This window comes from Pseudomonas sp. RGB, assembly GCF_007713445.1.
Taxonomy (GTDB): domain Bacteria; phylum Pseudomonadota; class Gammaproteobacteria; order Pseudomonadales; family Pseudomonadaceae; genus Aquipseudomonas.
The window spans coordinates 56,583-111,339 of sequence record NZ_VMSH01000016.1; the positions used below are offsets into that span (position 1 = coordinate 56,583).

A 54,757-nucleotide genomic window follows, 5' to 3' on the forward strand; every position below is an offset into this window, starting at 1 on the left:
TCAGCCGTTCACGCGGGCGCTGGAGACGGTGCTGTTTGAAGGCGCGATGATGTTTTTCGCGTTCGCCCTGTTGATGGCCGGATTGGCCGTTGCCGCGAAGCTGATCAGCAGTTGGATGCAGTTCGGGTTTCTGTTTGCTCCCGAGACCTTGAAGCTCGATTTCAATCGGCTCAACCCCCTCAAGCAGCTCAAGCAGATGTTTTCTGCGCAATCGGTCATGAATTTGTTGATGAGCATCACCAAGGCAGTGCTACTGGGCGTGATTTTGTACGTGGTGATCAAGCCGTCTTTGGGCGCGCTGATTAACCTGGCCAGCAGTGACCTGCAAACGTACATCCTGGCGTTGATCGTTCTGTTCCGCCACTTGTTGCATGCCTGCCTGGGGCTTTTGCTGGTGCTGGCGCTGATCGACCTGGCGTTGCAAAAACACTTCTTCGCCAAGCGCATGCGCATGACCCAGGTCGAGGTCGTCAAAGAGTACAAAGACATGGAGGGTGACCCGCATGTGAAGGGGCAGCGCCGTTCGCTTGCCCAGCAGCTGGCCCAGGAGGAACCGAAGGTCAAGCTGCCCAAGCTGGAAGAGGCCGATATGCTGGTGGTCAACCCGACGCATTTTGCCGTGGCGCTGTATTACCGCCCGGGTGAGACGCCGCTGCCCATGCTGGTGTGCAAAGGCACGGATGACGCGGCGCGCGACTTGATCCAACAAGCCAAGGCCGCTGAGGTGCCGGTGATTCAGTGCGTGTGGCTGGCGCGCACGCTCTACACGAACAAACTGGGCGCGAGCATCCCCCGCGACACCCTGCAGGCCGTGGCGCTGATCTATCGCACGTTGCGTGAGCTGGATGATGAGGCCAAGCGCGAAACCCTGGAGTTGCCGGCGCTGGAGGTGCGCTGATCAGCGCACCGAACCTCCGCGAAGCCAGGGCCAGGTGAGCCGCCGCGCTGCTCACCTGACGGCCCGACAACAGCCGGCGTTGATCGCGGAACACTCAGCGTTCCAGCGAAATTGTCTGGTAATCCGCGCGCTCTCCGGAAGGGCCGGGCTCGACGCGCATCTGCGGTGGCCACCAGATTACCAAGGTGTCTTTGGTCGATTGCGGGCGTGAGCAAGAGTCGCCTTTGCACGTGGGAACGCAGCCGGCGATGAGCAGCACGGTGCCGATCAGGGTGATGCACAACAGGTGGCGTTTCATGGGGCGACCTTCTTCTGAGTGGGCGTGATCAAGGAAGGGCGGGGCACGCCGATGTGTTCATCCTTCACCACCGGGCGCATGGCGATAAAGACCTCGGCTTCTTCACCCGGTTTGAGCCAGGCGCGTGGCCATACCGTGACGGCCAGGGTCTGCGAATTGCTGCACTCCTTTTCGTCGATGCGCACATTGCGCTTGATCTGATTGCGCACCACCACCACCGCCACATTGAACTGCGGGCCGGCGTACCACTGGCTGCGCTCGGTGTTCATGGCCAGTAGACCGCGGGTGTTGCACAGGGTGTCCAGGCCCAATGGCATCGGTGCTGCCTTGAAGGCCAGGGGCACTTGCCCGGTCACCAGATTGGCCAGAGTGCTGGTGATGTCACTGCGCTTGATGACCGGCGGGTGTTCGGCGTAACGCCTGGCCAGGGGCTTGAGCGCGGCCTGCAACTCCACTTGATCTTCCTGCGGCAAATACCGTGAAGGGTCCGCCTGATCGCCGATGACGCGTGGCGTCAGGATGAACAAGCGTTCGCGGCGATTGTTCTGGCGTTCGCTGGAGGAAAACAGCGCCTTGCCCAGCAGCGGTATGTCGCCCAGCAGGGGAACCTTGTTGCGCTTGTCGGTGCTTTCGGTGACATGAAAACCACCGACCACCAGCGAGCGTTTTTCCGCCATCACCGCCTGGGTGCTGACATTGCCCCGGCGCACGTCGGGGCCGATGCGATCCGGGTTGGATTCATCGAAGTTGCCGTCCTCGATATCCACCATGAGGTGCACCTGATGAGTGCCACGGGTGGTAATCACCCTGGGGATCACTTGCAGGCTGGTACCTACCGTAATCGGCAGGATCGTCGCCACCTCCGTGCCTGCGGTCAGGTATTGGGTGCGGTTGAAGTCAATCACCGAGGGCTGGTTTTCCAGGGTAAGCACCGAAGGGTTGGACACCATGGTTGCCAGGCCGCGCTGCTCCAGGGCGCGTATCTTGGCAAAGAAGCGGTCACGGTTTTCGATCGACAGCTGCGATGAACTCCCAGGCGCCATTCTCATGTCGCTGCTGAAATGGCTGTTACCCCAGTTGACCCCGAATTCGCGCAGTTGGGAGCGCTCTATGTCGAGGATGATTGCGTCGATTTCCACCATTTTGCGCGCCACATCGAGCTGGGTAATCAGCTCTCGGTACATGGCCTGCCGTTCCGGGAGGTCGTAGATCAGCACGGCGTTGTTGCGCACGTCGGCCTCTACGCGGATTTTGCCTGCCGACACCGGCGCGCGCGGGGTGAGCGTGGCGCCAGAGGCCAACTGGCCTGGGTCCGCTGTCTGGCCGAACATTTGCCCGAGCATGGGATTGCTCAACCGGGGAACGTTCGGCGTGATGGGCGAGGGCTGCGAGGAGGGGCGCGGGGAAAGCGTCGACAGGGATGACGTCGCCCGAGGCTCCAATAAGCCCCGCAGCATGCTGGCAACGCCAGGGATGACTATTTTTTCGCCGCGGTAGTCGATCTGGCGATCTCCCGCGTTGGCGAATTTCAGGGGGTAGCTGAGTACGCTTTGTTTTTCGTCGGGTGACTTACGCTGGCTGCTGAATTGCTTGATCTGTTCGATGTAGCGCTTGGGGCCAGAGACCAGCACCACGCCGTCATCGGGCAGTTCACCCCAGCCGAAACGACTGTCGAGCAAGCCGATATCGGTCAAGGCCCGTTTGAGGTCAGCGACGGTCTCGGAAGAAACCTCCAGGCGCGCGGACTCTTGCAGGTCCAGGGTGCTGATATAGAGGGTGTTGTTGTACAAGTACCATTGAAAGCGGTGTTCAACGCCCAGCCTGTCGAGTAACGACTGCGGGGTATTGGCGCGTATCTTGCCATTTACGATGCCCTCCAGCAGACCGTCGACTTGCAGTTGCGTGCCAAACGTTTGAGCAAAGTCCTCCAGCACATCCCGCAGGGGCTTATGCTCGGCTTCATAGGCGTAGGCGGTGTTTTTCCATTCGGAGGGGATGGCGGCGAGGGGGCTGTGCAACGGCGCCAACAACAAGGGCAGCGCAAGCAAACAACGCCAGTGGGCGCGTTTTGCCAGAGCCGCGGGCGAGTTTAAACGCAAGCCGGTGTGCTTGTTGATCTTGCTATACATGACAGGTTCTCTGTTTCAGTGCGAAAGCGTCGTAATGAAGTGGGCCGGATTTGCGCCCAGCCGTTGTCAGGCGCGCCGTTGCGCCGCGCCAGGTGTCACGTTGGTTGAGAGGTACTTCAAGGGTTTGCAATCAAGTGGCAGGCATTGCACCCACCGGAGATGGCGCGTGGCGCGAACCTGGGCAAGTGCTGACTTGCGGTTCAAGCCGCCGCCTATTCTGTTCACGACCGCCCAAGCCAACAGTCAGCGTTTGCCGCCAGCCACTAAACGACATTGATGGCCGATTTAACCGTCTCGTGTTTGTAGCTGAGGTAGGTCGAACTCACGGCAAAGTTGTTAACCAGGGCGGACTTTTCCTCAATGAGTTGTTCGAAGAGCCGCGCGCTGTCTTCGCTTGCTTCGCTGTACGGAATGTCGGCGCTGATCTGGTCGAGGTTTTTTTCGGCTTGGGATTGCTGCCTGTAGAGACTGCTGAGTACGCGTGAGTCAGTATTCATGGCGTTATCTCCAGTGGGTGTGTATCCCTGTGTGGCGGCAGATTGCTCACCAGTTCCAACAACAGGCCTGTGTGGTTAAAAAGAACAGGGTTTACCCAGCAAAGGTGTCACTTGATTTGGCCAAGGGTGGAATCGCCACCAGGTTGTCGAGGGCATGCGCCCAGTTGATATGAAACCCGCCATCTTCTGTCTCAAGCAGCAGCGACTGGGCGGCGATCCCGTCTTCGACCCGAAGCGTCCAGGGCACACTGCTGTGAAGGTTGAGCCATAGCTCGACGTGTTCACGGTCCTGCGGGTTGCACACCAGGTGCGCCTCAACGGTGGGCAGTTGCGCCTCCAGCAGTTTGTTGAGCAGTGTCGTGAGGCGTTGAACGGGCACAGTCTCCTCCAGCAGGGTTTGAATGGCCGCGTTGATGACTGAGCTTGCGACCTGCTCCAAACTCGCCAGCATTGCCTGGCGCTCTGACTCCCAGCGGTGCAGCTGGGCATTGGCGCGTTGCCAGAACTCATCGCTGGCACGTTCGAGTATTTTTTCGCATTGGGCCTGGGCCTGGCTGATGCGCGTCTGCGCTTGAGTTTCTGCGTGTTCCAACAGCTGACGGGCCTGGGTGTAGTCAGACAGCATTTCCCTGGGGATCAGGGCCGTGGGCAGTGCGTGGGCGGGGGTGTTCAGCTCAATCGTGTGGGCGCAAAACATGGTCGGGTTTCTCGCGAGGGGCGGGCGGCGCGTCATCGACAGCGGTGGAGGTTGCGCGCCAGATCGTGGCTTTCCACAGGGTATCCAGCCGGCCGTGCGTGTCCGCCAGGCGAGGATGCTGCTCCAACGCCAGCACCCTTGGGCGGGCAAAATTCAGGCGTAGCCGCTGCCAGACATTGGGAGCGACCCACGCGCGCAGGTAGTGCAATGGGTCGTCGACGTTCACCGGTGCTGAGCCCGTGGGCAGTGCCTTGGCCAGGCGCTGGCACCACAGCAGCTGCTCTTGATTCAACCGGCTGTCGTGGGGCGCGTTGTACACCTCATTCACCAGTGTCAGTGCGAGGTCGCGTTGTTGCGCGCTGCTCAACACCCATTGGAGGAGGGCTGGAGACGTGGGAGGGGCAAGCTCGGGCGCGATGCCGAACAGGCTGCTCACGCGGCGATGATAGGCGCGTGAAAGCGCTGCGGTTTCCACAAACCCCGTTTGCGTGAGCCAGTCGATGTGGGCGTTTTTCCATGGGAACGCCCACCATTTTACCCAGCTGAGGTCGTCACTCATGGGCGTGTGCCGGCGTGCTTTCGGGTGTGAGTGTGGAGACTTTCCTGCGGCGCCAGAACAGCCAGGCGATGCCTCCTGACAGAGCGATGATCAGCGGCGCAATCAGGCTGGCGCGCCAGAAACCAAGGTCTTGCTCGGGCACCAGAAAAGGGCCGAGGTAGGTCAGTTGTTGCTGCTCGGTGTAGGCGGTGGCCGGTACAAAAATGACGGTCAGTTTTGTCGTGTTGTCTATGGCCGAGGCCATGCCTGGGATGCTGCTGGCCACCAGTCTGCGCACGCGCGGATTGATATTGTCCGGGTCCAGTCGCGGGTCGTGCTTGATGAAGACCGAGGCGGAGGCCGGCTGTACCGGCTCGCCCGGCGCGACGCGCTCAGGCAGTACCACATGCACACGCGCGACGATCACCCCGTCTATGTTGGATAAGGTCGATTCCAGCTCCTGGGACAGCGCGTAGATGTAGCGTGCGCGCTCTTCCAGCGGGGTGGAGATGACGCCTTCCTTGCGAAAGATATCCCCCAGCGTCGACCGGGCCGTTTTGGGCAGCCCCGCCGCGTCCAGGGTACGCACAGCTCGGCTGATGTCACTGGCCTTGACCCGAACAGCGACACCGTCTTTGCCTGGCACCTTCTGAGCCCGGATTTGCTTGTCTGCCAGCTCCGCGATGACTTCGTTGGCTTCCTGCTCAGAAATATTGCGATGCAGCTCTACGCTGTCACCACAACCGGACAGCATCAACGCTAATGAAAACAAGAATGGGGCGGTTAGGCGGCGGTACATGCAGCTATCCCATGCTTGAAATTTTGTCGACGCCTTTCGCGACGGCGCCGATGACCTTGACGCGTGACATCACGTCGATATGCGCTTCGGCGAGCGACTGGGGGAACTCGTTCGCGTCCTTGGTCTTTTTGTTCAGGCTCGCGTCACGAAAGCCTTTGGATACGCGTCTGGATAAAGTGTCCGACGCTGTCGCGCTCCAGGCCTGAGCGGTGGACGCCACCGCAGGCACGATGCCTTTCACGGGCGGCTCGGTCTGGCTGAGTTGGGCGTTGAAAAAGTTGATGTCAGACGCCCGGTTGATCGCGCCAGGCGCCTCGGCTTGAGAGAGGATACTGCTGTTTTCCGGTTGCCCTGGGGTGGTGATGTACATGTGAACCTCCATCGAACGTATCGAGTGTTACGTGCCTCGTGACGATGAAAAACCTCCTCGACCGGGGCAGAGGAGGTCAGTCTGACTTACGCGAATCGCAAAGACTTAATGCGACCCGCTTTCGCGGTAGTCAGTTCTTGTTCAGCAGTCTTCTTGGCCTCTTCGACGACTTTCCTTTCTTTATCTGCGTTGATTGCGTCCAGTTGCGCCTGGTTACCCGCGCTGGAACCACCAATACCTGAGATTGAGGACATAGATCACCTTCTTGATTTCAAATGAAGTCTGATAGCGAGTGTTAGCTACCGTCACGTGTTGAGTGGCTGTGAAGTCACCCACTTATAAGTGGTGGAGGGAAATAAAGCGTTCCAGTATTTATATGTTTAAAATTATTTCTAGTGCGGTTTTTTGTGAAGTCATTGTTGTAATGCTTAATTGTGCGCATGCGCTAAAGTGCCCAGGCGGGTGCGAATGGCTAAGTTCTGCCACAATGCGCCGAACTACACCATTCGGTTATAGGTCGAGTTGTTTAATTCGGTGGTAGAGCGTGCGTTTGGCGACGCCTAATTCAATTGCGGTGATATCCACGCAATGATCATTGCGGCGCAACGACTCTTCAATCAGTGCTTTTTCGATTTGTTGCAGGCGTTCCTTCAGGCTCAGTTCGCCATCGTGCGGGTTGCTCATGGGCGTGGAGAACGCTGGCAGGCCCAGCACGAACCGCTTGGCGGACGAACGTAATTCGCGAATATTGCCTAGCCAGGCGTGGCACAGCAGTTGTTGCAACAGCTGGCCGGGAACCGTCGGAGCGGGGCATTTGAAGTGCTCGGCTTCTTCCCGGACCATCTTCATGAACAGCGGAATGATGCGTTCCCGCTGGTGCCGCAAGGCCGGAAGTTCGAGGCTGACGACATTCAGGCGAAAGTACAGGTCACGCCTGAAGGTGCCTGATTCAACCATGTGGTGCAGTGACTGCTGTGCCGAGGCAATGACGCGCATGTCCACCGGGATGAAGCGGGTTGAACCCAGCCGCTCCACGCCCCGCGACTCCAGCACCCGCAGCAGTTTGGCCTGCAGGCTCAATGGCATGCTGTCGACCTCATCGAGGTACAAGGTGCCCAGGTGAGCCGCCTCGACAAAGCCGGCCCGCGATTGCATGGCCCCGGTAAAGGCGCCACTGTTGACCCCGAACAATTGGCTCTCCGCGAGGCTTTCCGGAATAGCGGCACAGTTCACGGCAATGAAGTTACCGCGCCGCCCCGACAAGCGATGGACCCGTTGGGCCAAGGTGTCTTTCCCTGTGCCGGTTTCCCCTAATAGCAGAATGTCGATATTGAGTGACGCTGTACTGTTAAGGGTGTTTTCAATACCTGAGGTGTCACTGATTGAGATGTCTGTTTCAACTTCCCTATGGTAGGCATCCGACATCAAGTAAGTGCTCCATTATCACTGTGCATCATTCAGGCAACGGTCGACAGGCAAAGGCCAGCAGGTCGCAAATTATAGTTTTTTTATTGTTGTTCTGAAGTAGGAACTTACGCGCAAGGCGTAGGAGAAATGAGATAGGTTTGGGGGGTATTTTGCTTGGAGGTGTAGTCAGTAAAATATTGAGAGTTAATAGGAGGAATCTTAAGTTTCGGAGTGTTCGGATGAACGTCCATAAGTAGTCGCGCACAAAAAAACCGATGCAGTGCATCGGCTTTTTGTTTGCGGCAATGACCGCAAGGTTTACTTATACGTTGAAACGGAAGTGCATGACGTCGCCATCTTTGACGATGTATTCCTTGCCTTCAAGGCGCCACTTACCGGCTTCCTTGGTGCCGGCTTCACCCTTGTACTGGATGAAGTCGTTGTAGGCGATGACTTCGGCGCGGATGAAGCCTTTTTCGAAGTCGGTGTGGATCACGCCGGCAGCCTGTGGCGCGGTGGCGCCGACTTTGACGGTCCAGGCGCGGACTTCTTCGACACCGGCGGTGAAGTAAGTCTGCAGGTGCAGCATTTCGTAGCCGGCGCGGATCACACGGTTCAAGCCAGGCTCTTCCAGGCCCAGCGCCTCGAGGAACATGTCTTTTTCTTCGCCGTCATCCAGCTCGGCGATTTCGGCTTCGATCTTGTTGCACACCGGCACCACGATCGCGCCTTCTTCCTCGGCGATGGCCTTGACCACGTCGAGCAATGGGTTGTTCTCAAAGCCGTCTTCAGCGACGTTGGCGATGTACATCACCGGCTTGGTGGTCAGCAGGTGGAAGCCTTTGATCACTGCTTTTTCATCGGCATTCATGCTCTTCATCAGGCTGCGCGCTGGCTTGCCCAGGGTGAAGTGAGCGATCAATTGCTCCAGCAGGCCTTTCTGGACCACGGCATCCTTGTCGCCGCCCTTGGCGTTACGCGCGACTTTCTGCAGTTGTTTCTCGCAGCTGTCGAGGTCGGCGAAGATCAGTTCCAGGTCGATGATCTCGATGTCGCGCTTCGGGTCGACGCTGTTGGAGACGTGAATCACGTTCTCGTCTTCAAAGCAGCGGACCACGTGGGCGATGGCATCGGTTTCACGGATGTTGGCCAGGAACTTGTTGCCCAGGCCTTCACCTTTCGACGCGCCGGCCACCAGGCCTGCGATGTCGACGAATTCCATGGTGGTCGGCAGGATGCGCTTTGGATTGACGATAGCCGCCAACTCCTGCAAGCGCGGGTCCGGCATGGCCACGATACCGCTGTTGGGTTCGATGGTGCAGAAGGGGAAGTTCTCCGCCGCAATACCGGACTTGGTCAAGGCGTTGAACAGGGTGGATTTGCCGACGTTGGGCAGGCCGACGATGCCGCAATTGAATCCCATGGTGTTTCCCCTCGGTAAGAGTCAGGCCTTCTGGCTGTGCAGGTTTTTCATCGCACGGTTCCATTCACCGGCGAAGATATCCGGCAGCACGCCGAGGGCAAAGTCGATGCTGGCATCGAGTTTTTCCTGTTCGGCGCGTGGCGCACGACCCAGGACGAAATTTGAAACCATACTGGCAACGCCTGGGTGGCCAATGCCGAGCCGCAGACGGTAAAAATTATTCTGATTGCCCAGCTGCGCGATGATGTCGCGCAGGCCATTGTGCCCGCCATGCCCGCCGCCTAACTTGAGTTTGGCAACGCCGGGTGGCAGGTCCAGTTCGTCATGGGCCACTAGGATTTCTTCGGGTTTGATCCGGAAGAAGCCCGCAAGCGCCGCGACGGCTTGGCCGCTGCGGTTCATGTAGGTGGTGGGAATCAGCAGACGAACATCCTGACCTTGATGCGAAAAGCGTCCGGTCAGGCCAAAATATTTGCGATCGGCCACAAGGTTTACGCCTTGGGCGTGGGCGATACGCTCAACAAAAAGGGCCCCCGCGTTATGCCGGGTCTGTTCGTATTCGGCGCCTGGATTTCCCAGGCCAACGATCAGTTTAATGGCAGTCACGACAGGGGCCCTTCCTTTGGAGTTGTGGATAACATCGCCGCAACCTGCGTGCGGCGAAAGTGGACGACAAGAGATCATTTACTCAAGAGTAAACGCCGCGTTATCGCCCGCTTTCTCGCTACGTTTCGGTCCGCGATGTTTCCTCAAGCTCCGGCAATACAGAGTGAATTACTCTGCAGCGCCTTCTTCTTCAGCTTCTGGAGCAACGCGTGGAGCGTGAACGTTGGCAACAGCTTTGTCATCACCGTGAGCCAGTGCGACAAATTCAACGCCTTTAGGGGCCTTGAGGTCGGACAGGTGAACGATGGCGCCGATTTCCAGAGCCGACAGGTCGACTTCGATGAACTCAGGCAGGTCTTTCGGCAGGCAGGTCACTTCGATTTCGTTCAGGACGTGCGAGATCTCGCCGCCTTTCTTGACCGGAGCTTCTTCGCCAACGAAGTGCACTGGAACGATAGCGGTCAGTTTCTGACCGGCTACAACGCGTACAAAGTCAGCGTGCAGCACGTGGCCTTTGGCCGGGTGACGTTGCAGAGCTTTGATGATCACGTTTTGCTTGGTGCCGCCAACGTTCAGTTCGATAACGTGGCTGTAAGCAGCATCGTTTTCGAGCAGTTTGGCGATTTCTTTAGCCAGCATGCTGATGGATTCAGGGGCTTTTTCGCCACCGTAAACTACAGCTGGAACCAGGCTTGCGAGACGACGCAGGCGGCGGCTCGCACCTTTCCCCAGGTCGGAACGCAGTTCAGCATTCAAAGTAAAATCGTTCATGTTGTATCTCCAAAATAACCACATTCGCCCCAGCGTTTGCGACCAGCGCTAAAGGCGATATGGGCAAAAAAGCCCCGCCCCAACAGTATGCTGGGGCGGGGCGCTTTTCGTCAGGTTGAGGTCGCTAAGGTGTGAACCTTAACGGAACATCGCGCTGATCGATTCTTCGTTGCTGATGCGGCGAACCGCCTCGGCAACTACCGGTGCGATATCCAGTTGACGGATACGCGAACAGGCTTGAGCTGCTGCGGACAACGGGATGGTGTTAGTCACCACCAGTTCGTCCAGCATGGAGTTCTCGATGTTCTCGATCGCTCGGCCCGACAGCACAGGGTGTGTGCAGTAGGCGAAGACTTTTGCGGCACCGTGCTCTTTCAGGGCTTTCGCCGCGTGGCACAGTGTGCCGGCGGTGTCGACCATGTCATCAACCAGAATACAGGTACGCCCTTCGACATCACCGATGATATGCATCACTTCAGAGTGATTGGCTTTCTCACGGCGTTTGTCGATGATCCCGAGGTCAACGCCCAGGGATTTGGCAACGGCCCGTGCACGCACGACGCCACCAATGTCCGGGGACACGATCATCAGGTTTTCAAAGCGCTGGTCTTCGATGTCATCCACCAATACTGGGGAGCCGTAGATGTTATCTACCGGGATATCGAAGAACCCCTGAATTTGGTCAGCGTGCAGGTCAACCGTGAGAACACGGTCGATGCCTACCACGGTCAGCATGTCAGCAACGACTTTCGCGCTGATAGCCACACGTGCGGAACGCGGACGGCGATCCTGACGGGCATAACCAAAGTAAGGGATTACAGCTGTGATTCGAGTCGCTGAGGAGCGGCGGAAGGCATCAGCCATCACGACGAGTTCCATCAGGTTATCGTTGGTCGGAGCGCAGGTCGGCTGAATAATGAAGACATCTTTACCGCGGACGTTTTCATTGATCTCGGCTGTAATTTCGCCGTCGGAGAACTTACCGACAGAGATGTCACCGAGAGGGATATGCAGCTGACGTACGACACGTCGAGCCAGATCGGGGTTGGCATTCCCCGTAAAGACCATCATCTTGGACACGCGCAGTACCTAGAGGCTGAGGGTAACCTGGATGAGTATTAGAAAATGGCAGGGGCGGCTGGATTCGAACCAACGCATGGCAGGATCAAAACCTGCTGCCTTACCGCTTGGCGACGCCCCTGTATCTGTTGCAACGAGTACCCAGTACTCGGTTCCTTTAGAGCAGACTTTGCAGCTTGCGATGCAACATCGAAACGTTGCTTCCCTTTGCTACAAACCCTGTAAGGGTCTCTGTAAGAAGGGCCGAGACTTTATCAGCTTCAGCTTTGCTTGGGAAGCCCCCAAACACACAACTTCCAGTTCCGGTTAATTTTGCTTCGGTAAATTTACCTAACAAATTCAAAGCGTTACGTACCTCTGGATAACGCCTTGCTACAACCGGTAAGCAGTCATTTCGACTGTTTCCCTTGGGAACGGGGCGCACTTTAATGGGAGGAGAGTTACGTGTCAACAGTGGATCTGAAAAAATTTCTGCTGTACTTACAGATACTTGCGGAACAAGCACGACATACCACGGCTCTTCGGGGTATTCCGGGGTGAGTTTCTCCCCCACGCCCTCGGCAAAAGCGGCGTGCCCACGCACGAAAACCGGGACGTCAGCGCCCAGCGTCAGGCCCAGCGTAGCCAGGCGATCGTGGTCCCAACCCAGTTGCCACAAGTGATTGAGGCCGAGCAACGTCGTCGCGGCATTTGAGCTGCCACCACCAATGCCGCCACCCATAGGCAAAATTTTATCGATCCAGATGTCGATGCCCAGGGTGCAACCGGATTGTTCCTGAAGTTTTTTCGCGGCCTTCACAATCAGGTTGCTGTCGTGGGGCACGCCTTCGAATTCGGTGTGCAACTGAATCACGCCATCATCGCGCACGGCGAAGGTCAGTTCGTCGCCGTAGTCCAGAAATTGAAACAGCGTCTGCAACTCGTGGTAGCCGTCTTCACGGCGCCCCAGAATGTGCAGCATCAAATTGAGTTTGGCGGGGGAGGGCAGCGTCAGCGTTGTAACAGTCACGTTTATTGCCCCAGCTTGCGCGGTTGCCAGTCCTTGATCACCAGCGTGACATCAACGTCGGTGCCATGCAGCTTGATGCGCTCGGGCAGCCAGTAACCGCTTTGTTGCACGTAGCTGAGGTACTCCACCTGCCAGCCATCCTGTTCCAGCGTGGCCAGCCGACTGTCGCCATTGAGGCTCAGGCGACTTTTGCTGTCCGGCGCGGGCAAACCGCGAACCCACCACACCAGGTGCGAAACGGGCAGCTTCCAGCCCATTTGCTGCTCCAGCAATTCTTCCGGCGACGCCGCTTCATAGCGTCCCTGGTTGGCCACTTCCAGGCTGACTTGCCCCGGGCGTCCCGTCAGGCGAGCTGCGCCGCGGCCCAGTGGGCCGGACAGGCGAATGTCGTAATAGTCCTGGCGCTGCAGCCAGAACAACGTGCCGCTGCCGGAATCTTTTGGCGCGCGAACCCCGACCTTGCCTTCGATCTGCCAGCCATCAATGCTGCTGAGCTGATCCTTGTGTTGTTTCCATTGCGCCGGGTTGCCCTGGCCTTCAACGGATTCGCGGGCGCCGAAACCCGCGCAACCGGCGAGCAGGGCGATGAAGCTGAAAACAATGACGTGGCGCAAGAACATAAGCTTAAAGGGTCTCGGATCCGGTCAGGCGCTTGATGGTGCCGCGCAGGATGGGGCTTTCGGGTTGTTCCTTGAGGAATTTTTCCCAGATTTGTCGCGCTTCGCGCTGCTTGCCATTGGCCCACAGCACTTCGCCTAGGTGGGCGGCCACTTCCTGGTCGGGGAAGCGTTCCAGCGCCTGACGCAGCAAGCGTTCAGCTTCGTCCAGGTTGCCCAGGCGGTAATTGACCCAGCCCAGGCTGTCGAGCACGGCCGGGTCTTCCGGGTTGAGCTTGTGGGCTTGCTCGATCAGCACCTTGGCTTCGGCGTAGCGCGTCGTACGGTCGGACAGGGTGTAACCCAGGGCGTTCAGCGCCATGGCATTGTCCGGGTCACGCTTGATGATCAGGCGCAGGTCTTTTTCCATCTGCGCCAAGTCGTTGCGTTTTTCCGCCTGCATGGCGCGGGTGTACAGCAGATTCAAATCGTCGGGGTATTGCAGCAAGGCTTGTTGCAGCAATTTCCAGGCGCGTTCGCCCTGCTTGTTGGCCGACAAGGTTTCGGCCTGGATCAGGTACAGCTGGATCGCGTAGTCCGGTTCGGCATCGCGCGCTGCGGCCAGGCGTTTTTCCGCCTCGTCGGTGCGGCCGTTGCTCATCAGGATGTCAGCTTGGCGCAATTGGGCCGGCAGGTAGTCGTTGCCAGGGCCGACCTGAGCGTACTCAAGCAGGGCCGCCTGCGGGTCGTTGCGCTCTTCAGCAATACGGCCGAGGTTCAGGTGCGCCGAGTCCACATGGCTTTCGCGTTGGATCAGCTCCTCCAGATAACCCTTGGCCTCGTCCCAGGCCTTGGCTTCCAGGCACACCAGTGCCAGGGAGTAGCGCAATTCATCGTCGTCCGGGTATTGCTGGACCAGATTGGCGAACTGCACCTTGGCGTCTTCCATACGGTCCTGCTCAACCAGCGTGCGCGCATAGGTCAGGCGCAGGCGCTTGTCGTCCGGATACTTCTTGATGCTCTTTTCCAGCAGAGGAATCGCTTCCTTGCCGCGATTGAGGTTCTGCAGCAGGCGCGCACGCAGCAAAATCGGTGCGATCTCGCCGTCTTCCGGCGGGTTCTGCTCCAGCAGCTTGAGTGCGGCGTCGGCTTCATCGTCCTGTTGCAGCAGTAACGCCTTGCCGAAAATCAGCTGGCTGTTCTTTGGGTGTTTTTGCAGCAGGCGGTCGAAACTCTTCATCAGGCCATTGCGCGTGTCCTGGTCGGTGTCGGCAGCCGACAGCGCGAGGAAGTCGAAATGCGTGTCGCCCTTGCCCAGCAGGACTTTCTCCATATAGACCATGGAGTCGTCATAGCGCCCCGCGCGCGCCAGTTGAATGGCCGCGGCCCGCTGCGCTTCCAGGTCGTCCGGTGCGTTTCTCGCCCAGATCAGCGAGGTGTCCAGCGCAGCCTGGTCAGCGCCCAGGTATTCGGCGATGCGAAACGCGCGCTCCGAAATGCCCGGATCCTGGGTGTTGATGGCCTGGGTCACGTAGTTATCCAGGGCAATATCGAAACGATTGCGCTGGCCGGCGAGTTCCGCGGTCAGCAGGCTGTAGATCGTTTCTTCATTGAACGAGGAATAAACCTTGGGCTTTTCAGGGGCGGGGGTGCTGTCTTCAACCGGCGGCGTACCGTCCGGCGACACGGGTGCCAAGGCCTGGCAGCCGCTGAGGAAGACAAAAGCAAGGAGCAACGCGGAAGATCTATTCATATAGGAAGAGGACGACTAACCTGCGGTCGGATCATCATGACACAAGCCTTCGGCCAAACATAACCGAGTCTCAGTTGGCGCCTTTATAGGCATAAGCTACTAGGACAATAGACGACGGTGGTTGTTCTGGATCTTTCGAAGTAGGACAATTGTCGGCTTCCCGACATCATCAGCGATATTGAATGGCCTTCCTCGCACTCGGTATTAACCACAAGACTGCTTCCGTAGACGTGCGCGAGCGCGTGGCGTTTACGCCAGAGCAGTTGGTTGAGGCCTTGCAGCAGCTCTGCCGGCTCACCGACAGCCGCGAAGCTGCGATCCTTTCGACCTGCAATCGCAGTGAGCTTTATATAGAGCAGGAACATCTTTCAGCGGATGGGGTGCTGCGCTGGCTGGCCGATTATCACCATTTGAGCCTCGATGACCTGCGCGCCAGTGCGTATGTGCACGAAGAGGATGCGGCAGTTCGTCACATGATGCGCGTCGCCTCAGGGCTCGACTCGCTGGTGTTGGGCGAACCGCAGATCCTTGGCCAGATGAAATCCGCCTATGCCGTGGCCCGCGAGGCCGGCACCGTGGGGCCACTGCTGGGGCGGCTGTTCCAGGCCACTTTCAACTCGGCCAAGCAAGTGCGCACCGACACTGCCATCGGTGAAAACCCGGTGTCCGTAGCGTTTGCCGCCGTCAGCCTGGCCAAACAGATTTTCAGCGACTTGCAGCGCAGCCAGGCCTTGCTGATCGGCGCCGGTGAAACCATCACCCTGGTGGCGCGTCACCTGCACGACCTGGGTGTGAAGCGCATTGTGGTCGCCAACCGAACCCTGGAACGCGCGAGCATTCTTGCCGAGCAGTTTGGTGCCCATGCCGTGCTGCTTTCGGATATCCCGGCTGAACTGGTGCACAGCGATATCGTCATCAGCTCCACCGCCAGCCAGTTGCCGATTCTTGGCAAAGGCGCGGTCGAGAGCGCGCTGAAGCTGCGCAAGCACAAACCGATCTTCATGGTGGATATCGCCGTTCCCCGCGACATCGAGCCAGAAGTCGGCGAGTTGGACGACGTTTACCTCTACAGCGTCGACGATCTGCACGAAGTGGTTGCCGAAAACCTCAAGAGTCGCCAGGGCGCTGCCCAGGCCGCCGAGGAAATGGTCAGCACCGGCGCCGAAGACTTCATGGTGCGCCTGCGCGAACTGGCGGCGGTCGACGTGCTCAAGGCGTATCGTCAGCAGGGCGAACGCCTGCGTGACGAGGAATTGATCAAGGCCCAGCGTCTGCTGGCCAACGGCAGCAGCGCCGAAGAGGTGCTGATGCAACTGGCGCGTGGCTTGACCAACAAGTTGCTTCACGCCCCCAGCGTTCAGTTGAAAAAGCTTACCGCCGAAGGCCGCCTTGATGCGCTGGCCATGGCCCAGGAACTCTTTGCCCTCGGTGAGGGCGCGTCAGATAGCTCTTCGGATAAAAAACCGCAATGAAAGCGTCACTGCTCAATAAACTGGACGTGCTCCAGGACCGTTTCGAAGAACTGACCGCCTTGCTCGGCGATGGCGAGGTCATCTCCGATCAGACCAAGTTCCGCGCCTATTCCAAGGAATACGCCGAAGTTGAGCCAATTGTGGCCACCTACAAACACCTGATGAAAGTGCAGGCCGACCTCGAAGGCGCCCAGGCGCTGCTCAAGGACAGCGACCCGGACATGCGCGAAATGGCCGTGGAAGAAGTTCGCGAGGCCAAGGAAAAACTGGCCGAGCTGGAAGGCGACCTGCAGCGCATGCTGCTGCCCAAAGACCCCAACGACGGGCGCAACGTGTTCCTCGAAATCCGCGCCGGCACCGGTGGCGACGAGGCGGCGATCTTCTCTGGCGACCTGTTCCGCATGTACTCGCGCTACGCCGAGCGTCGTGGTTGGCGCGTCGAGATTCTGTCCGAGAACGAAGGCGAACACGGCGGCTATAAAGAAGTCATCGCCCGGGTTGAAGGCGATAACGTCTACGGCAAACTGAAATTCGAATCCGGCGCACACCGCGTGCAGCGGGTGCCGGCGACGGAATCCCAGGGCCGTATCCACACCTCGGCGTGCACCGTGGCCGTGTTGCCCGAGCCCGACGAGCAGGAAGCCATCGAGATCAATCCGGCGGACTTGCGTGTCGACACCTACCGCTCATCGGGCGCCGGTGGTCAGCACGTCAACAAGACCGACTCGGCGATCCGCATCACGCACTTGCCGTCGGGCATCGTGGTGGAGTGCCAGGAAGAACGCTCCCAGCACAAGAACCGTGCGCGGGCCATGTCCTGGCTGTCGGCCAAGCTCAACGACCAGCAGACCAGCGCCGCCGCTAACGCGATTGCCAGCGAGCGCAAGTTGCTGGTGGGTTCGGGCGACCGCTCCGAGCGCATCCGTACCTACAACTTTGCCCAGGGCCGGGTCACCGACCACCGGGTCAACCTCACGCTTTACTCCCTCGACGAGATTCTCGCCGGCGGTGTAGATGCAGTGATCGAACCGTTGCTCGCCGAATACCAGGCCGACCAATTGGCGGCGATAGGTGAATAAATGACCATCATTGCCAGCCTGCTGCGCGCCGCAGACCTGCCCGACTCGCCCACTGCGCGTCTGGATGTGGAGTTGTTGCTGGCCGCGGCCTTGGGTAAATCGCGCAGCTATTTGCACACCTGGCCGGAAAAAATCGTCAGCAGCGAACATGCGCTGACCTTTGCCGACTATTTGCAACGTCGTCGTGGCGGTGAGCCGGTGGCGTATATCCTCGGCCAGCAAGGCTTCTGGAAGCTGGACCTGGAGGTCGCGCCTCACACGCTGATCCCACGTCCGGAAACCGAGCTATTGGTGGAAGCCGCGCTGGAACTGTCGCCCGCCACGCCTGCCAAGGTTCTGGACCTGGGCACCGGCAGCGGCGCCATCGCCCTGGCCCTGGCCAGCGAACGTCCGGCCTGGCAGGTCACGGCGGTTGACCGCGTGCTCGAAGCCGTGGCCCTGGCTGAACGCAATCGCCAGCGCCTGCACCTGAAAAACGCCACAGTGTTGAACAGTCATTGGTTCAGCGCGCTGCAAGATCAAACCTTCGACCTGATCATCAGCAACCCGCCGTACATTGCCGATAACGATCCCCATCTGGTGGCCGGCGACGTGCGTTTTGAACCGGCCAGCGCGCTGGTGGCGGGGCATGATGGCCTGGATGACTTGCGGTTGATCATTGCCGAATCTCCCGCCCACTTGAATGCGGCTGGCTGGCTGTTACTTGAACATGGCTACGATCAGGCGGCGGCCGTGCGTGACCTGCTGCTTGGCGCAGGCTTTGAAGAGGTGCACAGCCGCCTTGACCTCGGTGGCCACGAACGCATCACCCTGGGACGCCGGCCGTGCTGACCGACCAGGAGCTGTTGCGCTATAGCCGACAGATTCTGTTGCAACATGTCGACATCGACGGCCAATTGCGCCTGAAAAACGCCCGCGCGTTGATCGTCGGCCTGGGCGGGCTGGGCGCGCCGGTGGCGCTGTACCTGGCGGCGGCCGGTGTAGGCGAGCTGCACCTGGCGGACTTTGACACCGTCGACCTGACCAACCTGCAACGCCAGATCATCCACGACACCGAGAGTGTCGGGCAGACCAAGGTCGATTCGGCCCTGCGTCGTCTCGCGGCGATCAACCCTGAAGTCAAACTGCTTGCTCACCGCGCAGCGCTGGATGCCGATTCACTGGCCGCGGCAGTAGCGGCGGTGGACGTGGTGCTCGATTGCAGCGACAACTTTTCCACCCGTGAAGCGGTGAACGCCGCCTGTGTTGCCGCCGCCAAGCCATTGATCAGCGGCGCGGCGATTCGCCTGGAAGGGCAATTGTCGGTGTTCGACCCGCGTCGCGCCGACAGCCCGTGTTACCACTGTTTATATGGGCATGGCAGCGACACCGAACTGACCTGCAGCGAAGCCGGCGTCGTCGGTCCGTTGGTTGGCGTGGTCGGCAGCCTGCAAGCACTGGAAGCCCTGAAATTGCTGGCCGGTTTCGGTGAGCCGCTGGTAGGCCGCTTGTTGCTGATTGATGCGTTGACCACACGCTTTCGCGAATTACGCGTCAAGCGCGACCCCGGTTGCAGTGTCTGTGGGACGCAGCATGGTTAAGAGCGCGCCCATCGGTGTGTTCGATTCCGGTATCGGCGGCCTGACCGTGCTGGACGAAATTCAGCAGTTATTGCCCCATGAGTCGCTGCTGTACGTGGCTGATTGCGGGCATATCCCCTACGGCGAGAAAACCCCGGCATTCATTCTTGAGCGCTCCCGGCGTGTCGCCGAATTTTTCCGCGAGCAAGGCGCCAAGGCGTTTGTGATTGCCTGCAACACGGCGACCGTCGCCGCCGTTGCCGATTTGCGCCAGAACTACCCCGACTGGCCCCTGGTAGGCATGGAGCCCGCGGTCAAACCCGCCGCCGCCGCCACTCGCAGCGGCGTGGTGGGTGTTCTCGCCACCACTGGCACCCTGCAAAGCGCCAAGTTCGCTGCTTTGCTTGATCGCTTCGCCACCGACGTGCGTGTGATCACCCAGCCATGCCCGGGCCTGGTGGAGTTGATTGAAAGCGGCGACCTCGACAGCCCCGAGCTGCGCCAGATGTTGCGCGGCTATGTCGAACCGCTGCTCAGCGCCGGCTGCGACACGATCATTCTGGGCTGCACCCACTATCCCTTCCTCAAGCCGCTTCTGGCGCAGATGCTTGCCCCGAGCATCATCCTGATCGATACCGGCGCTGCCGTGGCGCGCCAGCTCAAGCGTTTGCTGGGCGAGCGTGACCTGCTGGCCGGCGGCAACCCTGAGCCGGCCCGGTTCTGGACGAGCGGTAACGTCGATCATTTAAGAAATATCCTACCTACACTATGGAAACATTCCGGAGTTGTGCGAAGCTTCGACGCGTGAAAAATTCGTGAAATACCGGGGTTAGACGCTGAACTTCTGGCTATGCGCGCGCTTCTATAGCGAGTTAGCTTGTACCAAACCATACAACTTCGTTCTCAAGGACTGTTTCTTATGAAGCGCTTGTTCTGTTTGGCTGCGATTGCGGCCGCCGTGGTAGGACACTCTGTTTCGGCCCAGGCCGCTGGCCTGGAATTTGGTGTGGGGAGCACCAGCGATTCGACCATGACCTATCGGTTGGGGCTGACATCGGATTGGGATAAAAGCTGGTGGCAGAGCGATACCGGCCGGTTGACCGGCTACTGGAGCGGCGCGTACACCTACTGGGAAGGCGACAAACGTGCGGGCGCCAGCAGCCTGTCGTTCTCGCCGGTATTTGTGTATGAGTTTGCCGGGGCATCGGTAAAACCTTACATCGAGGCCGGCATCGGCGTGGCCGCGTTCTCGCGCACACGCCTGGAAGACAACAACATCGGCCAGTCCTTCCAGTTTGAGGACCGCCTGGGCTTTGGTTTGCGTTTCACCGGTGGGCATGAGGTGGGCATTCGTGCCACGCACTATTCCAACGCGGGCATCAGCAGCAATAACGACGGCGTAGAGAGCTACTCGTTGCACTACACCTTGCCGTTGTAAATCATCAGGCACCTGCTGACTAATGTGGGAGCTGGCTTGCCTGCGATGCAGACACCTCGGTCTATCAGTTACACCGAAGTGATGCTATCGCAGGCAAGCCAGCTCCCACATTTTGATTTTCATCTACCTCAGGATCAGCGATACGCCGTCGCAATCCCTTCACGCTCGGTGAGGCATTCCGGCGCACCCATCTCGAACTCCCGGCAGATCAGCGGCCGTCGCTCGTAAATCGTGCACATCATCGTGTCTCGGTCCAGCGCCGCACACCAGCCATCATCCAGACGCAGCATCACTTCGCCGCCCCAATCGTCCGTATCGATATAGCGCTCCGGCACGCCGGTGTCGGTGATCAGCATCACTTCCAATTGGCAACAGCAGGCCGCGCACGTCGAGCAAGTGACGGCGGGTTCGGTGATTTGAGTGTGGGGAATGTTGGTCATAGGCGCGCAGTGTAAGGCAAGCGTGTCAGGTAGGTGTGAAAGCTCTGACGGACGTCAGTGCCCCAGTTGTCGGGCGATCCAGTGCAGCACCGGGAACACCAGCGCCCAAAGCAGCGCCAGGCCAATCAGGGTTGGCGCCGTGCCGTAACCGAAACTCACGCCGGCCAATTGGCTGCCCGCGTAATAAGACAACGGCCCGCCGACTGCGCCCAACACGCTGGCGCGCCACCAGGGCTGGGCACTCCAGGCCAGGCAATGGCGTAGCGTGGTGGCGAGCAACGCCCACAGCAACACCAGCCAAAACGGGATCAGCGGCCCCGGAAAACTGAAATGAAAGACGCCAAAGGTGCGCAATGCGGTATCCACCACAGTGCCAAACAACGTGACGGCGAGGATCACCTGGCCTTCCCGCGACCATGAACTTATCCACAGCAGGTGGATGGCCAGCACTGCACCGACCACCAGCAACCATTCGCTGTCGCCCCCCAGCACACAGGCAAACCAGCCGCACTGGAACAGTACGGCGTTCGCCAGCGATTTAAGCACTGAAGCGCCCAAGCAAGGGTGGGTTGATTGCCGCAGGTTTGGCCAGCAGCAACTGCGCGGTGCCTATCGTTCGTTCCATGAACCCACCTTCGCAGTAGCACAAATAGAATTCCCACAAGCGCAGGAAGTATTCGTCGTAGCCCAACTCGGCAAGGCGGCCATGGGCGCGGCGGAAGTTCTCATGCCACAGGCGCAGGGTTTTTGCGTAGTGCAGGCCGAAGTCTTCCATGTGCAGCAGGTTCATGTCGGTGTCGCGGCTGACGATGTGCAGCATGTTCTGCACGCAGGGCAGGGCGCCGCCGGGGAAAATATAGCGCTGGATGAAATCGACGCTATTCTTGGCCTGCTCAAAACGCTGCTCGCGAATCGTGATGGCTTGCAGCAGCATCAGGCCGTCGCTCTTGAGCAAATGCGCGCACTGCTTGAAGTAGGTCGGCAGGAAGCGATGGCCCACCGCCTCGATCATCTCGATGGACACCAGCTTGTCGTATTGACCGGTCAGGTCGCGGTAGTCCTGCAACAACAGGGTCACCTGGCCCTGCAGTCCCAGGGCATCGATGCGCTTTTGGGTGTAGGCAAACTGCTCTTTGGACAAGGTCGTGGTGGTGACTTTGCAGCCATAATGCTGCGCTGCGTACAGCGCCATGCTGCCCCAGCCGGTGCCGATTTCGAGCAGATGGTCGGTGGGCTTGAGTGCAAGCTTTTGGCAGATGCGTTCCAGCTTGTTCAATTGCGCCTGTTCCAGGGTGTCATCGGGCGTCAGAAATTGCGCCGCCGAGTACATCATGGTCGGGTCGAGGAATTCTTCGAACAGGTCATTGCCCAGGTCATAGTGGGCGGCGATGTTTTTCTGCGAGCCCTTGCGCGTATTGCGGTTGAGCCAGTGCAGGCCTTGAGTAAAGGGGCGTGCCAGGCGCGCCAGGCCACCTTCCATGGCGTCGAGCACCTCCAGGTTGCTGACCATCACGCGCACCACGGCGGTCAAGTCCGGGCTGGTCCAGTAACCGTGGATAAACGCCTCGCCGGCGCCGATCGATCCGTTGGCCGCCACCAGGCCCCACACCGCCGAGTCGAGGATCTGGATTTCCCCCAGCAGGTGCGCTTCGCGGGCACCGAACACTTGGCGTTCGCCGTCCTCGATCACCACCAGCTGGCCGTGGCGCAGTTGGCTGAGTTGGCGCAGCACGGCCTTGCGCAGCAATGCGCTGGTCATGCCGTTGACGTTCAGGCGATTGGTCTTGACCGATAAGCTAGGGGATTTCATGGCGGCGATCCTTGGTATACCCGACTGCGGTGCGAGAGGCGCCATCGGCGGCCTGATGGGAAAAAATCGGTGTGCGTTTGAGCAACAGGCGCATGGCCTGCCAGTAAATGGCCAGGCACGTCTTGGCGGTCATCCACGGGAAGCGCCACAGGTAGCGATGCAGGCTGGCGCGGTTCAACGCTTCCTTGTGCAGGCTCAGCGTGGCGTCGAAAACCTTCAGCTCACCTTGCCAGTCGGCCATGTGCACGCCGAGCTTGGCGGCGGGCGGGCTGAAACTCATGCGGTATTCCAGGTCGCGTGGCAAAAACGGCGACACATGGAAGGCCTTGGCCACGGCGAAGTGCTGATGCTCATCGGCGCCGAGCGCCTGGGCCGGCAGCACGTAGTGATAACGCTCGCGCCATGGGGTGTTGGTCACTTCACACAGGATCGCGGCCAGTTGCCCATCGGCCTCGAAGCAGTAGAAGAAACTCACCGGGTTAAAAGCCAGGCCCCAACTGCGAGCCTGGGTCAGTAGGCAGATAACGCCCTGGGGCTCGCGCCCCAGCGCCTTGCCAACTTCCTGGCGCACGGCATCGCTCAAGCTCATGCCGTGGCGCGTGAATTCACGCAGGTAATCCTGCTGGCGAAAGCCAAAGGGCGCCAGGCGGCTAGCGCCGGCCAGGGGCGACAGCCCGAGCACTTCGTCTTGTTCGCTCAAATCCAGGTACAGCAGGCCGATGCGGTAGCGAAAGGCGTGAGCCTTGGGCGCAAACCGGCGATGGGCGATCCAGCCGCTGTACAGGGCGCTGTTCACAGGGTTTCTCCAAAGGCTTGAGCCACGCGCAAAGCGCTGACCACGCCGTCTTCGTGGAAACCATTGGCCCAGTAGGCGCCGCAAAAAAAGGTGTTGCGCGTGCCTGCCAATTCTTCCCAGCGCGCTTGGGCAGCGACCGCCGCGAGGCTGTATTGCGGGTGCGCGTAGGTGTAGCGCGCGAGGATCTTCAGCGGGTTGATCATCGGCGTCTGGTTGAGGCTGACGCAAAAGGTGGTGGCGCTGTCGATGCCTTGCAGAATGTTCATGTCGTAAGTGACGGCGGCCTGGGTTTGGGTATCGCCGGTCAGCCGATAATTCCAGCTGGCCCAGGCGAGCTTGCGGTCCGGCAGCAGGCGCGTGTCGGTGTGCAGCACCACATCGTTGTCGGCGTAAGGCAGCGCGCCGAGGATTTCCTGTTCCGCCGTGCTGGGGTCGGCCAGCAAGGCCAGGGCCTGGTCGCTGTGGCAGGCCAACACGACCCGGTCAAACGTCTCGCTGCCGGCGGCGCTGTGGATCACAACGCCCTCGTCGGTGCGCTCGACGTTATGCACCGGGCAATTGAGGCGCACCTGTTCGCGAAAGCTGCGCGTCAGCGGCTCGATGTAGCTGCTCGACCCGCCCTCGATCACGCACCACTGCGGCCGGTTGTTCACCGAGAGCAAACCGTGGTTCTTGAAAAAGCGCACAAAGAACTGCAACGGAAAGCCGAGCATGTCGGCCAGGGACATCGACCAGATCGCCGCGCCCATCGGCACGATGTAATGCCGGATAAAGCGTGGGCCGTAGCCGCCGGCTTCGAGGTAATCGCCCAGCGTCATTTCAGCGCTGATGCGTTGTTCCTGCAGGTCCAGCGGCGCCTGGCGATTGAAGCGCAGAATATCGCGCAACATGCCCCAGAACCCTGGCGACAGGATATTGCGGCGTTGGGCAAACAGGCTGTTGAGGTTGTTGCCGTTGTACTCGAATCCGGCGCTTTGGTCGCACACCGAAAAACTCATTTCGGTGGGTTTGAAGCTGACGCCAATCTGCCCCAGCAAGCGAATGAAGTTGGGGTAGGTCCAGTCGTTGAACACGATAAACCCGGTGTCCACCGCGTAGCTTTTGCCCTCAACCGTGACGTTGACCGTGTGGGTATGCCCGCCAATGCGCTCGCCCGCTTCGAACACAGTGATGTCGTGGCGACGGCTGAGCAGGTAAGCGCTGGTCAGCCCGGCGATGCCGCTGCCGATAATGGCGATCTTCACAGGTCGTCCTTCTTCGGTGGCGGGCTGCGCAACATGCGTTTGCCGATGATCAGTTGCGCACGGTTGGGCAGCTTCGATAGGGGCCACAAGGTGGCGATAAACATGGCGGGAAAGGCGATTTCCAGCGGACGTTTTGCCAGCTTGGCGAAGATATGCCGCGCGGCCTTGTCGGCGGACCAGCTCAGGGGCATCGGGAAGTCGTTGCGTTCGGTCAGCGGTGTGTCGACAAAGCCCGGGCTGATCACGGTGACGTCGATGTTCTCGGGCGACAGGCTGATGCGCAGGGATTCGAACAGGTAGCGCAGCCCGGCCTTGGACGCACCATAGGCTTCGGCGCGGGGCATGGGCAGGTAGGTGACCGCGCTGGCTACGCCCACCAGGTGCGGGGAATGCCCGGCGCGCAACAGCGGCAGCGCGGCTTCGATGCAATAGCTGCTGGCCAGCAAGTTGGTGCGCACCACGTACTCGACAATCGATGCATCAAATTGCTTGGCATCGACATATTCACAGGTGCCGGCGTTGAGAATGACCGTATCGACGGAGCCCCAGACCACGCCGATATGCTCGCCAATCTCACGCACGGTCTGGCTGTTGGTCAGGTCGCCGGCCACCACCAGCACTTGGCCTGGATAACGTTGGGCGAGGGCTTCCAGCGGGCCTTTCGTGCGTGAGCTGAGCGCCACGTGGGCGCCGCTGTTGAGCAGCTCCACGGCCAGCGACGCGCCAATGCCACTGCTGGCGCCAGTCAGCCAATATCGGCGGGGCGGTGTAAGGCTCATCCCATTCTCCTTTTCAGCCAACTGATGACCCGGCCGACTACTGGCAGGTGTTCGTAGAGCAGAGCGCCTGCATCGAAATAATCCCGGTGCCGGTACACCTTGTCGCGCCACATCAGGTGTGAGCAGCCTTCAACCCGGATCACCTTGCCGCTGTTCAGCCGCGGATGGCAAAAACTCATCTTCCAGCGCAGGTAGCCTTCACCTTCGGCCACTTGGTCGAAGCCGTGAAAGTCAAAACGCAGCTGGCTCACATTGCCATACAGTTCGGTGAAATAGCGGTGCAGCGCCGTCAGCCCGTGCACTTCATGCAGCGGGTCGGTGAAGGCGATGTCCTTGCTGTACAGGCTGTCGAGCAGGTGCAGGTTGTGCTTGTCCAGCGTCGCAAAGGCCTGGGCGAACCGGTGCAGGAAGTCACTCATGTTCGGCAACCCCCTGGCGCGAGGGCAGGCTGCGGAAGGCGGCCAGGGCGCGCGCGCGGGACTTTTTCAGGTCGACGATAGCGCGTGGGTAATAGGCCACGCCAAACAGGCCGCCGGCCGCCTCGGGGTTGTGCACTTCCTTCTTGTTCAGCGCCGCCAGTTCCGGCAGCCAGTGCTTGATGAACACGCCTTCGCTGTCGAATTTTTCCGACTGGCTCAGCGGGCTGAAAATCCGGAAATACGGCGCCGAGTCGGTGCCGGTGGAGGAGCTCCACTGCCAGCCGCCGTTGTTGGCGGCCAGGTCGCCGTCGATCAGGTGGCGCATGAAGAAGCGCTCGCCTTCGCGCCAGTCGATCAGCAGGTTCTTGGTCAGGAACATCGCGACCACCATGCGCAGGCGATTGTGCATCCAGCCGGTTTCGAGCAACTGGCGCATGGCGGCGTCGATGATCGGCAGGCCGGTGCGCGCTTGCTGCCAGGCGGCGAGGTCCTTGGGCGCATCGCGCCAGGCCACCGCTTCGGTCTCGGGACGGAACGCACGGTGGCGCGACACCCGTGGATAGCCGACCAGAATGTGCTTGTAGAACTCGCGCCAGAGCAGCTCGTTGATCCACGTGATCGCGCCGATGTCGCCGCTTTCAAACTCGCCCTGGTTGGTTTGCAAGGCGGCATGCAGGCACTGGCGGGGCGAAACTACGCCGGCGGCAAGGTAGGCGGACAGTTGGCTGGTGCCGGGTTTGGCCGGGAAGTCGCGCTCATCTTTGTAGTAGCTGATTTGTTGATCGGCGAAGGCGTCGAGACGGCGGCGTGCTTCGTCTTCACCGGCCGGCCAGAGCGCGCGCAAGGCTTCGCTGGGCGGCTCGAACCCTTGGACCTGTGCAGGTATCGGATCGCTTTTGAGCTTGATCGGCGCCTGGGCTTTGGGTGTTGCCACCAAACGGGGAAGGGCGCTGTGCAGGCGGCTGTAGCAGACCTTGCGGAACTGGCTGAAGACCTGGAAGTACGTGCCGGTTTTGGTCAGCACGCTGCCGGGCTGGAAGAGCAATTGGTCCAGGTAGCTGTGGAACGTCACGCCCTGGGCTTCCAGAGCCTGAGCCACGGCGGCATCGCGGCGGGTTTCGTGGATGCCGTATTCCTCGTTGACGTGGACCGACTCGACCGACAGCTCCCGACACAGCGTGCCGAACACGGCGGGCGCCTGGTCCCAAGTCGCTGTGGTGCGGATCAGCAGGGGAATGTTCAGCTTGCCGAGCGCCTGGCTCAAGTGCTGCAGGTTGCGCAGCCAGAAGTCGACTTTGCACGGTGCGTCATCGTGGGCCAGCCACTGTTCGGGAGTGATCAGGTACACGGCCGCAACCGGGCCTCGCTGGCAGGCGGCGGCCAGGGCGGTGTTGTCGTGTAGGCGCAGGTCGGTGCGCAGCCAGATCAAATGCATTTAAAGAAGTCCACGCTGGATCAGAATCAAGTGGGCCGACAACGGGTCTTCGGCCACGAACAATTCAGGGGTTTCACGGGTTAATACGGCCAACTCGGCCTGGTGGATGCATACCGTTGGTCCGGCAATCAGCGTCGGGCAACCGACGCCGCCCAGCAGCTTGGTGAGTGTCGACACCTGCAGGGCCTTGCTCGAATACAGCAGCACGGCCCGCGGTTGCAGGTGCTCCACCGCTAACGCCAGCTCACCGACCGGCAACGGCCAATCGAAGACTTCCACTGGGCAATCGGCGCTGCTGGCCAGCCAGGCGCTGAGCCACAGATGCGGCTCCAGCGGCAGGTCCGAGTGGTTGACCAGCAGCAGCGGGGAGCCTTGCAGCTGGCGATTGTTGTGATAGATGCGTGCGCCGAACTTGCTGCGCAGCCAGGACAGGAAAAATACCCGCTCCATCTGCGCGCCGAACTGGCCTTGCCAGCGCTGCTCGAGTTCCTGCAGCAGCGGCAGCAGCAACTGTTCGCACAGGGTACGTGGCGGGTACAACGCCATGGCTTGGTTGAACGCATCGTCGACCCGGCGCTCGGCCAACGCGCTGATGGCGCCCACCAGGTTCTGGCGCAGGGCGTGCCATTCGTTTTCGACGGTGTCGGGGCTGACCTGGGCGGAGTCGATCAAGCCTTTGACCTGACTGACCGGCACACCGCGGTTGAGCCAGGTCAGGATGGTGTGGATGCGTTGCACGTGTTCGGCGCTGAACAGCCGGTGGCCCTTGGGCGTGCGCTGGGGCACGATCAGGCCGTAGCGGCGTTCCCAGGCGCGCAGGGTCACGGCGTTGACGCCGGTCTGGCGCGCCACTTCGCGAATCGGCAGCCAGCCGTCTTGGAGGGCTTGGGCGATGTCTTCGCCGGGTTCGTCTTGCAGGGCAGCTTTCATAATGTACTTTTCATGGGTCAGATCGCATTACGCAGGCTGAGGTTTTCCGGGTGCGGTTGCAGGTAAGCCTGCTGCGCGATGTAACGGTCCGGGTGTTGGCGGAAGTGGTGTTTGAGCAGGGTCAGCGGCACCACCAGCGGCACGATGCCGGTGCGGTACTGGCCGATGACGGTTTGCATTTCCTGCTTGTCGTCGGCGCTGATGGCCTGCTTGAGGTAGCCGCTGATGTGTTGCAGCACATTGGTGTGAGTGCCGCGGGTGGCGCATTTTTTCAGGCCGGTCATCAGCTCGCTGAAATAGCCGGCGGCCAGTGCGTCGAGAGAGGTGTCCTTGCCCATGCTGCCCAGCAGGTGGCCGAGGCTTTTGTAATGCACCGGGCTGTGGGCCATCAGCAGGTATTTGTAGCGCGAGTGGAACGCCAACAGGCGGTGGCGGGTCAGGCCATCGGCCAGCAGTTGCTGCCAGCTGGCGTACACAAAGACGCGGGTCAGGAAGTTTTCCCGCAACACCGGGTCATTCAGCCGGCCGTCTTCTTCCACCGGCAGGTTGGGGTGGCGCGCGCAGAACGCCTGCGCGTAGATGCCGCGCCCGCCGCCGTCCACAGGTGTGCCGTTCTCACGGTAGACCTTGACCCGTTCCAAGCCACACGACGGGGACTTTTGCATGAAGATGTAGCCGCACAGATCGGTGTGTTCCAGGGCCATCTGCTGGCCGTATTCGTCCAGTGGCTGCGTAACGTTGAGATCACGGCGCACCGTGCCGACGGCCTGCGGCTGGGCAGGGTCGCCCACCAGGCGGATCGGTTCGCGGGGGATGCCCAGGCCGATGGCAACTTCGGGGCACAACGGCACGAAGTCGAAGTAGTCAGCGAGCGTCTGGCTGCACAGCAGGGATTGTTTGTGTCCGCCATTGAAGCGCACGTTCTCGCCTAACAGGCAGGCGCTGATGGCGATCTTCGGTTTTCCGGTGCTGGACATGTTCAAACCTCTCCGAGATTCCTGTACAAACTCTTAAGTCTGTACAACTAAATCTCATCATAGGTTTGATGCTGTACAAGTCAAATATTTTGTACAAGTATTTTCGGGCGAGCTACTTCCAGCCGATTCGCCAATCTTCGGCGTTCTGCAGGGTTTGCCAGGTCAGGCGTTCAGCACGGCGAGTCATGACGGCTTGCAGCTCGATTTCCAGCACAGTGCCTTCCTCGTCACGAAACAATTCGGTGACCAAGAAGTGTTTCTCCTTGTTGCGAGGACGCGCTGCTGTCCACTTCGACAGCAGCAGTTTGGCGGGATTGATGCGGTTCATTGCAGGTGCTCGATCAAGCGTCGCGCCGCTTCCTGGCCGCTGAGCCATGCGCCTTCGACCCGACCGGACAGGCACCAGTCGCCGCACACATACAAGCCCAGGTCAGCATCGGCCAGTACCCCGAATTCATGCGCGCTGGAGGGTCGCGCGTACAGCCAGCGATGCGCCAGGCTGAAAGAAGGCGCGGGCATGGCGCTGTGCAGCAACTCAGCGAAAGCGCCGTGCAGGTGTTCGATCACAGCTTCTTTGGGCAAGTCCAGGTGCGCCTTGCTCCACGCGCTGGTGGCGTGCAGCACCCACGTGTCGAGGGTGGTATCGCGCCCGGGTTTGCTGCGGTTGCGCGCGAGCCAGTCGAGAGGGCTGTCCTGGACGAAACAGCCTTCCATCGGCGTGTCCAGAGGTTTGTCGAAAGCCAGGGCGATGGCCCAGGTCGGGTCCATTTTCACCCCAGCAGCGGCACCCGCCAGCTTCGGCGCGGCGGCGAGCAGCGCGGTGGCCTGGGGCGCCGGCGTGGCAATCACGACGTGGCTGAACGGGCCGTGATTGCCGCCGTCGGCGTCCAGCAGGTTCCAATGCTGTTTGCCCTGGAACACTTCGGTGATGCGGCAACCGAATTCCACCGGCAAATCATCCAGCAGCGCACGGGTGATAGCACTCATGCGCGGCGTACCGACCCAGCGAATTTGCTCGTCGGGAGAGGGCGTGAGCTGACCGGACTTGAAGTTGTACAGCTGGGGTTTCCACTGCTCGGCCCAGCCGTTGCTTTGCCAGCGTTGCACCTCGTTGACGAAGCGCCGGTCGCGGGCGGTGAAGTATTGCGCACCCATGTCCAACGCGCCGGCGTCGCTGCGCTTGCTGGACATGCGGCCGCCGCTGCCGCGGCTTTTATCGAAGAGTTGTACAGCGTGCCCCGCGTCTCGTAACGCTCGGGCGGCGGAGAGACCGGCGATGCCGGTGCCGATGATCGCGATGGGAACAGTCATGGGAGGCCTCGTTTTACCGTTGGGTACAGACTACGCCGACACCAATAGCTGTACAATATTGTTTTTTGGTATAAGTTTTGGCGTACCTGTTCTTACGGCGTGGCCTATGGTTAAAGCTGAGGCTTAACCAACAGCCGCGCCCGATTGCAATTGATCCCTGCTTATAAAATAGACCAGTGATCGGCGGCGAACGTTACATGAGGAGTGTCCCATGCATATTTTGCTGACCGGCGGTACCGGCTTGATCGGTCGCCAGCTTTGCCAACACTGGCTTGCCCAAGGGCATCGCTTGACCGTCTGGAGCCGTGAACCGGACACCGTTGCCAAGTGGTGCGGTGCGCAAGTGTTGGGCGTTGGCCGCTTGCAAGACGTGATCGGCAGCGTGGATGCGGTGGTCAATCTGGCCGGCGCGCCCATTGCTGATCGGCCCTGGACCAAAAGGCGCAAGACCTTGTTGTGGAGCAGCCGCATCAGCCTCACCGAAACGCTGTTGGCGTGGATGGAAGGCCAGGCGCAAAAACCGCAGGTGCTGATTTCCGGTTCGGCGGTCGGTTGGTACGGCGACGGCGGCGAACGCGAATTGACCGAGGCCAGCGGCCCGGTGCAGGACGACTTCCCGAGCCAGCTGTGTATCGCCTGGGAAGAAACGGCCCTGCGCGCCGAAGCCATGGGCATCCGCGTGGTGCTGGTGCGCACCGGCCTTGTGCTGGCGGCGAAAGGCGGCTTTTTGTCGCGGCTGTTGCTCCCGTTCAAGCTGGCGCTGGGCGGGCCGATCGGCGATGGTCGGCAGTGGATGCCGTGGGTTCATATCAAAGATCAAATCGCCCTGATTGATTTTCTTCTGCACAAAGCCGACGCCAGCGGTCCTTATAATGCCTGCGCGCCACACCCGGTGCGCAACCGCGAATTCGCCAGGATCCTGGGCCAGGTGCTGCACCGTCCCGCGTTCATGCCGATGCCGGCGTTTGCATTGAAGGTCGGGCTGGGTGAGCTGTCCGGGTTGTTGCTCGGCGGGCAAAAAGCCGTGCCCGAACGGCTGTTGGCGGCCGGTTTCACTTTTCAGTTCACTGAGTTGCACGCGGCCCTGGAAGACTTGTCCAGCCGCTTCTAGCCATAGGATGTTGCATGACGGATCACGCGTTGTTACTGGTCAACCTGGGTTCACCGGCTTCCACCTCGGTGGCCGATGTGCGCAGCTACCTCAATCAGTTCCTGATGGACCCTTACGTGATCGACCTGCCGTGGCCGGTGCGGCGGTTGCTGGTGTCGCTGATCCTGATCAAGCGCCCCGAGCAGTCGGCGCATGCCTACGCGTCGATCTGGTGGGACGAGGGTTCACCGCTTGTAGTCTTGAGTCGTCGTTTGCAGCAGCAAATGACCGCGCAGTGGACCCAGGGCCCAGTGGAGCTGGCGATGCGTTATGGCGAACCGTCGCTTGAAACGACGCTGACGCGCCTGGCTGCCCAGGGGATTAAGAAAGTCACCCTGGCGCCGTTGTACCCGCAGTTTGCCGACAGCACCGTGACCACCGTGATTGAAGAAGCCAAGCGTGTGGTGCGCGACAAAAAGCTCAACGTGCAGTTTTCGATCCTGCAGCCCTTTTACGATCAGCCGGAATACCTCGAGGCACTGGTTGCGAGCGCCCGGCCGTATGTCGAGCAGGATTACGATCATTTACTCCTGAGTTTTCACGGCCTGCCCGAGCGTCATCTGAAAAAGCTCGACCCCACCGGCGGGCATTGTTTCAAGGATGCGAACTGCTGCCAGAACGCGTCGCCCGAGGTGCTTGCCACCTGCTATCGCGCGCAGTGCTTCAGCGTTGCACGGGAATTTGCCGCGCGCATGGGCCTGCCGGATGGCAAGTGGTCGGTGGCATTCCAGTCGCGCCTGGGCCGGGCGAAATGGATCGAACCCTACACCGAAGCCCGCCTGGAAGCCCTGGCCCAGCAAGGCGTGAAAAAGCTGCTGGTGATGTGCCCGGCGTTTGTTGCCGATTGCATTGAGACGCTGGAAGAGATTGGTGATCGTGGGTTGGAGCAGTTCCGCGAAGCAGGGGGCGAGGAGTTGGTGTTGGTGCCGTGCCTCAATGATGACCCGCAGTGGGCTGCGGCGCTGAACACGTTGTGTGAGCGGGCGCCCTTGGCGCTGTGATCAGATTGTCGAAACGATAGAGATCAACTGTGGGAGCGGGCTTGCCCGCGAATGCGAGGTGTCAGTCAACGAATGTATTGACTGATGCAGCGCCTTCGCGAGCAAGCCCGCTCCCACAGTGTTTTTTAGGGTTTATTCGTGATGCGGTTCACCCAGGAACGTCAGCGAACTGAACAGCCCGCGCGTCGCCACATCGGCATTGTCCTTGAGCGGGATCTCCACCTGCGCCGCGATCACATTCAACCCTTCGTTACGCACCAGCACCTGGGCGCGACCGTCTTTGTCGGTCTCGGTGCTCAAGGTGTTTGGTGCATTGCGATAGTCGCCCACCAGCTTGATCCCCGCCGCAGGCTTGCCATCCAATAGCACACGCACCGGCAGTGATCGGCCAGGTCCTACGGTCAGCGGATCCACTTCAGGCAGGATCAGCAGCTTGATCTGATCCAGCTTCGGCAACTTCGCCCCCGGCTGATAAATCGCCAGGCTGTACTTGAAGGTCTGGGTCGATGCAATCGCCCCCGGCACATGGCGGCGGCCCTGGTTGATCCACTTCTTGTCCGGCGTCTGCGACCACATGCCGTTATCCAGGGCGACCGCTAAAACGGCGGGCGATTTGAGCGGCTTGAGGCGTGCGTGGTCGGCAAGGCGTTCTACGCTGACCGGGATCATCCTGGCGCTGGCGTCATACGCCCAGGCGCCGCTGATTTTCTCGGCCTTGAAGGCGTTGTCCTCGGCGCCGTGGCCGTAGATCACTTCGATATTGCCGCGTCGCTGTTCGGTCCACAGGCCGTGGGCAGAAACTTGGCTGGCAAACAGCAGGCCGAGCACGGCCAGGGATTTCAAGGCTTGCATGGGAGCGTCCTTTTACAGGTTGAGGGTCAGGCTGACGGTGACGTTGCGCGGCTCACCGGGCGTGACCCAGTAGTTGCTGTAGGAGCGCTCGTAGTACTTTTCGTCGAATAGGTTATTGAGGTTCAGGCCCACGGTGACGTTGTCGCTGGCTTTGTAATGCGCCAGCAGGTCGACGGTGTGGTAGGCGGACAGTTCGAAACGACTGCCGGCCTCGCCGGAGCGGTCACCGACGTAGGTGAACGCTGCGCCCAGGTCCGAGCCGCGCAACACGCCATTCTGGAATTCATACACGCCCAACAGGCTGGCGCTGCGCTTGGCCACGCCGAGAATTCGGCTGCCGGTGGGGATGGCTTTGTCGCCCTTGGTCACCTCGGCGTCGATGTAGGCGAAGGCGCCGATGACGCGTACGGCGTCGGTCACTTGCCCGCTCAGTTGCAGATCGACACCCTGGCTGCGCGCCTTGCCCATGGCGCGCTGGGTGTCGGTGGCGGGATCGAGGGCGAGGACATTTTTCTTTTCGATGTGGAAGGCGGCGAGGGTGGTGCTCAGGCGATCGTCGAACAGCTCGCTCTTGAGCCCTATTTCATAACCGACGCCTTCTTCTGGCTCGAAGGATTTACCGCCGGCATCCAGGCCGCTGTTCGGTTTGAACGACGTTGATGCGTTGGCGAACACGCCGACCTGCGGCGTGAGCTGGTAGAGCAAACCGGCGCGTTGGGTCAGGGCATCATGGGTTTGCCGGCCCTTGGCGTGGTTGCGGGTGAAGTCATCGGTGCTTTGTTCGACGTGTTCGAAGCGCGCACCGAGCATGCCGCGCAGGCGGTCGGTGAAAACGATCTGGTCCTGCAGGTTCAGTGCCTGGCTCTTCACCTGTTCGAAAACGTCGGTGCCGGAGCGCGCGCCGTTGGGTTTGGTCTGGCCATAGATCGGTTTATAGATGTCGATGGGGTAGAGGCTGCCGGCAATCGCCGTCACGCGTTCTTTTTTGCGGTAGTCCTCGTACTCGCTGCCGATCAGCAGTTCATGCTGCCAACTGCCGATGTCGAACAGGCCGCGCAGTTCGAGCTGGGTAATGCTGTCATGCCAACCGGTAGAGCGTTGGCGGTAGCGGCGGTTGACGGTATGGCCGTCGGCATTCAGCGCGCGGCTTTCCGAGGCGTCGCCCCACAGGCTGCCCTGTTTATAGTGGCTGGCGAGGCGCAGTTGCCAGGCGTCGTTGAGGTGGTGTTCCACGGCGGCCTGGAGGCGGTTGTTGTGGTTGCGGATGTTGCCGTCGTTGGGCTCGCCGAGGAAGGTGGAGCGGGACATGCCATGGGGCGCGACGATGCCACGGTCGAAGGTTGAGCTGTGGCGCACGAACTCGCTTTCCACAAGCAGGCGAGTGTCCGGGTCCAATTGCCAGCTGAAAGACGGCGCGACAAATACGCGCTTGGCGTCAACGTGATCGCGAAAGCTGTGATTGTCTTCCACCGCCAGGTTTACGCGCGACAGCACGCGGCCGTCGCCGTCCAGTGGCGTGTTCACATCAAGGGCTGTGCGGTAGCGGTCCCAGCTGCCGGCACTGGTTTGCACGGTGGTGAAGGCTTGCGGCTGGGGTTTTTTGCTGACGATATTGACGGTGCCGCCGGGATCGCCACGCCCGTAGAGGCTGGCGGCGGGGCCTTTTAGCACTTCAATGCGCTCGATATTGGCCGCGTCTGGCGTGCTCGGGTAGCCACGGTTGGCGCTGAAACCATCCTGGTAGAACTGCGAAGTGGTGAAGCCGCGCACGCTGTACTCGTAAAGCGTCAGGCCGCCGAAGTTGTTTTGCTTGGACACGCCGCCGGCGAATTCCAGGGCGCGTTCGACATTGGTGCTGCCCAAGTCGTTGAGCACCGTGGCGGGAATCACGCTGATTGATTGAGGAATGTCACGCAGGGCCGTGTCAGTTTTGGTCGCGCTGGCAGAGCGGGTGGCGCGATAGCCTTTGACGGGGCCCGTGGCAGATTCATAGGCGTCGCCGGTGACGCTGATGGTGTCCAGTTCGACAGTGTTGTCTTTGGCGTAGCTGTCTTCGGCGCAGGCGGGGTCGAGCAACAATCCCAAGGCCAGACCAGCCAGTTGGGTAAGTCTACGAGGAGGCATGATAGAGCGTTCCAATGTCTATATTGAAACAATATAACATGCCTAATGAGAATGGATTTCTTTTGAAATATTAGGTTACAGGAGCCCGCGAACGGGCTCCCAACCCCGTTATTCCTCTTCTTTCACCGGCGCCGGCGGTGGGCGCAGGCCGATTTCTGCCAGCAATTTGATCTCTTTGCCGTTGCGCATTACCTGGATCGCCACCTTGTCGGTCGGCTTGATCCGCGCGACCTGGTTCATCGACTTACGGCCATCACCGGCCGGTTCGCCATCGATGCTGAGGATCACATCGCCCAGTTGCAGGCCGGCTTTCTGCGCCGGGCCGTCGCGGAAGATCCCGGCGACCACGATGCCCGGGCGTCCGGTCAAGCCGAACGACTCAGCCAATTCCTTGGTCAGTGGCTGTACTTCGATGCCCAGCCAGCCACGGATTACCTGGCCGTGCTCGATGATCGACTTCATCACTTCCATGGCCAGCTTCACCGGGATCGCAAAACCGATGCCCTGAGAACCGCCGGATTTGGAGAAAATCGCGGTATTGATGCCGGTCAGGTTGCCATTGGCATCCACCAACGCGCCGCCGGAGTTGCCCGGGTTGATCGCCGCGTCGGTCTGAATAAAGTCTTCGTAGCTATTGAGCCCCAACTGATTACGCCCGGTGGCGCTGATGATGCCCATGGTCACCGTCTGGCCGACGCCAAACGGGTTGCCGATCGCCAGTGCCACGTCACCGACGCGCAGCCCTTCGGAGCGCCCGATGGTGATCGAGGGCAGGCTTTTCAAATCGATCTTCAATACCGCGAGGTCGGTTTCCGGGTCGCTGCCAACCACGCGGGCCAGGGTTTCGCGGCCGTCGCGCAGGGCCACGACGATCTGGTCGGCACCCGTGGTCACGTGGTTGTTGGTGAGGATGTAGCCTTCGGGGCTCATGATCACGCCGGAACCCAGGCTGGATTCCATGCGGCGCTGCTTGGGGCCGTTGTCGCCGAAGTAGCGGCGAAATTGCGGGTCTTCAAACAGCGGATGCGCCGGTTTGTTGATGACCTTGGTGGTGTACAGGTTGACCACGGCGGGTGCGGCGATCACCACGGCGTCCGCATAAGTCACCGGACCTTGCACCACCGAACTGGTTTGCGGTGCCTGTTGCAGGTTCACATCAAGGCTGGGTAAGCCCACCCACTGGGGATAACGCTGAATAATCAGCATCGCGATCAGCACGCCAGCCAACAATGGCCATCCAAAAAAACGCAGTGCCTTAAGCATCAAGTAAGTCCTGACAGGTTGCAGGGGGCGGGAGAGCGCCCATAATGTCGCGCATTATACGAGGCTGCGAGCGCCTCGGAACGGGATATTTAGGAGTCTTTTATGGCCGTCCCCCTTACCACCCTCGTCGAGGAAGCGGACCGCTACCTTGGCAGCGCAAAAATTGCCGATTATTGCCCCAATGGCCTGCAGGTCGAGGGCCGTCCGCAGGTGATGCGCATCGTCAGCGGCGTGACCGCAAGCCAGGCTCTGCTGGATGCCGCGGTCGAAGCCCAGGCCGACCTGGTGCTGGTGCACCACGGTTATTTCTGGAAGGGCGAAAACCCGTGCATCACCGGCATGAAACAGCGCCGCCTGAAAACCCTGCTCAAGCACGACATCAGCCTGCTCGCCTACCACCTGCCGCTGGACCTGCACGCGGACGTGGGCAATAACGTGCAACTCGCCCGCCAGCTGGACATTACCGTCGAAGGCCCGCTGGACCCAAGCAACCCCAAAATCGTCGGCCTGGTCGGTTCCCTCGCCGAGCCCCTGTCGCCCCGCGACTTTGCCCGCCGTGTGCAGGACGTGATGGGCCGTGAGCCGCTGCTGATCGAAGGCAGCGAAATGATCCGCCGCGTTGGTTGGTGCACGGGCGGCGGTCAGGGTTACATCGACGACGCGATTGCGGCAGGCGTCGACTTGTACCTGAGCGGCGAAGCTTCCGAGCAAACCTTTCACAGCGCGCGGGAAAACGACATCAGCTTTATCGCCGCCGGCCACCACGCCACCGAGCGTTATGGCGTGCAGGCGTTGGGCGAGTACCTGGCGCGGCGTTTCGCGCTGGAGCATCTGTTCATCGATTGCCCCAACCCGATCTAAGCCTCGCCGCAGGCCCAATGTGGGAGCTGGCTTGCCTGCGATAGCATCACCTCAATTTACCTGACTGACCGAGGTGCCTGTATCGCAGGCAAGCCAGCTCCCACAAAAGCCAGCTCCCGCAGTTGACCGGGTTTCACGCCAAACCAGGCGGCATATTCATATACCGTTTCGATCTAGCCAGCTCCCTGAATAGAAGAAGGTGCTGTGCTAGCATGCCCCGCTCGAACACGGCCCGCTGGCCGTCCATAAGATCGTTTTTCCGTGAGTAGCCATGGTCGACAAACTGACGCATCTGAAACAGCTGGAGGCGGAAAGCATCCACATCATCCGCGAGGTCGCCGCCGAGTTCGACAACCCGGTGATGCTCTACTCGATCGGTAAAGACTCCGCCGTGATGCTTCACCTGGCGCGCAAGGCCTTCTTCCCGGGCAAGCTGCCGTTCCCGGTGATGCACGTCGACACCCGCTGGAAATTCCAGGAGATGTACAAGTTTCGCGACAAAATGGTCGAAGAGCTTGGCCTGGACCTGATCACCCACGTCAACCCGGACGGCGTGGCGCAGGGCATCAACCCGTTCACCCACGGCAGCGCCAAGCACACCGACATCATGAAAACCGAAGGCCTCAAGCAGGCCCTGGACAAGCATGGTTTCGACGCAGCCTTCGGCGGTGCCCGTCGCGATGAAGAGAAATCCCGCGCCAAAGAGCGCGTGTACTCGTTCCGCGACAGCAAGCACCGTTGGGACCCGAAAAACCAGCGCCCGGAGCTGTGGAACGTCTACAACGGCAACGTCAACAAGGGCGAGTCGATCCGTGTGTTCCCGCTGTCCAACTGGACTGAGCTGGACATCTGGCAGTACATCTACCTGGAAGGCATTCCGATTGTGCCGCTGTACTTCGCCGCCGAACGCGACGTGATCGAGAAGAACGGCACGTTGATCATGATCGACGACGACCGCATCCTCGAGCACTTGTCCGACGAAGACAAAGCCCGAATCGTCAAAAAGAAAGTACGTTTCCGTACCCTGGGCTGCTACCCGTTGACGGGCGCGGTGGAGTCCGAAGCCGAGACGCTGACGGACATCATTCAGGAAATGCTCCTGACGCGAACTTCCGAGCGCCAGGGCCGGGTCATCGACCACGATGGCGCAGGCTCGATGGAAGATAAAAAACGTCAGGGTTATTTCTAAGGGGCTGTCACCAATGTCGCATCAATCTGATTTGATCAGCGAGGACATCCTCGCCTACCTGGGCCAGCACGAGCGCAAGGAAATGTTGCGCTTCCTGACCTGCGGCAACGTCGACGACGGCAAGAGCACCCTGATCGGGCGCCTGCTGCACGACTCCAAGATGATCTACGAAGATCACCTGGAAGCCATCACCCGTGATTCGAAGAAATCCGGCACCACCGGCGATGACATCGACCTGGCCTTGCTCGTCGACGGCCTGCAGGCCGAGCGCGAGCAGGGCATCACCATCGATGTGGCCTACCGCTACTTCTCTACCGCCAAGCGCAAATTCATCATTGCCGACACCCCCGGCCATGAGCAGTACACCCGCAACATGGCCACCGGCGCCTCCACCTGTGACCTGGCGATCATTCTGATCGACGCGCGTTATGGCGTGCAGACCCAGACCCGTCGCCACAGCTTTATCGCCTCGTTGCTGGGCATCAAACATATCGTGGTGGCCATCAACAAGATGGACATCAACGGCTTCGACCAAAGCGTATTCGAGCAGATCAAGGCCGATTACCTGAAGTTTGCCGACGGTATCGCGTTCAAGCCAAGCACCCTGGCCTTCGTGCCGATGTCGGCGCTCAAGGGTGACAACGTGGTGAACAAGAGCGAGCGTTCGCCTTGGTACACCGGCCAGTCGCTGATGGAAATTCTCGAAACCGTCGAGATCGCCAACGACCGCAACTACACCGACCTGCGTTTCCCGGTGCAGTACGTCAACCGTCCGAACCTGAACTTCCGTGGTTTCGCCGGCACCCTGGCCAGCGGCATTGTGCACAAGGGCGACGAAGTCGTGGTGCTGCCGTCGGGCAAGAGCAGCCGCGTCAAATCCATCGTCACCTTCGAAGGTGAGCTGGAGCACGCAGGCCCTGGCCAGGCCGTGACCCTGACCATGGAAGACGAGATCGACATCTCCCGTGGCGACCTGTTGGTGCATGCCGATAACGTGCCGCAAGTGACCGACGCCTTCGACGCCATGCTGGTGTGGATGGCCGAAGAGCCGATGCTGCCGGGCAAGAAATACGACATCAAACGCGCGACCAGCTACGTGCCGGGTTCCATCACCAGCATCGTGCACCGCGTGGACGTGAACACCCTGGCCGAAGGCCCGGCGAGTTCGCTGCAGTTGAACGAGATCGGCCGGGTCAAGGTCAGCCTCGACGCCGCCATCGCGCTGGACGGTTACGACAGCAACCGCACCACCGGTGCGTTTATCGTCATCGACCGCTTGACCAACGGCACGGTGGCCGCGGGCATGATCATCGCGCCGCCGGTCAACCATGGCGGTTCAGCGCAACACGGCAGCCTTGCTCATGTCGCCACTGAAGAGCGCGCTCTGCGCTTCGGCCAGCAGCCGGCCACCGTGTTGTTCAGCGGCCTGTCGGGCGCGGGCAAGAGCACCTTGGCCTATGCGGTTGAGCGCAAGTTGTTCGACATGGGTCGTGCGGTGTTCGTACTGGATGGCCAGAACCTGCGTCACGACCTGAACAAAGGGTTGCCGCAGGATCGAGCCGGCCGCACTGAAAACTGGCGTCGCGCTGCTCACGTGGCGCGCCAGTTCAACGAAGCCGGCCTGCTGACCCTGGCCGCGTTCGTTGCCCCGGATGCCGAGGGCCGCGAACAGGCCAAGGCGCTGATTGGCGCCGACCGCCTGCTCACCGTCTATGTGCAAGCGTCGCCGCTGGTGTGCGCCGAGCGTGATCCGCAAGGCCTGTACGCGGCGGGTGGGGATAACATCCCTGGCGAGTCCTTCCCGTACGACGTGCCGTTGAATGCCGACTTGGTGATTGACACCCAGGCCACGTCGCTGGAAGACAGCGTCAAGCAAGTGCTGGAGCTGTTGCGTCAGCGCGGCGCGATCTAAACCTCGCCGCCACAAAAAAGCCCGCCACCGATGACTCGGTGGCGGGCTTTTTCATGGAGTCTTGAAGACAACTCGGTCAACTGTGGGAGGGGGCAAGCCCCCTCCCACAGTTGATTATTGTTTGCCTGGGAAATCAGTGTGCAGCTTGTCCAGCAACGCATCCTTGTCTTCCCACAGCTGGTTGATCCAGCCCTGAAACGCCAACCGGTACTCCCCGTCCTGCTCATAATTCTTGCCGATAAACCCGGCCGGAATCTGCACTTCTTCAAAGTGCACCACCACATCCTTCACATTCCCACACAGCAAGTCCCAGTACCCAGGGCGCCCGGCAGGGTAGTGAATAGTCACGTTGACCAGGGACTTCAACTGCTCGCCCATGGCGTCCAGCACAAACGCAATGCCGCCGGCTTTGGGCTTGAGCAAGTAGCGAAATGGGGATTTTTGCTGCGCATGCTTGCCCGGCGTAAAGCGTGTGCCTTCGGCAAAGTTGAAAATGCCCACCGGGTTGTCACGAAACTTCGCACAGGTCTTGCGGGTGGTTTCCAGGTCTTTGCCTTTCTTTTCCGGGTGTTTCTCGAGGTAAGCCTTGGTGTAGCGCTTCATGAACGGGAAGCCCAGCGCCCACCACGCCAGGCCAATCACCGGCACCCAGATCAGCTCCTGCTTGAGGAAGAACTTCAGCGGGCGAATCCGTCGATTGAGCACGTACTGCAACACCATGATGTCCACCCAGCTCTGGTGGTTACTGGTCACCAGGTACGAGTGCTCGTAGTCCAGCCCTTCAAGGCCGGTCAGGTGCCAGCGCGTGCGCCGTACCAGGTTCATCCAGCCCTTGTTATTGGTGACCCAGGCTTCGTGGGTGTGGTTCATCAGCCATTCGCTGAAGCGCTTGGCAAATGGCAGCGCCTTGAACAGCGCGACGATAAACAGAAACGAGCACAACAGAATCGTGTTCAGCGCCAACAACAAGGACGCGATCACCCCGCGCACGGCGGCAGGTAGAAAATCCAGCATTTAAATATCCATAGGTCGGTTGGCGGCTTGAATCGCAGTCAGGGCGATGGTGTACACGATGTCGTCGACCTGAGCGCCGCGCGGCAGGTCGTTCACCGGTTTGCGCAGGCCTTGCAGCATCGGCCCCAGGCTTACGCAATCAGCGCTGCGTTGCACGGCCTTGTGCGTGGTGTTGCCGGTATTGAGGTCTGGGAACACAAACACCGTGGCTTTGCCGGCGACCAGGCTGTTGGGCGCCAGTTGCCGGGCCACGGTTTCGTTGGCGGCGGCGTCGTATTGCAACGGCCCGTCGATCAGCAGCGAGCTTTGCTGTTCGTGGGCGAGCAGGGTGGCTTCGCGGACTTTTTCCACTTCCTCGCCACTGGCCGAATCGCCGCTGGAATAGCTGATCATCGCCACGCGCGGGGTGATGCCGAACGCGGCGGCCGAGTCGGCGCTTTGCAGGGCGATTTCCGCCAGTTCCGCCGCGCTCGGGTGCGGGTTCATCACACAGTCGCCGTAGACCAGCACCTGCTCCGGGAACAGCATGAAGAACACTGACGACACCAGGGTGCAGCCCGGCGCCGTTTTAATCAGCTGCAGGGCAGGGCGGATGGTGTTGGCGGTGGAGTGGATGACGCCGGAGACCAGGCCATCCACTTCATCCAGCGCGAGCATCATGGTGGCGATCACCACGGTGTCTTCCAGTTGCTGCTCGGCCATCGGTGCGTTGAGGCTCTTGCTCTTGCGCAGGGCGACCATCGGTTCGACATAACGCTGGCGAATCAGGTCCGGGTCGAGAATCTCCAAGCCTTCGGGCAGCTCGATGCCGTGGGCGCGGGCCACCGCTTCCACATCCGCCGGTTTGGCCAGCAGCACGCAACGGGCAATGCCGCGCGCCTGGCAGATGGCGGCAGCTTGCACGGTCAACGGCTCGCTGCCTTCGGGCAACACGATGCGTTTGTTGGCGGCCTGGGCGCGCTGGATCAACTGGTAACGGAACACGGCCGGCGACAAGCGCATCTCCCGTGGCGTGCCGCAGCGTTGGTGCAGCCAGCGCGCGTCGAGGTGGCTGGCGACGAAATCGGTGATGATTTCTGCGCGCTCGCGGTCATCAATCGGGATTTCTTTGTTAAGGCTGTTGAGCTGGTTGGCGGTGTCGTAGGAGCCGGTGCTCACCGACAACACCGGCAGCCCGGCCTGGAACGCGCCCCGGCACAGATCCATGATGCGCGGGTCGGGCAGGGTGTCGCTGGTCAGCAGCAGGCCGGCCAGCGGCACGCCGTTGATCGCGGCCAGGCTGACGGCGAGGATGATGTCGTCGCGATCGCCAGGGGTAACCACCAGCACGCCGGGCTTGAGCAGCTCCACAGTGTTACGCATGGTGCGCGCGCAGATGATGATTTTGGTCATGCGCCGGGTTTCGTAGTCGCCGGCATTGAGGATCTGTGCGCCCATCAGGTCGGCCACGTCGCGGGTGCGCGGCGCGTTGAGTTCGGGCTGGTACGGGATGCAGCCAAGCAGGCGGAAGTCACCGCTGCGCAACAGTGGCGAATGCTCTTTGAGGCGCGCCGAGAACGCTTCCATGCTTTCGTCGGTGCGCACTTTGTTGAGAATCACGCCCAGCACTTTCGGGTCTTTGGGGCCGCCGAACAGTTGCGCCTGCAATTCCACGCGGCCAGAGAGCTCGGTGAGCACCTCGTTTTCCGGCGCCGAGACCAGGATCACTTCCGCATCCAGGCTCTTGGCCAGGTGCAGGTTGACCCGCGCCGCATAGCTGGCGCTGCGGGTTGGCACCATGCCTTCGACGATCAGCACGTCCTTGCCCACGGCGGCTTGCTGGTAAAGGGTGATGATTTCTTCCAGCAGCTCGTCCAGCTGGCCGTCGCCGAGCATGCGCTCTACATGGGCCAGGCCCAAAGGCTGGGGCGGTTTCAGGCCGTGGGTGCGGGCCACCAGCTCGGTGGAGCGCTCGGGGCCGGTGTCGCCCGGGTGCGGCTGGGCAATGGGTTTGAAGAAACCGACTTTCAGCCCGGCCCGTTCAAGGGTGCGCACCAGCCCAAGGCTGATGGAGGTCAGACCCACACCAAAATCGGTGGGCGCGATAAAAAAAGTCTGCATGCGAATTCTCTGGAGGTGCATGGCTTCGGTGGCGCTCTATGGTTGAGCGCCTACCGGGAATCAGACGCCAAGGTTATCGTTATTCGAGCGCTTGCGCACACCAGCCACACGCAAAGGGTTGGCCTATTTTTTCAAGGCGTTGCACGGGGTCCAGTACCCAGGCGCGCGACTGCCATGGCGGTTGGTGGCGCAGGTGCTGGGTGTGGCCGCAGGACAGCTCGGCGACCCAGTGCCGGTCGTCATCCTGGTGGAATCCGAGGATGAAGGATGCCGTTGACCGGTCCCGTCTGTCCGGGTTGTGTTCGCTTTCGGGCAAATCCTTGTTTAGACTTGTCCGTTCTTCATTCTTATGCAAAAGGTCTCGCCCCATGACGATCGCCGCTAACAAGGCTGTCTCCATCGACTATACCCTGACCAACGACGCTGGTGAGGTCATCGACAGCTCCGCCGGCGGCGCGCCGCTGGTCTACCTGCAAGGCGCAGGTAACATCATCCCGGGCCTGGAAAAGGCTCTGGAAGGCAAGAACGTCGGTGACGAACTGACCGTCGCCGTAGAACCTGAAGACGCTTACGGCGAATACTCCGCCGAACTGGTCAGCACCTTGAGCCGCAGCATGTTCGAAGGCGTTGACGAGCTGGAAGTGGGCATGCAGTTCCACGCTTCCGCGCCGGACGGCCAAATGCAGATCGTCACCATCCGCGATCTGGACGGCGATGACGTGACCGTTGACGGTAACCACCCTCTGGCTGGCCAGCGCCTGAACTTCCAAGTGAAGATCGTTGCCATCCGCGACGCTTCCCAGGAAGAAGTGGCCCACGGCCACGTTCACGGTGAAGGCGGTCATCACCATTGATTGTGGTTTGATCAATAGGTAGCAAAAACGCCCCGACTGGTTCGGGGCGTTTTTTTGTGCCTTGAAAATGTCCCCCAGTCCAAATGTGGGAGCGGGCTTGCTCGCGAAGGCGGTGGGTCAGTCAGCACATGCATTAACTGATACACCGCCTTCGCGAGCAAGCCCGCTCCCACAAGGAGAACTGTGGTGATTCTGCAAGCAAACAAAAATGCCCCGCACCTTTCGGTGCGGGGCATTTCTTAACTGTTACGCGGCCTGGGCTACGTGGCAGTTTTCACCACTTAGGCTGCTGCAGCGACGTTCAGAGCCTTGATGTGGCCATTCAGGCGGCTCTTATGACGAGCGGCCTTGTTCTTGTGGATGATGCCTTTATCGGCCATACGGTCGATAACTGGCACGGCCAGAACGTAAGCAGCTTGGGCTTTTTCAGCGTCTTTGGTGTCGATGGCTTTAACTACATTCTTGATGTAGGTACGAACCATGGAACGCAGGCTGGCGTTGTGGCTGCGACGCTTCTCAGCCTGTTTTGCACGTTTTTTGGCGGAAGGTGTGTTGGCCACCGTCGAGCTCCTCGAAAGACTTTTTAGGAAATAGCAAACAAAATAGGCCGCGAATCATGCCGATGACTTGATGGGTTGTCAAGGGCGGCTGATGCGAACTGCTGAGTGGTCGATCTGAAGAGGCGGGTGATTTATTTCCGGCGCTTGACCTGTAAACTCGCGAGCTTTGGCTCTGTGCTGTTGCAGGCGCGCAGTATCGCATAAGTGGGCGCTTTGTTCGCCTGCTCTTTATCTATAGGCGCAAACTCTTTCAATGAATCTGCTCAAATCGTTGGCTGCCGTCAGCTCTATCACGATGATCTCCCGGGTTTTGGGGTTCGTGCGCGACACCCTGCTGGCGCGCATTTTTGGCGCCAGCATGGCCACGGATGCGTTCTTTATTGCCTTTAAACTGCCCAACCTGCTGCGACGCATCTTTGCCGAGGGGGCATTTTCCCAGGCGTTCGTGCCAATTCTGGCCGAGTACAAAAACCAGCAGGGCGAAGAAGCCACCCGTACCTTTATCGCGTACGTTTCGGGCCTGCTGACGCTGGTGCTGATGCTAGTCACCATCGCCGGCATGCTCGCCGCGCCCTGGGTGATCTGGGCCACGGCGCCGGGTTTTGCCAATACCCCGGAAAAATTCGCGCTGACCACTGATCTGCTGCGCGTGACCTTTCCTTATATATTGCTGATTTCCCTGTCGTCCCTGGCTGGGGCGATCCTCAACACCTGGAACCGCTTCTCGGTGCCAGCCTTCGTGCCGACTCTGCTGAACGTCAGCATGATTATTTTTGCGCTGTTCCTCACGCCGTACTTCGATCCGCCGGTGATGGCCCTGGGTTGGGCCGTGCTGGCGGGTGGCCTGGCGCAATTGCTGTACCAGCTGCCACACCTGAAAAAGATCGGCATGCTCGTGCTGCCGCGCCTGAACCTCAAGGACACTGGTGTCTGGCGCGTGATGCGCAATATGTTGCCGGCGATCCTCGGGGTCTCCGTCAGTCAAATTTCGCTGATCATCAACACCGCGTTCGCCTCGTTGCTGGTTTCAGGCTCAGTGTCCTGGATGTACTACGCCGACCGTCTGATGGAGCTGCCATCCGGCGTGCTCGGGGTGGCCCTGGGCACCATTTTGCTGCCAACCTTATCGCGCACTTATGCGAGCAAGGACCGCCAGGAGTATTCGCGGATCCTCGATTGGGGCCTGCGCCTGTGCTTTATGTTGGTACTGCCGTGTTCTCTGGCCTTGGGCATCCTGGCCGAACCGCTGACCGTGTCGCTGTTTCAATACGGCCAATTCAGCGCGTTTGACGCCTCGATGACCCAGCGTGCGCTGGTCGCCTACTCCGTCGGGCTGCTCGGCATTATTGTGATCAAGGTGCTGGCGCCGGGGTTCTACGCCCAGCAAAACATCCGCACACCGGTCAAGATCGCAATCTTCACTTTGATCGTCACTCAACTGCTTAACCTGGTGTTCATCGGTCCGCTGGCTCACGCCGGCCTGGCCCTGGCCATCAGCGCTGGTGCCTGCATCAATGCCGGCCTGTTGTTTTACCAACTGCGTAAACAACAGATGTATCAGCCGCAGCCGGGCTGGGGCATGTTCGCCCTCAAGCTGCTCGTGGCGGTGGCGACCATGTCGGCCGTGTTGCTGGGCCTGATGCACTTTATGCCCGCCTGGGACCAAGGCCATATGCTGGAGCGCTTCATGCGCCTGGGCATTTTGGTGGTTGCCGGCGTGGTGGTGTACTTCGGGATGTTGCTGCTGCAAGGCTTTCGTCTGCGTGATTTCAATCGCAAGTCCCTGGGATAGAGAGTTTGCCGCGATAAAACGATGGTTTTATCGATTCGATCCATTTGGCCTGCGCTGTTGCCTGTCGTCCGGGGCCGGGTGTGGTTATAATCGACCACTTTATGAGCAAGAAGCGCGTTATGCAGCTGGTTCGAGGTCTCCACAACCTGCGCCCCGAGCATCGGGGCTGCGTCGCCACTATTGGCAACTTTGACGGTGTTCACCGTGGCCACCAGGCTATCCTGGGCCGGCTGCGTGAACGTGCGGTCGAGTTGGGCGTGCCCAGCTGCGTGGTGATTTTTGAGCCGCAGCCACGGGAATTTTTTACCCCTGAAACGGCGCCGGCACGTTTGGCGCGTTTGCGCGACAAGCTGCAGCTGCTGGCCGAAGAGGGCGTGGACCGTGTTCTTTGCCTGGCCTTCAACCAGCGTCTGCAAAGCCTCAGCGCCGCCGAGTTCGTCGACCGTATCCTGGTGGATGGCCTGGGCGTACAGCACCTGGAGGTCGGCGACGACTTCCGTTTCGGTTGCGACCGCGTCGGGGATTTCGACTTCCTGCAACACGCCGGTGTGAATCAAGGTTTTACCGTCGAAGCCGCGCAAACCGTCGAACTGGACGGCCTGCGCGTGAGCAGTACCCAGGTGCGTAACGCCCTGGCCGCTGCCGACTTCGCCTTGGCCGAGCGTTTGCTCGGTCGCCCGTTCCGCATTGCCGGGCGGGTACTGCACGGCCAGAAGCTGGCGCGCCAACTGGGCACGCCAACCGCCAACGTGCAACTCAAGCGCCGTCGTGTGCCACTCACCGGGGTTTACCTGGTGAGCGTCGACATCGACGGCCAATCGTGGCCGGGAGTCGCCAACATAGGCGTCAGGCCCACGGTTGCAGGTGATGGCAAGGCCCACCTGGAAGTTCACCTTTTGGATTTTGCCGGTGATTTGTATGACCGGCGTTTGACGGTGGTTTTCCACCAGAAGCTGCGTGAAGAGCAGCGTTTCGCCTCGCTTGAGGCGTTGAAAACGGCGATCAATGCGGATGTCGCCGCCGCCCGTGCACTAGCCGCACCTAGCGCCCATCGCTAACCGAAGAGCCTTAAATGACCGACTATAAAGCCACGCTAAACCTTCCGGACACCGCCTTCCCAATGAAGGCCGGCCTGCCACAGCGCGAACCGCAGATTCTGCAGCGCTGGGACAGTATTGGCCTGTACGGAAAGTTGCGCGAAATTGGCAAGGATCGTCCGAAATTCGTCCTGCACGACGGCCCTCCTTACGCCAACGGCACGATTCACATCGGTCATGCGCTGAACAAAATTCTCAAGGACATGATCCTGCGCTCCAAAACCCTGTCGGGTTTTGACGCACCTTATGTTCCGGGCTGGGACTGCCATGGCCTGCCAATCGAGCACAAAGTCGAAGTGACTTACGGCAAGAACCTGGGCGCGGATAAAACCCGCGAACTGTGCCGTGCCTACGCCACCGAGCAGATCGAAGGGCAGAAGTCCGAATTCATCCGGCTGGGCGTATTGGGCGAGTGGGACAACCCGTACAAGACCATGAACTTCGAGAACGAGGCCGGGGAAATCCGCGCCTTGGCTGAAATCGTCAAAGGCGGTTTCGTGTTCAAGGGCCTCAAGCCCGTGAACTGGTGCTTCGACTGCGGTTCGGCCCTGGCCGAGGCGGAAGTCGAGTACGAAGACAAGAAGTCCTCGACCATCGACGTGGCCTTCCCGATCGCCGACGACGCCAAGCTGGCCGAGGCCTTTGGCCTGGCGAGTCTGAGCAAGCCGGCTGCCATCGTGATCTGGACCACCACCCCGTGGACCATCCCGGCCAACCAGGCGCTCAACGTGCACCCGGAATTCACCTACGCCCTGGTGGACGTCGGTGATCGCCTGCTGGTGCTCGCTGAAGAAATGGTCGAAGCCTGCCTGGCGCGTTACGAGCTGCAAGGTTCGGTGATCGCCACCACCACTGGCACATCGCTGGAATTGATCAACTTCCGTCACCCGTTCTATGACCGCCTGTCGCCGGTGTACCTGGCTGACTACGTTGAGCTGGGTTCGGGCACGGGTGTGGTTCACTCCGCACCGGCCTACGGCGTTGACGACTTTGTGACCTGCAAAGCCTACGGTATGGTCAACGACGACATCCTCAACCCGGTGCAGAGCAATGGCGTGTACGCGCCGTCGCTGGAGTTCTTCGGCGGCCAGTTCATCTTCAAGGCTAACGAGCCAATCATTGATAAGCTGCGTGAAGTCGGTTCGCTGCTGCACACCGAAACCATCAAGCACAGCTACATGCACTGCTGGCGCCACAAGACCCCGTTGATCTACCGCGCCACTGCGCAGTGGTTTATCGGCATGGACAAAGAGCCGACCAGCGGCGACACCCTGCGAGTGCGCTCGCTCAAAGCCATCGAAGACACCAAGTTCGTTCCGGCCTGGGGCCAGGCGCGCCTGCACTCGATGATCGCCAACCGCCCGGATTGGTGCATCTCCCGTCAGCGTAACTGGGGCGTGCCGATCCCGTTCTTCCTGAACAAGGAAAGCGGCGAGCTGCACCCGCGCACCGTCGAACTGATGGAAGTCGTGGCCCAGCGTGTTGAGCAGGAAGGCATCGAAGCCTGGTTCAAGCTGGACGCCGCCGAGCTGCTGGGCGACGAAGCGCCGCTGTACGACAAGATCAGCGACACCCTCGACGTGTGGTTCGACTCCGGCACCACTCACTGGCACGTGCTGCGCGGTTCGCACCCGATGGGCCACGAGACCGGCCCGCGTGCCGACCTGTACCTGGAAGGTTCGGACCAACACCGCGGCTGGTTCCACTCCTCCTTGTTGACCGGCTGCGCCATCGACAACCACGCGCCATACCGCGAACTGCTGACCCACGGTTTTACCGTCGACGAGACGGGCCGCAAGATGTCCAAGTCGCTGAAAAACGTGATCGAGCCGAAGAAGATCAATGAAACCCTGGGCGCCGACATCATGCGTCTGTGGGTAGCCTCGACCGATTATTCGGGCGAAATCGCCGTGTCGGACCAGATCCTGGCCCGTAGCGCCGATGCCTACCGCCGTATCCGTAATACCGCACGCTTCCTGCTGTCGAACCTGACCGGTTTCAACCCGGCCACCGACCTGCTGCCGGCCGAGGACATGCTCGCCCTCGACCGTTGGGCAGTGGACCGTACCCTGTTGCTGCAGCGCGAGTTGCAGGAACACTACGGCGAATACCGCTTCTGGAACGTGTACTCCAAGATCCACAACTTCTGCGTGCAGGAACTGGGCGGTTTCTACCTCGACATCATCAAGGACCGCCAGTACACCACCGGCGCCAACAGCAAGGCACGCCGTTCGGCGCAGACCGCGCTGTACCACATCTCTGAAGCGCTGGTGCGCTGGATCGCGCCGATCCTGGCCTTCACCGCCGACGAGCTGTGGGAATACCTGCCGGGCGAGCGTAACGAATCGGTGATGCTCAACACTTGGTACGAAGGCCTGACCGAACTGCCGGCCGACTTCGAACTGGGCCGCGAGTACTGGGAAGGCGTGATGGCCGTCAAAGTGGCGGTGAACAAGGAGCTGGAAGTGCAGCGTGCGGCCAAGGCCGTCGGTGGCAACCTGCAAGCCGAAGTCACCCTGTTTGTCGAGGAAGGCCTGAGCGCCGACCTGGCCAAGCTGAGCAACGAACTGCGCTTCGTGCTGATCACCTCGACTGCCAGCCTGGCACCGTTTGCTCAGGCACCTGCGGACGCGGTAGCCACCGAAGTGCCGGGCCTCAAGCTTCAAGTGGTCAAGTCGGTCTTCCCTAAGTGCGCCCGTTGCTGGCACTGCCGTGAAGACGTTGGCGTGAACCCTGAGCATCCGGAAATCTGCGGTCGTTGCGTCGACAACATCAGCGGTGCTGGCGAGGTTCGCCACTATGCCTAACACCAGCCGTTTCGGACGTCTGGGCTGGCTCGTACTGAGCGTGCTGGTGCTGGTCATTGACCAGCTCAGCAAGGCTCACTTCGAAGGTGCCTTGCAGATGTACCAGCAGATCGTGGTCATCCCTGACTACTTCAGCTGGACCCTGGCCTACAACACCGGCGCTGCCTTCAGCTTCCTCGCTGACAGCTCCGGCTGGCAGCGCTGGCTGTTCGCGTTGATCGCGGTCGTGGTCAGTGCAGTCCTGGTGGTCTGGCTTAAGCGCCTGGGTCGCGATGATACCTGGCTGGCTATCGCCCTGGCCCTGGTGCTGGGCGGTGCACTGGGCAACCTGTACGACCGCATTGCCCTGGGCCATGTGATCGACTTTATCCTGGTGCATTGGCAGAGCCGCTGGTACTTCCCGGCGTTCAACTTTGCCGACAGCGCCATCACCGTCGGTGCAATCATGCTGGCGTTGGACATGTTCAAAAGCAAGAAAACCGGAGAGACCGTCAATGACTGATCAGGTATTGGCTGAGCAACGCATCGGCCAGAACACGGAAGTCACTTTGCATTTCGCACTGCGCCTGGAGAACGGCGACACGGTCGACAGCACGTTCGACAAAGCCCCGGCGACCTTCAAGGTCGGCGACGGCAACCTGCTGCCGGGTTTTGAGGCGGCGCTGTTCGGTTTCAAGGCCGGTGACAAGCGTACCCTGCAGATCCTGCCGGAAAACGCCTTTGGCCAGCCCAACCCGCAAAACGTGCAGATCATCCCGCGTTCGCAGTTCCAGGACATGGACCTGTCGGAAGGCCTGTTGGTGATCTTTAATGATGCGGCGAATACCGAGCTGCCTGGTGTGGTGAAAACCTTCGATGACGCGCAAGTGACCATCGACTTCAACCACCCGTTGGCCGGTAAAACCTTGACGTTTGACGTTGAAATCATCGACGTTAAAGCGCTCTGATCAACGACGCTGGCTCCTGTGGGGGCTGGTTTATGTGGGAGCTGGCTTGCCTGCGATAGCATCACCTCGGTGTACCTGATACACCCAGTCGTCTGCATCGCGGGCAAGCCCGGCGCCCACAGGGGCTCACTCCTGTAGAGTTGAGTTGATCCAATTTCTTGCCCTGCAAGACACGAGGCACAGCATGCAAATCAAACTCGCCAACCCCCGTGGCTTCTGCGCCGGTGTGGACCGGGCGATCGAAATCGTCAATCGCGCCCTGGAAGTCTTCGGGCCGCCGATTTACGTGCGTCATGAAGTCGTCCACAACAAATTTGTGGTCGAAGACCTGCGCGCACGCGGTGCCATCTTCGTCGAAGAGCTCGATCAGGTGCCGGACGACGTTATCGTCATCTTCAGCGCGCACGGTGTTTCCCAGGCCGTGCGTACCGAGGCTGCCGGCCGCGGCCTCAAGGTATTCGACGCCACCTGCCCCCTGGTGACCAAGGTGCACATCGAAGTCGCGCGCTACAGCCGTGACGGCCGTGAATGCATCCTGATCGGCCATGCCGGCCACCCGGAAGTCGAAGGCACCATGGGCCAGTACGACGCCAGCAATGGCGGCGCCATTTACCTGGTGGAAGACGAAAAAGACGTTGCCAACTTGCAGGTGCAAAACCCCGAGCGGCTGGCCTTTGTCACGCAGACCACCTTGTCGATGGACGATACCAGCCGTGTAATCGATGCCTTGCGCACGCGATTCCCGGCCATTGGTGGCCCGCGCAAAGACGACATCTGCTATGCCACACAAAACCGTCAAGACGCGGTCAAGCAATTGGCCGATGAGTGCGATGTCGTGCTGGTGGTCGGCAGCCCCAACAGCTCCAACTCCAACCGCTTGCGCGAACTGGCCGAGCGCATGGCCACGCCGGCCTACCTGATCGACGGCGCTGAAGACATGCAGCGCAGCTGGTTCGACGGTGTCGAGCGTATCGGCATTACGGCGGGCGCGTCGGCGCCGGAAGTGCTGGTGCGCGGTGTGATCCAGCAACTGCAGGCATGGGGTGCCACCGGTGCCGATGAATTGGCTGGCCGTGAAGAGAACATCACGTTCTCCATGCCCAAGGAACTGCGGGTTCGCTCGCTGCTCTGAGTGCCAAGGTGCCGGAGTCATTCCGGCATAACGCCTGCTCGGTGGTGTCACTGCGCAGGCTGATGCGCCCGCTGGGGGCAAGTACCACTTGAAACAGGCTTTGTGCCTGATCCGCGTCGCACACGTGCACAGTGCCTGCACGGAACCCTCCCGCTGAAAAAATCGGCTCGCCCAATCCGCTGAAGCGTACCTCGCTCTTCACGGGCCCATTGCCTACGATCGGCACCTGCCCGCTGTCCTGGCGTTCCAGCAGCACCGGATTGTTCTCGTCCAGATGGCCGCGTCCGCTTTCGTCCAGTACTACTCGCCATCCCTGGCTCCAGTTTTCATCCCGCGCATGAATGACCACCGCACGATTGCGCGCAATGGCCTCGGTGCGCGCATAGCGCATGCCGCTGGCCAAGGCCTGCGCAGCTGTTTGTCGTTGCTGCGACTCAAGCAAGCCTCTGAAACCGGGCACTGCGAGATTTGCCAGGATGCCGCTCAGCAACAGGCTCAGCAGAAGCTCGACCAAGGTGAATCCGCGTTGCGTCATGTGTCGTCCCTCCATGGACGGGTTCACTGTTTCAGGTGACAGGCATAGGTATAGCCGCCAGTTCCTGGCGTGGAGTGATGGCCTTTATGTCCAAAGTATTTCCCTTTGTTCCGGCAGCAGCGCCAGCCGAAAACCGACGCTAGTCTTGGGCCGCACAGCAGGTTTTTCCTGCTTTTCTCCGGCCTTCGACAGGGATGACGACGGTGATGCTTGTTTGTCCGAACCTAAAATTTGCCTGCGTCTTACCTCGCCACCAATCCGGCATGACGCTGATCGAGGTGCTGGTGGCCGTGCTGATTCTTGCGGTCGGGTTGCTGGGCGCGGCGGTGATCCAGCTCAACGCACTCAAATACACCGACAGCTCAAGGATGATCAGCCAGGCCAGTTTCATTGCCTACGACATGCTGGACCGGGTTCGCGCCAACTCGGGCGTCGACTATTCATGGAGCCGAACCGAAGGCGCGCCGCTCGGTACGGCCAGCGCCAGCGTGCGTGACCTGGACCTGCACGACTTCGAAGCAAATATCGTCGGGTTTGCCGGAGCGAGTGCAAAAGGCTCCGTCGTGGTCAGTGGCAGCGAGGTGACCGTCAGTATCAGTTGGGGCGACGCCAGGGGCGCGAACCCCAGCGGCGCACGGGAAACCTTCACCCTCGCCAGTCGCATTGCCAGCGAGTCTGGGGTGGCGCAATGAATCGCTTTGCACGGGGATTCAGCCTGGTGGAGCTGTTGCTGGCGCTGTCTGTCGGGTTGTTGCTGATCCTCGGGGTCAGCCAAGTCGTCATCAGCGTTCGAGCCACCCACGCCAGCCAGCAGGCAGCCATGTTGCTGCAGGATGATGCGCGGTTTGTGCTGGGCAAGATGATTCAGGACATTCGCCAGGCGGGTGTATTTGGCTGCCTGGCGACGGCCTCTATCGATAATGCGCCGGCGGCCTTTGATCGACCGGTCGGCTGGAGCACCTCGGGCAGCTCGAGGTCACTGACGTTAGTCACTGCGGATGCAAGTG

The 54,757-nt window shown here is 60.4% G+C and carries 56 protein-coding genes and 1 tRNA gene (2 of these 57 only partly in view); 21 read left to right on the plus strand and 36 right to left on the minus strand.

The features are described from left to right. Positions 1–898, plus strand: partial view of a type III secretion system export apparatus subunit SctU gene (gene sctU / locus FPT15_RS25150; RefSeq protein ID WP_145165546.1) — the 3' portion only. It extends 200 nt beyond the left edge of the window; the window shows 898 of its 1,098 coding nt (coding positions 201–1,098); the start codon falls outside the window, past its left edge; the stop codon is at positions 896–898. A 94-nt stretch (positions 899–992) separates the two neighbouring features. Here the strand turns inward: sctU and hrpT are convergent, their stop codons facing one another. From hrpT to FPT15_RS25230, 16 genes are all read right to left on the minus strand, one after another. Beyond that, positions 993–1,196 carry an HrpT family type III secretion system protein gene (gene hrpT / locus FPT15_RS25155; protein ID WP_145165548.1) on the minus strand — a complete coding sequence of 68 codons (204 nt, stop codon included), beginning with the start codon at positions 1,194–1,196 and terminating at the stop codon, positions 993–995. After that, entirely contained in the window at positions 1,193–3,325 is a 2,133-nt protein-coding gene (gene sctC, locus FPT15_RS25160; protein ID WP_145165550.1) for a type III secretion system outer membrane ring subunit SctC, read from the minus strand. The genes hrpT and sctC overlap by 4 nt, the downstream gene beginning before the upstream one ends. A gap of 263 nt (positions 3,326–3,588) precedes the next feature. Then, entirely contained in the window at positions 3,589–3,822 is a 234-nt protein-coding gene (locus tag FPT15_RS25165) for a hypothetical protein (protein ID WP_145165552.1), read from the minus strand. Between the two features lie 91 nt (positions 3,823–3,913). After that, positions 3,914–4,519: a type III secretion system stator protein SctL gene (gene sctL, locus FPT15_RS25170; protein WP_145165554.1), complete on the minus strand. Its 606-nt coding sequence runs from the start codon at positions 4,517–4,519 to the stop codon at positions 3,914–3,916. Continuing rightward, positions 4,497–5,078, minus strand: a complete 582-nt coding sequence (locus FPT15_RS25175; RefSeq protein WP_145165556.1) for a type III secretion protein — start codon at positions 5,076–5,078, stop codon at positions 4,497–4,499. Before FPT15_RS25175 ends, sctL begins: the two co-directional genes overlap by 23 nt. Then, positions 5,071–5,856: a type III secretion system inner membrane ring lipoprotein SctJ gene (sctJ, locus tag FPT15_RS25180; protein ID WP_145165558.1), complete on the minus strand. Its 786-nt coding sequence runs from the start codon at positions 5,854–5,856 to the stop codon at positions 5,071–5,073. Before sctJ ends, FPT15_RS25175 begins: the two co-directional genes overlap by 8 nt. A gap of 4 nt (positions 5,857–5,860) precedes the next feature. Beyond that, positions 5,861–6,226 carry a hypothetical protein gene (locus tag FPT15_RS25185; RefSeq protein ID WP_145165560.1) on the minus strand — a complete coding sequence of 122 codons (366 nt, stop codon included), beginning with the start codon at positions 6,224–6,226 and terminating at the stop codon, positions 5,861–5,863. A 510-nt stretch (positions 6,227–6,736) separates the two neighbouring features. Then, positions 6,737–7,651, minus strand: coding sequence for a sigma 54-interacting transcriptional regulator (locus FPT15_RS25190; RefSeq protein ID WP_145165562.1), 915 nt, complete (start codon positions 7,649–7,651; stop codon positions 6,737–6,739). A 304-nt stretch (positions 7,652–7,955) separates the two neighbouring features. Next, positions 7,956–9,056, minus strand: a complete 1,101-nt coding sequence (gene ychF / locus FPT15_RS25195) for a redox-regulated ATPase YchF (RefSeq protein WP_101266309.1) — start codon at positions 9,054–9,056, stop codon at positions 7,956–7,958. A gap of 21 nt (positions 9,057–9,077) precedes the next feature. Next, entirely contained in the window at positions 9,078–9,662 is a 585-nt protein-coding gene (gene pth / locus FPT15_RS25200) for an aminoacyl-tRNA hydrolase (RefSeq protein ID WP_010213318.1), read from the minus strand. A 168-nt stretch (positions 9,663–9,830) separates the two neighbouring features. After that, complete coding sequence (locus FPT15_RS25205) at positions 9,831–10,433, minus strand: 50S ribosomal protein L25/general stress protein Ctc (RefSeq protein ID WP_106578554.1); 603 nt, start codon at positions 10,431–10,433, stop codon at positions 9,831–9,833. Between the two features lie 138 nt (positions 10,434–10,571). Then, on the minus strand, positions 10,572–11,513 hold the full coding sequence (locus FPT15_RS25210; protein WP_003208392.1) for a ribose-phosphate pyrophosphokinase: 942 nt from the start codon (positions 11,511–11,513) through the stop codon (positions 10,572–10,574). Positions 11,514–11,559: 46 nt separating this feature from the next. Then, positions 11,560–11,634 (minus strand) — tRNA-Gln (locus FPT15_RS25215). A gap of 36 nt (positions 11,635–11,670) precedes the next feature. Beyond that, a complete protein-coding gene (gene ispE, locus FPT15_RS25220) occupies positions 11,671–12,474 on the minus strand; it encodes a 4-(cytidine 5'-diphospho)-2-C-methyl-D-erythritol kinase (protein WP_256676513.1) in 804 nt (267 codons plus the stop codon). 50 nt (positions 12,475–12,524) lie between these two features. Beyond that, positions 12,525–13,142, minus strand: a complete 618-nt coding sequence (gene lolB, locus FPT15_RS25225) for a lipoprotein insertase outer membrane protein LolB (protein ID WP_145165566.1) — start codon at positions 13,140–13,142, stop codon at positions 12,525–12,527. 4 nt (positions 13,143–13,146) lie between these two features. Further along, positions 13,147–14,871, minus strand: a complete 1,725-nt coding sequence (locus tag FPT15_RS25230) for a tetratricopeptide repeat protein (protein WP_106578557.1) — start codon at positions 14,869–14,871, stop codon at positions 13,147–13,149. A gap of 182 nt (positions 14,872–15,053) precedes the next feature. Here FPT15_RS25230 and hemA point away from each other — a divergent pair, with 182 nt between their 5' ends. The 6 genes from hemA to FPT15_RS25260 all read left to right on the plus strand — a co-directional run bounded on the left by hemA (position 15,054) and on the right by FPT15_RS25260 (position 20,419). Then, positions 15,054–16,343, plus strand: a complete 1,290-nt coding sequence (gene hemA, locus FPT15_RS25235; protein WP_145165568.1) for a glutamyl-tRNA reductase — start codon at positions 15,054–15,056, stop codon at positions 16,341–16,343. After that, positions 16,340–17,422 carry a peptide chain release factor 1 gene (gene prfA, locus FPT15_RS25240; protein ID WP_119736461.1) on the plus strand — a complete coding sequence of 361 codons (1,083 nt, stop codon included), beginning with the start codon at positions 16,340–16,342 and terminating at the stop codon, positions 17,420–17,422. Before hemA ends, prfA begins: the two co-directional genes overlap by 4 nt. After that, positions 17,423–18,253, plus strand: a complete 831-nt coding sequence (gene prmC, locus FPT15_RS25245) for a peptide chain release factor N(5)-glutamine methyltransferase (RefSeq protein WP_145165570.1) — start codon at positions 17,423–17,425, stop codon at positions 18,251–18,253. It begins immediately after the preceding gene. Continuing rightward, the gene (gene moeB / locus FPT15_RS25250; RefSeq protein WP_145165572.1) at positions 18,247–19,002 is read left to right on the plus strand and encodes a molybdopterin-synthase adenylyltransferase MoeB; all 756 of its coding nucleotides are present in this window, start codon (positions 18,247–18,249) and stop codon (positions 19,000–19,002) included. Before prmC ends, moeB begins: the two co-directional genes overlap by 7 nt. Beyond that, complete coding sequence (gene murI / locus FPT15_RS25255) at positions 18,995–19,789, plus strand: glutamate racemase (RefSeq protein WP_145165575.1); 795 nt, start codon at positions 18,995–18,997, stop codon at positions 19,787–19,789. Before moeB ends, murI begins: the two co-directional genes overlap by 8 nt. Before the next feature lie 111 nt (positions 19,790–19,900). Beyond that, complete coding sequence (locus FPT15_RS25260; RefSeq protein ID WP_145165577.1) at positions 19,901–20,419, plus strand: acyloxyacyl hydrolase; 519 nt, start codon at positions 19,901–19,903, stop codon at positions 20,417–20,419. Positions 20,420–20,553: 134 nt separating this feature from the next. On the opposite strand, the gene FPT15_RS25270 is transcribed toward FPT15_RS25260, so the two are convergent. From FPT15_RS25270 to FPT15_RS25325, 12 genes are all read right to left on the minus strand, one after another. Beyond that, positions 20,554–20,859 (minus strand): YkgJ family cysteine cluster protein, encoded by a 306-nt coding sequence (locus FPT15_RS25270; protein ID WP_016977069.1) that lies wholly within the window; start codon positions 20,857–20,859, stop codon positions 20,554–20,556. A 54-nt stretch (positions 20,860–20,913) separates the two neighbouring features. Then, a complete protein-coding gene (locus FPT15_RS25275; RefSeq protein ID WP_145165578.1) occupies positions 20,914–21,405 on the minus strand; it encodes a DUF2878 domain-containing protein in 492 nt (163 codons plus the stop codon). Continuing rightward, positions 21,398–22,669: a cyclopropane-fatty-acyl-phospholipid synthase family protein gene (locus FPT15_RS25280; protein ID WP_145165579.1), complete on the minus strand. Its 1,272-nt coding sequence runs from the start codon at positions 22,667–22,669 to the stop codon at positions 21,398–21,400. The genes FPT15_RS25275 and FPT15_RS25280 overlap by 8 nt, the downstream gene beginning before the upstream one ends. After that, entirely contained in the window at positions 22,656–23,465 is an 810-nt protein-coding gene (locus tag FPT15_RS25285; protein ID WP_145165580.1) for a DUF1365 domain-containing protein, read from the minus strand. The genes FPT15_RS25280 and FPT15_RS25285 overlap by 14 nt, the downstream gene beginning before the upstream one ends. Further along, on the minus strand, positions 23,462–24,709 hold the full coding sequence (locus tag FPT15_RS25290) for an NAD(P)/FAD-dependent oxidoreductase (RefSeq protein WP_145165581.1): 1,248 nt from the start codon (positions 24,707–24,709) through the stop codon (positions 23,462–23,464). Before FPT15_RS25290 ends, FPT15_RS25285 begins: the two co-directional genes overlap by 4 nt. Continuing rightward, positions 24,706–25,488, minus strand: a complete 783-nt coding sequence (locus tag FPT15_RS25295; RefSeq protein WP_106578568.1) for an SDR family oxidoreductase — start codon at positions 25,486–25,488, stop codon at positions 24,706–24,708. Before FPT15_RS25295 ends, FPT15_RS25290 begins: the two co-directional genes overlap by 4 nt. Next, a complete protein-coding gene (locus FPT15_RS25300; protein WP_145165582.1) occupies positions 25,485–25,907 on the minus strand; it encodes a nuclear transport factor 2 family protein in 423 nt (140 codons plus the stop codon). Before FPT15_RS25300 ends, FPT15_RS25295 begins: the two co-directional genes overlap by 4 nt. Next, a complete protein-coding gene (gene phrB / locus FPT15_RS25305; RefSeq protein ID WP_145165583.1) occupies positions 25,900–27,342 on the minus strand; it encodes a deoxyribodipyrimidine photo-lyase in 1,443 nt (480 codons plus the stop codon). Before phrB ends, FPT15_RS25300 begins: the two co-directional genes overlap by 8 nt. After that, a complete protein-coding gene (locus FPT15_RS25310) occupies positions 27,343–28,272 on the minus strand; it encodes a MerR family transcriptional regulator (RefSeq protein ID WP_145165584.1) in 930 nt (309 codons plus the stop codon). 17 nt (positions 28,273–28,289) lie between these two features. Beyond that, positions 28,290–29,249, minus strand: coding sequence for a DUF523 and DUF1722 domain-containing protein (locus FPT15_RS25315; RefSeq protein WP_145165585.1), 960 nt, complete (start codon positions 29,247–29,249; stop codon positions 28,290–28,292). A 112-nt stretch (positions 29,250–29,361) separates the two neighbouring features. Beyond that, positions 29,362–29,577 carry a TIGR02450 family Trp-rich protein gene (locus FPT15_RS25320; protein ID WP_094948912.1) on the minus strand — a complete coding sequence of 72 codons (216 nt, stop codon included), beginning with the start codon at positions 29,575–29,577 and terminating at the stop codon, positions 29,362–29,364. Next, positions 29,574–30,560, minus strand: a complete 987-nt coding sequence (locus FPT15_RS25325; protein WP_106578574.1) for an NAD(P)/FAD-dependent oxidoreductase — start codon at positions 30,558–30,560, stop codon at positions 29,574–29,576. Before FPT15_RS25325 ends, FPT15_RS25320 begins: the two co-directional genes overlap by 4 nt. 211 nt (positions 30,561–30,771) lie before the next feature. On the opposite strand from FPT15_RS25325, the gene FPT15_RS25330 reads away from it, so the two are divergent. Both FPT15_RS25330 and hemH read left to right on the plus strand, forming a co-directional pair. After that, positions 30,772–31,671: a TIGR01777 family oxidoreductase gene (locus FPT15_RS25330; protein WP_145165586.1), complete on the plus strand. Its 900-nt coding sequence runs from the start codon at positions 30,772–30,774 to the stop codon at positions 31,669–31,671. 14 nt (positions 31,672–31,685) lie between these two features. Beyond that, positions 31,686–32,711 (plus strand): ferrochelatase, encoded by a 1,026-nt coding sequence (gene hemH / locus FPT15_RS25335; RefSeq protein WP_106578576.1) that lies wholly within the window; start codon positions 31,686–31,688, stop codon positions 32,709–32,711. Between the two features lie 132 nt (positions 32,712–32,843). On the opposite strand, the gene FPT15_RS25345 is transcribed toward hemH, so the two are convergent. From FPT15_RS25345 to algW, 3 genes are all read right to left on the minus strand, one after another. Further along, complete coding sequence (locus tag FPT15_RS25345; RefSeq protein WP_145165587.1) at positions 32,844–33,563, minus strand: DUF4198 domain-containing protein; 720 nt, start codon at positions 33,561–33,563, stop codon at positions 32,844–32,846. A gap of 12 nt (positions 33,564–33,575) precedes the next feature. Then, positions 33,576–35,687, minus strand: a complete 2,112-nt coding sequence (locus FPT15_RS25350) for a TonB-dependent siderophore receptor (protein WP_145165588.1) — start codon at positions 35,685–35,687, stop codon at positions 33,576–33,578. 108 nt (positions 35,688–35,795) lie between these two features. Then, positions 35,796–36,950, minus strand: a complete 1,155-nt coding sequence (gene algW / locus FPT15_RS25355; RefSeq protein WP_106578579.1) for a Do family serine endopeptidase AlgW — start codon at positions 36,948–36,950, stop codon at positions 35,796–35,798. A 102-nt stretch (positions 36,951–37,052) separates the two neighbouring features. On the opposite strand from algW, the gene FPT15_RS25360 reads away from it, so the two are divergent. The 3 genes from FPT15_RS25360 (at position 37,053) to cysN (ending at position 40,912) form a co-directional block, all read left to right on the plus strand. After that, a complete protein-coding gene (locus tag FPT15_RS25360) occupies positions 37,053–37,811 on the plus strand; it encodes a Nif3-like dinuclear metal center hexameric protein (RefSeq protein ID WP_145165589.1) in 759 nt (252 codons plus the stop codon). Positions 37,812–38,082: 271 nt separating this feature from the next. Then, positions 38,083–39,000 (plus strand): sulfate adenylyltransferase subunit CysD, encoded by a 918-nt coding sequence (cysD, locus tag FPT15_RS25370; RefSeq protein WP_017137614.1) that lies wholly within the window; start codon positions 38,083–38,085, stop codon positions 38,998–39,000. Positions 39,001–39,013: 13 nt separating this feature from the next. Continuing rightward, a complete protein-coding gene (gene cysN, locus FPT15_RS25375) occupies positions 39,014–40,912 on the plus strand; it encodes a sulfate adenylyltransferase subunit CysN (protein WP_145165590.1) in 1,899 nt (632 codons plus the stop codon). A 114-nt stretch (positions 40,913–41,026) separates the two neighbouring features. Here the strand turns inward: cysN and FPT15_RS25380 are convergent, their stop codons facing one another. The 3 genes from FPT15_RS25380 to FPT15_RS25390 form a co-directional block, all read right to left on the minus strand. Then, on the minus strand, positions 41,027–41,926 hold the full coding sequence (locus FPT15_RS25380) for an acyltransferase (protein WP_145165591.1): 900 nt from the start codon (positions 41,924–41,926) through the stop codon (positions 41,027–41,029). Continuing rightward, on the minus strand, positions 41,927–44,026 hold the full coding sequence (gene pta, locus FPT15_RS25385) for a phosphate acetyltransferase (protein WP_106578583.1): 2,100 nt from the start codon (positions 44,024–44,026) through the stop codon (positions 41,927–41,929). Positions 44,027–44,105: 79 nt separating this feature from the next. After that, the gene (locus FPT15_RS25390) at positions 44,106–44,396 is read right to left on the minus strand and encodes a DUF3565 domain-containing protein (protein WP_145165606.1); all 291 of its coding nucleotides are present in this window, start codon (positions 44,394–44,396) and stop codon (positions 44,106–44,108) included. On the opposite strand from FPT15_RS25390, the gene FPT15_RS25395 reads away from it, so the two are divergent. Further along, positions 44,395–44,880 (plus strand): peptidylprolyl isomerase, encoded by a 486-nt coding sequence (locus tag FPT15_RS25395; RefSeq protein ID WP_003188398.1) that lies wholly within the window; start codon positions 44,395–44,397, stop codon positions 44,878–44,880. The genes FPT15_RS25390 and FPT15_RS25395 overlap by 2 nt on opposite strands. Positions 44,881–45,161: 281 nt before the next feature. Here the strand turns inward: FPT15_RS25395 and rpsT are convergent, their stop codons facing one another. After that, positions 45,162–45,440, minus strand: coding sequence for a 30S ribosomal protein S20 (gene rpsT / locus FPT15_RS25400; protein WP_003171647.1), 279 nt, complete (start codon positions 45,438–45,440; stop codon positions 45,162–45,164). A 253-nt stretch (positions 45,441–45,693) separates the two neighbouring features. Between rpsT and murJ the strand changes: the two genes are divergently transcribed. The 6 genes from murJ (at position 45,694) to ispH (ending at position 53,215) form a co-directional block, all read left to right on the plus strand. Next, entirely contained in the window at positions 45,694–47,232 is a 1,539-nt protein-coding gene (gene murJ / locus FPT15_RS25405) for a murein biosynthesis integral membrane protein MurJ (protein WP_145165592.1), read from the plus strand. A gap of 119 nt (positions 47,233–47,351) precedes the next feature. After that, positions 47,352–48,290: a bifunctional riboflavin kinase/FAD synthetase gene (gene ribF, locus FPT15_RS25410; protein WP_064450635.1), complete on the plus strand. Its 939-nt coding sequence runs from the start codon at positions 47,352–47,354 to the stop codon at positions 48,288–48,290. A 14-nt stretch (positions 48,291–48,304) separates the two neighbouring features. After that, the gene (gene ileS / locus FPT15_RS25415) at positions 48,305–51,136 is read left to right on the plus strand and encodes an isoleucine--tRNA ligase (protein WP_145165593.1); all 2,832 of its coding nucleotides are present in this window, start codon (positions 48,305–48,307) and stop codon (positions 51,134–51,136) included. After that, positions 51,129–51,638, plus strand: a complete 510-nt coding sequence (lspA, locus tag FPT15_RS25420) for a signal peptidase II (RefSeq protein WP_145165594.1) — start codon at positions 51,129–51,131, stop codon at positions 51,636–51,638. The genes ileS and lspA overlap by 8 nt, the downstream gene beginning before the upstream one ends. Before the next feature lie 7 nt (positions 51,639–51,645). Continuing rightward, positions 51,646–52,083, plus strand: a complete 438-nt coding sequence (gene fkpB, locus FPT15_RS25425; protein ID WP_010213263.1) for an FKBP-type peptidyl-prolyl cis-trans isomerase — start codon at positions 51,646–51,648, stop codon at positions 52,081–52,083. A 184-nt stretch (positions 52,084–52,267) separates the two neighbouring features. Beyond that, entirely contained in the window at positions 52,268–53,215 is a 948-nt protein-coding gene (ispH, locus tag FPT15_RS25430; RefSeq protein ID WP_083360219.1) for a 4-hydroxy-3-methylbut-2-enyl diphosphate reductase, read from the plus strand. Here the strand turns inward: ispH and FPT15_RS25435 are convergent. After that, complete coding sequence (locus FPT15_RS25435; RefSeq protein WP_145165595.1) at positions 53,169–53,750, minus strand: GspH/FimT family pseudopilin; 582 nt, start codon at positions 53,748–53,750, stop codon at positions 53,169–53,171. The genes ispH and FPT15_RS25435 overlap by 47 nt on opposite strands. Positions 53,751–53,956: 206 nt before the next feature. On the opposite strand from FPT15_RS25435, the gene pilV reads away from it, so the two are divergent. Together pilV and FPT15_RS25445 are read left to right on the plus strand one after the other, a co-directional pair. Then, complete coding sequence (pilV, locus tag FPT15_RS25440; RefSeq protein WP_145165596.1) at positions 53,957–54,442, plus strand: type IV pilus modification protein PilV; 486 nt, start codon at positions 53,957–53,959, stop codon at positions 54,440–54,442. Beyond that, a protein-coding gene (locus FPT15_RS25445; RefSeq protein WP_145165597.1) for a PilW family protein crosses the window boundary here: on the plus strand, positions 54,439–54,757 show its 5' end (the start). Its footprint extends 389 nt past the window's final position; only the first 319 of its 708 coding nucleotides appear in the window; its start codon is at positions 54,439–54,441; the stop codon falls past the right edge of the window. The genes pilV and FPT15_RS25445 overlap by 4 nt, the downstream gene beginning before the upstream one ends.

What these genes read in the sequence shown, in the direction of transcription:
- FPT15_RS25280 (WP_145165579.1), bottom strand. Translation starts at nt 22,669, where the DNA reads ATGAAATCCCCTAGCTTATCGGTCAAGACCAATCGCCTGAACGTCAAC.
- FPT15_RS25185 (WP_145165560.1), bottom strand. Translation starts at nt 6,226, where the DNA reads ATGTACATCACCACCCCAGGGCAACCGGAAAACAGCAGTATCCTCTCT.
- FPT15_RS25230 (WP_106578557.1), bottom strand. Translation starts at nt 14,871, where the DNA reads ATGAATAGATCTTCCGCGTTGCTCCTTGCTTTTGTCTTCCTCAGCGGC.
- FPT15_RS25395 (WP_003188398.1), top strand. Translation starts at nt 44,395, where the DNA reads ATGACGATCGCCGCTAACAAGGCTGTCTCCATCGACTATACCCTGACC.
- ileS (WP_145165593.1), top strand. Translation starts at nt 48,305, where the DNA reads ATGACCGACTATAAAGCCACGCTAAACCTTCCGGACACCGCCTTCCCA.
- murI (WP_145165575.1), top strand. Translation starts at nt 18,995, where the DNA reads ATGGTTAAGAGCGCGCCCATCGGTGTGTTCGATTCCGGTATCGGCGGC.
- ribF (WP_064450635.1), top strand. Translation starts at nt 47,352, where the DNA reads ATGCAGCTGGTTCGAGGTCTCCACAACCTGCGCCCCGAGCATCGGGGC.
- FPT15_RS25310 (WP_145165584.1), bottom strand. Translation starts at nt 28,272, where the DNA reads ATGAAAGCTGCCCTGCAAGACGAACCCGGCGAAGACATCGCCCAAGCC.
- cysD (WP_017137614.1), top strand. Translation starts at nt 38,083, where the DNA reads ATGGTCGACAAACTGACGCATCTGAAACAGCTGGAGGCGGAAAGCATC.
- sctL (WP_145165554.1), bottom strand. Translation starts at nt 4,519, where the DNA reads ATGTTTTGCGCCCACACGATTGAGCTGAACACCCCCGCCCACGCACTG.
- ispH (WP_083360219.1), top strand. Translation starts at nt 52,268, where the DNA reads ATGCAAATCAAACTCGCCAACCCCCGTGGCTTCTGCGCCGGTGTGGAC.
- FPT15_RS25190 (WP_145165562.1), bottom strand. Translation starts at nt 7,651, where the DNA reads ATGTCGGATGCCTACCATAGGGAAGTTGAAACAGACATCTCAATCAGT.
- lolB (WP_145165566.1), bottom strand. Translation starts at nt 13,142, where the DNA reads ATGTTCTTGCGCCACGTCATTGTTTTCAGCTTCATCGCCCTGCTCGCC.
- FPT15_RS25270 (WP_016977069.1), bottom strand. Translation starts at nt 20,859, where the DNA reads ATGACCAACATTCCCCACACTCAAATCACCGAACCCGCCGTCACTTGC.
- lspA (WP_145165594.1), top strand. Translation starts at nt 51,129, where the DNA reads ATGCCTAACACCAGCCGTTTCGGACGTCTGGGCTGGCTCGTACTGAGC.
- sctJ (WP_145165558.1), bottom strand. Translation starts at nt 5,856, where the DNA reads ATGTACCGCCGCCTAACCGCCCCATTCTTGTTTTCATTAGCGTTGATG.
- cysN (WP_145165590.1), top strand. Translation starts at nt 39,014, where the DNA reads ATGTCGCATCAATCTGATTTGATCAGCGAGGACATCCTCGCCTACCTG.
- FPT15_RS25295 (WP_106578568.1), bottom strand. Translation starts at nt 25,488, where the DNA reads ATGAGCCTTACACCGCCCCGCCGATATTGGCTGACTGGCGCCAGCAGT.
- sctC (WP_145165550.1), bottom strand. Translation starts at nt 3,325, where the DNA reads ATGTATAGCAAGATCAACAAGCACACCGGCTTGCGTTTAAACTCGCCC.
- FPT15_RS25320 (WP_094948912.1), bottom strand. Translation starts at nt 29,577, where the DNA reads ATGAACCGCATCAATCCCGCCAAACTGCTGCTGTCGAAGTGGACAGCA.
- FPT15_RS25300 (WP_145165582.1), bottom strand. Translation starts at nt 25,907, where the DNA reads ATGAGTGACTTCCTGCACCGGTTCGCCCAGGCCTTTGCGACGCTGGAC.
- phrB (WP_145165583.1), bottom strand. Translation starts at nt 27,342, where the DNA reads ATGCATTTGATCTGGCTGCGCACCGACCTGCGCCTACACGACAACACC.
- ispE (WP_256676513.1), bottom strand. Translation starts at nt 12,474, where the DNA reads ATGCTGCACATTCTGGGGCGCCGTGAAGACGGCTACCACGAGTTGCAG.
- hrpT (WP_145165548.1), bottom strand. Translation starts at nt 1,196, where the DNA reads ATGAAACGCCACCTGTTGTGCATCACCCTGATCGGCACCGTGCTGCTC.
- FPT15_RS25165 (WP_145165552.1), bottom strand. Translation starts at nt 3,822, where the DNA reads ATGAATACTGACTCACGCGTACTCAGCAGTCTCTACAGGCAGCAATCC.
- hemH (WP_106578576.1), top strand. Translation starts at nt 31,686, where the DNA reads ATGACGGATCACGCGTTGTTACTGGTCAACCTGGGTTCACCGGCTTCC.
- prfA (WP_119736461.1), top strand. Translation starts at nt 16,340, where the DNA reads ATGAAAGCGTCACTGCTCAATAAACTGGACGTGCTCCAGGACCGTTTC.
- FPT15_RS25350 (WP_145165588.1), bottom strand. Translation starts at nt 35,687, where the DNA reads ATGCCTCCTCGTAGACTTACCCAACTGGCTGGTCTGGCCTTGGGATTG.
- prmC (WP_145165570.1), top strand. Translation starts at nt 17,423, where the DNA reads ATGACCATCATTGCCAGCCTGCTGCGCGCCGCAGACCTGCCCGACTCG.
- FPT15_RS25380 (WP_145165591.1), bottom strand. Translation starts at nt 41,926, where the DNA reads ATGCTGGATTTTCTACCTGCCGCCGTGCGCGGGGTGATCGCGTCCTTG.
- FPT15_RS25325 (WP_106578574.1), bottom strand. Translation starts at nt 30,560, where the DNA reads ATGACTGTTCCCATCGCGATCATCGGCACCGGCATCGCCGGTCTCTCC.
- FPT15_RS25435 (WP_145165595.1), bottom strand. Translation starts at nt 53,750, where the DNA reads ATGACGCAACGCGGATTCACCTTGGTCGAGCTTCTGCTGAGCCTGTTG.
- pilV (WP_145165596.1), top strand. Translation starts at nt 53,957, where the DNA reads ATGCTTGTTTGTCCGAACCTAAAATTTGCCTGCGTCTTACCTCGCCAC.
- FPT15_RS25175 (WP_145165556.1), bottom strand. Translation starts at nt 5,078, where the DNA reads ATGAGTGACGACCTCAGCTGGGTAAAATGGTGGGCGTTCCCATGGAAA.
- FPT15_RS25360 (WP_145165589.1), top strand. Translation starts at nt 37,053, where the DNA reads ATGGCCGTCCCCCTTACCACCCTCGTCGAGGAAGCGGACCGCTACCTT.
- ychF (WP_101266309.1), bottom strand. Translation starts at nt 9,056, where the DNA reads ATGGGATTCAATTGCGGCATCGTCGGCCTGCCCAACGTCGGCAAATCC.
- pta (WP_106578583.1), bottom strand. Translation starts at nt 44,026, where the DNA reads ATGCAGACTTTTTTTATCGCGCCCACCGATTTTGGTGTGGGTCTGACC.
- hemA (WP_145165568.1), top strand. Translation starts at nt 15,054, where the DNA reads ATGGCCTTCCTCGCACTCGGTATTAACCACAAGACTGCTTCCGTAGAC.
- FPT15_RS25205 (WP_106578554.1), bottom strand. Translation starts at nt 10,433, where the DNA reads ATGAACGATTTTACTTTGAATGCTGAACTGCGTTCCGACCTGGGGAAA.
- FPT15_RS25390 (WP_145165606.1), bottom strand. Translation starts at nt 44,396, where the DNA reads ATGGGGCGAGACCTTTTGCATAAGAATGAAGAACGGACAAGTCTAAAC.
- murJ (WP_145165592.1), top strand. Translation starts at nt 45,694, where the DNA reads ATGAATCTGCTCAAATCGTTGGCTGCCGTCAGCTCTATCACGATGATC.
- FPT15_RS25330 (WP_145165586.1), top strand. Translation starts at nt 30,772, where the DNA reads ATGCATATTTTGCTGACCGGCGGTACCGGCTTGATCGGTCGCCAGCTT.
- algW (WP_106578579.1), bottom strand. Translation starts at nt 36,950, where the DNA reads ATGCTTAAGGCACTGCGTTTTTTTGGATGGCCATTGTTGGCTGGCGTG.
- FPT15_RS25260 (WP_145165577.1), top strand. Translation starts at nt 19,901, where the DNA reads ATGAAGCGCTTGTTCTGTTTGGCTGCGATTGCGGCCGCCGTGGTAGGA.
- FPT15_RS25345 (WP_145165587.1), bottom strand. Translation starts at nt 33,563, where the DNA reads ATGCAAGCCTTGAAATCCCTGGCCGTGCTCGGCCTGCTGTTTGCCAGC.
- FPT15_RS25315 (WP_145165585.1), bottom strand. Translation starts at nt 29,249, where the DNA reads ATGTCCAGCACCGGAAAACCGAAGATCGCCATCAGCGCCTGCCTGTTA.